The organism is Carnobacterium sp. 1290_CSPC, assembly GCF_001053265.1.
GTDB lineage: Bacteria > Bacillota > Bacilli > Lactobacillales > Aerococcaceae > Aerococcus > Aerococcus urinaeequi.
On the sequence record NZ_JVVG01000076.1, the window covers coordinates 1 to 57671 of the forward strand.

Annotated in this window: 47 protein-coding genes and 1 other annotated feature (1 of these 48 running past the window's edge); of the genes, 5 read left to right on the forward strand and 42 right to left on the reverse strand. The window is 39.4% G+C overall.

Going from position 1 to position 57671, the window contains the following annotated elements; all coding sequences use genetic code 11:
- Nucleotides 1–204 precede the first annotated feature (204 nt).
- Genes AC973_RS06845 through AC973_RS06860 form a run of 4 tightly spaced genes read right to left on the reverse strand, consistent with a single transcriptional unit; the run spans nt 205 to nt 4280 of the window.
- On the reverse strand, nt 205–1425 hold the full coding sequence (locus AC973_RS06845; protein WP_048729037.1) for a class I SAM-dependent rRNA methyltransferase: 1221 nt from the start codon (nt 1423–1425) through the stop codon (nt 205–207).
- Nucleotides 1418–2068: a VanZ family protein gene (locus AC973_RS06850; RefSeq protein ID WP_048729039.1), complete on the reverse strand. Its 651-nt coding sequence runs from the start codon at nt 2066–2068 to the stop codon at nt 1418–1420. Before AC973_RS06850 ends, AC973_RS06845 begins: the two co-directional genes overlap by 8 nt.
- 41 nt (nt 2069–2109) lie before the next feature.
- Nucleotides 2110–3552 carry a sensor histidine kinase gene (locus tag AC973_RS06855; protein WP_048729040.1) on the reverse strand — a complete coding sequence of 481 codons (1443 nt, stop codon included), beginning with the start codon at nt 3550–3552 and terminating at the stop codon, nt 2110–2112.
- 2 nt (nt 3553–3554) lie between these two features.
- Entirely contained in the window at nt 3555–4280 is a 726-nt protein-coding gene (locus AC973_RS06860; protein ID WP_026465264.1) for a response regulator transcription factor, read from the reverse strand.
- 261 nt (nt 4281–4541) lie between these two features.
- Between AC973_RS06860 and AC973_RS06865 the strand changes: the two genes are divergently transcribed.
- Together AC973_RS06865 and AC973_RS06870 are read left to right on the forward strand one after the other, a co-directional pair.
- Nucleotides 4542–4922 carry a single-stranded DNA-binding protein gene (locus AC973_RS06865; RefSeq protein WP_048729042.1) on the forward strand — a complete coding sequence of 127 codons (381 nt, stop codon included), beginning with the start codon at nt 4542–4544 and terminating at the stop codon, nt 4920–4922.
- A 173-nt stretch (nt 4923–5095) separates the two neighbouring features.
- Nucleotides 5096–5521 carry a DUF1772 domain-containing protein gene (locus tag AC973_RS06870; RefSeq protein ID WP_048729044.1) on the forward strand — a complete coding sequence of 142 codons (426 nt, stop codon included), beginning with the start codon at nt 5096–5098 and terminating at the stop codon, nt 5519–5521.
- Nucleotides 5522–5892: 371 nt separating this feature from the next.
- On the opposite strand, the gene whiA is transcribed toward AC973_RS06870, so the two are convergent.
- The 28 genes from whiA to AC973_RS07010 form a co-directional block, all read right to left on the reverse strand.
- Nucleotides 5893–6837, reverse strand: coding sequence for a DNA-binding protein WhiA (gene whiA, locus AC973_RS06875; RefSeq protein WP_048729046.1), 945 nt, complete (start codon nt 6835–6837; stop codon nt 5893–5895).
- Between the two features lie 24 nt (nt 6838–6861).
- Nucleotides 6862–7893, reverse strand: a complete 1032-nt coding sequence (locus AC973_RS06880) for a gluconeogenesis factor YvcK family protein (RefSeq protein ID WP_048729049.1) — start codon at nt 7891–7893, stop codon at nt 6862–6864.
- The gene (gene rapZ, locus AC973_RS06885) at nt 7890–8777 is read right to left on the reverse strand and encodes an RNase adapter RapZ (RefSeq protein WP_048729051.1); all 888 of its coding nucleotides are present in this window, start codon (nt 8775–8777) and stop codon (nt 7890–7892) included. Before rapZ ends, AC973_RS06880 begins: the two co-directional genes overlap by 4 nt.
- 72 nt (nt 8778–8849) lie before the next feature.
- Nucleotides 8850–10574 carry a phospho-sugar mutase gene (locus tag AC973_RS06890; protein ID WP_048729053.1) on the reverse strand — a complete coding sequence of 575 codons (1725 nt, stop codon included), beginning with the start codon at nt 10572–10574 and terminating at the stop codon, nt 8850–8852.
- Nucleotides 10575–10794: 220 nt separating this feature from the next.
- Nucleotides 10795–11739: a thioredoxin-disulfide reductase gene (gene trxB / locus AC973_RS06895; protein WP_082148265.1), complete on the reverse strand. Its 945-nt coding sequence runs from the start codon at nt 11737–11739 to the stop codon at nt 10795–10797.
- Nucleotides 11740–11880: 141 nt separating this feature from the next.
- Complete coding sequence (gene galU / locus AC973_RS06900) at nt 11881–12753, reverse strand: UTP--glucose-1-phosphate uridylyltransferase GalU (protein ID WP_048729055.1); 873 nt, start codon at nt 12751–12753, stop codon at nt 11881–11883.
- A gap of 58 nt (nt 12754–12811) precedes the next feature.
- Entirely contained in the window at nt 12812–13864 is a 1053-nt protein-coding gene (locus AC973_RS06905) for an NAD(P)H-dependent glycerol-3-phosphate dehydrogenase (RefSeq protein WP_082148266.1), read from the reverse strand.
- A 32-nt stretch (nt 13865–13896) separates the two neighbouring features.
- Nucleotides 13897–14739 (reverse strand): prolipoprotein diacylglyceryl transferase, encoded by an 843-nt coding sequence (gene lgt, locus AC973_RS06910; RefSeq protein ID WP_048729056.1) that lies wholly within the window; start codon nt 14737–14739, stop codon nt 13897–13899.
- A gap of 57 nt (nt 14740–14796) precedes the next feature.
- Entirely contained in the window at nt 14797–15723 is a 927-nt protein-coding gene (gene hprK, locus AC973_RS06915) for an HPr(Ser) kinase/phosphatase (protein WP_016897954.1), read from the reverse strand.
- A gap of 297 nt (nt 15724–16020) precedes the next feature.
- Nucleotides 16021–16374, reverse strand: coding sequence for a phage holin family protein (locus tag AC973_RS06920; RefSeq protein ID WP_048729058.1), 354 nt, complete (start codon nt 16372–16374; stop codon nt 16021–16023).
- 2 nt (nt 16375–16376) lie between these two features.
- On the reverse strand, nt 16377–16709 hold the full coding sequence (locus AC973_RS06925; protein WP_048729060.1) for a PspC domain-containing protein: 333 nt from the start codon (nt 16707–16709) through the stop codon (nt 16377–16379).
- Nucleotides 16710–16728: 19 nt separating this feature from the next.
- On the reverse strand, nt 16729–16917 hold the full coding sequence (locus AC973_RS06930) for a PspC domain-containing protein (RefSeq protein WP_016897957.1): 189 nt from the start codon (nt 16915–16917) through the stop codon (nt 16729–16731).
- A gap of 1 nt (nt 16918) precedes the next feature.
- Complete coding sequence (locus AC973_RS06935; protein ID WP_048729062.1) at nt 16919–18382, reverse strand: DUF4097 family beta strand repeat-containing protein; 1464 nt, start codon at nt 18380–18382, stop codon at nt 16919–16921.
- Nucleotides 18383–18493: 111 nt separating this feature from the next.
- Complete coding sequence (locus AC973_RS06940; protein ID WP_048729064.1) at nt 18494–21667, reverse strand: AAA family ATPase; 3174 nt, start codon at nt 21665–21667, stop codon at nt 18494–18496.
- The gene (locus AC973_RS06945; RefSeq protein WP_048729066.1) at nt 21667–22821 is read right to left on the reverse strand and encodes an exonuclease SbcCD subunit D; all 1155 of its coding nucleotides are present in this window, start codon (nt 22819–22821) and stop codon (nt 21667–21669) included. The genes AC973_RS06940 and AC973_RS06945 overlap by 1 nt, the downstream gene beginning before the upstream one ends.
- Nucleotides 22822–22925: 104 nt before the next feature.
- Complete coding sequence (gene uvrA, locus AC973_RS06950; protein ID WP_048729067.1) at nt 22926–25745, reverse strand: excinuclease ABC subunit UvrA; 2820 nt, start codon at nt 25743–25745, stop codon at nt 22926–22928.
- Nucleotides 25746–26076: 331 nt separating this feature from the next.
- Nucleotides 26077–26844, reverse strand: a complete 768-nt coding sequence (gene pstB / locus AC973_RS06955; RefSeq protein ID WP_048729160.1) for a phosphate ABC transporter ATP-binding protein PstB — start codon at nt 26842–26844, stop codon at nt 26077–26079.
- Nucleotides 26845–26876: 32 nt separating this feature from the next.
- The gene (gene pstA, locus AC973_RS06960; RefSeq protein WP_048729069.1) at nt 26877–27692 is read right to left on the reverse strand and encodes a phosphate ABC transporter permease PstA; all 816 of its coding nucleotides are present in this window, start codon (nt 27690–27692) and stop codon (nt 26877–26879) included.
- Nucleotides 27692–28567, reverse strand: a complete 876-nt coding sequence (gene pstC / locus AC973_RS06965) for a phosphate ABC transporter permease subunit PstC (protein WP_048729071.1) — start codon at nt 28565–28567, stop codon at nt 27692–27694. Before pstC ends, pstA begins: the two co-directional genes overlap by 1 nt.
- Before the next feature lie 212 nt (nt 28568–28779).
- Complete coding sequence (locus AC973_RS06970) at nt 28780–29682, reverse strand: substrate-binding domain-containing protein (RefSeq protein WP_048729073.1); 903 nt, start codon at nt 29680–29682, stop codon at nt 28780–28782.
- A 202-nt stretch (nt 29683–29884) separates the two neighbouring features.
- Nucleotides 29885–31741 (reverse strand): sensor histidine kinase, encoded by a 1857-nt coding sequence (locus AC973_RS06975; RefSeq protein ID WP_048729075.1) that lies wholly within the window; start codon nt 31739–31741, stop codon nt 29885–29887.
- Complete coding sequence (locus AC973_RS06980) at nt 31741–32514, reverse strand: response regulator transcription factor (protein WP_048729077.1); 774 nt, start codon at nt 32512–32514, stop codon at nt 31741–31743. Before AC973_RS06980 ends, AC973_RS06975 begins: the two co-directional genes overlap by 1 nt.
- 146 nt (nt 32515–32660) lie before the next feature.
- Nucleotides 32661–33774 (reverse strand): peptide chain release factor 2 gene (gene prfB, locus AC973_RS06985; protein WP_107309492.1). Its coding sequence is split into 2 segments (ribosomal slippage): nt 32661–33701 and nt 33703–33774, totalling 1113 coding nucleotides; the frame shifts between segments, so codons are not numbered across the junction.
- Nucleotides 33775–33866: 92 nt separating this feature from the next.
- On the reverse strand, nt 33867–36248 hold the full coding sequence (gene secA / locus AC973_RS06990; protein ID WP_048729078.1) for a preprotein translocase subunit SecA: 2382 nt from the start codon (nt 36246–36248) through the stop codon (nt 33867–33869).
- Between the two features lie 254 nt (nt 36249–36502).
- Complete coding sequence (hpf, locus tag AC973_RS06995; protein ID WP_048729080.1) at nt 36503–37087, reverse strand: ribosome hibernation-promoting factor, HPF/YfiA family; 585 nt, start codon at nt 37085–37087, stop codon at nt 36503–36505.
- A 122-nt stretch (nt 37088–37209) separates the two neighbouring features.
- A complete protein-coding gene (locus AC973_RS07000; protein WP_048729081.1) occupies nt 37210–37977 on the reverse strand; it encodes a ComF family protein in 768 nt (255 codons plus the stop codon).
- Nucleotides 37970–39103 (reverse strand): DEAD/DEAH box helicase, encoded by a 1134-nt coding sequence (locus AC973_RS07005; RefSeq protein ID WP_225968953.1) that lies wholly within the window; start codon nt 39101–39103, stop codon nt 37970–37972. Before AC973_RS07005 ends, AC973_RS07000 begins: the two co-directional genes overlap by 8 nt.
- 369 nt (nt 39104–39472) lie before the next feature.
- Nucleotides 39473–40336, reverse strand: coding sequence for a DegV family protein (locus AC973_RS07010; protein ID WP_048729085.1), 864 nt, complete (start codon nt 40334–40336; stop codon nt 39473–39475).
- A gap of 227 nt (nt 40337–40563) precedes the next feature.
- Between AC973_RS07010 and AC973_RS07015 the strand changes: the two genes are divergently transcribed.
- On the forward strand, nt 40564–41202 hold the full coding sequence (locus AC973_RS07015; RefSeq protein ID WP_048729086.1) for a YigZ family protein: 639 nt from the start codon (nt 40564–40566) through the stop codon (nt 41200–41202).
- Between the two features lie 106 nt (nt 41203–41308).
- The gene (locus tag AC973_RS07020; protein WP_048729088.1) at nt 41309–42637 is read left to right on the forward strand and encodes an FAD-binding oxidoreductase; all 1329 of its coding nucleotides are present in this window, start codon (nt 41309–41311) and stop codon (nt 42635–42637) included.
- 275 nt (nt 42638–42912) lie between these two features.
- On the opposite strand, the gene AC973_RS07025 is transcribed toward AC973_RS07020, so the two are convergent.
- Both AC973_RS07025 and AC973_RS07030 read right to left on the reverse strand, forming a co-directional pair.
- Entirely contained in the window at nt 42913–44028 is a 1116-nt protein-coding gene (locus AC973_RS07025; RefSeq protein ID WP_048729091.1) for a hypothetical protein, read from the reverse strand.
- Nucleotides 44029–44164: 136 nt separating this feature from the next.
- Nucleotides 44165–44896: an NAD-dependent protein deacylase gene (locus AC973_RS07030; RefSeq protein ID WP_048729093.1), complete on the reverse strand. Its 732-nt coding sequence runs from the start codon at nt 44894–44896 to the stop codon at nt 44165–44167.
- A gap of 150 nt (nt 44897–45046) precedes the next feature.
- Between AC973_RS07030 and AC973_RS07035 the strand changes: the two genes are divergently transcribed.
- Complete coding sequence (locus tag AC973_RS07035) at nt 45047–45757, forward strand: DsbA family oxidoreductase (protein WP_048729095.1); 711 nt, start codon at nt 45047–45049, stop codon at nt 45755–45757.
- A 361-nt stretch (nt 45758–46118) separates the two neighbouring features.
- On the opposite strand, the gene nadE is transcribed toward AC973_RS07035, so the two are convergent.
- The 8 genes from nadE to AC973_RS07075 all read right to left on the reverse strand — a co-directional run.
- Nucleotides 46119–46949: an ammonia-dependent NAD(+) synthetase gene (nadE, locus tag AC973_RS07040; protein WP_048729096.1), complete on the reverse strand. Its 831-nt coding sequence runs from the start codon at nt 46947–46949 to the stop codon at nt 46119–46121.
- Between the two features lie 34 nt (nt 46950–46983).
- The gene (locus AC973_RS07045) at nt 46984–48477 is read right to left on the reverse strand and encodes a nicotinate phosphoribosyltransferase (protein WP_048729098.1); all 1494 of its coding nucleotides are present in this window, start codon (nt 48475–48477) and stop codon (nt 46984–46986) included.
- 567 nt (nt 48478–49044) lie between these two features.
- Nucleotides 49045–50439: a sugar transferase gene (locus AC973_RS07050; RefSeq protein WP_192828992.1), complete on the reverse strand. Its 1395-nt coding sequence runs from the start codon at nt 50437–50439 to the stop codon at nt 49045–49047.
- Nucleotides 50440–50610: 171 nt separating this feature from the next.
- Nucleotides 50611–52155 carry a cell division site-positioning protein MapZ family protein gene (locus AC973_RS07055; RefSeq protein WP_048729101.1) on the reverse strand — a complete coding sequence of 515 codons (1545 nt, stop codon included), beginning with the start codon at nt 52153–52155 and terminating at the stop codon, nt 50611–50613.
- 576 nt (nt 52156–52731) lie between these two features.
- A complete protein-coding gene (locus AC973_RS07060) occupies nt 52732–54255 on the reverse strand; it encodes an ABC transporter substrate-binding protein/permease (RefSeq protein WP_225968954.1) in 1524 nt (507 codons plus the stop codon).
- 80 nt (nt 54256–54335) lie between these two features.
- Nucleotides 54336–54549: a binding site (T-box leader), on the reverse strand.
- Between the two features lie 159 nt (nt 54550–54708).
- The gene (locus AC973_RS07065; protein WP_048729103.1) at nt 54709–55257 is read right to left on the reverse strand and encodes an NADPH-dependent FMN reductase; all 549 of its coding nucleotides are present in this window, start codon (nt 55255–55257) and stop codon (nt 54709–54711) included.
- 520 nt (nt 55258–55777) lie between these two features.
- On the reverse strand, nt 55778–57067 hold the full coding sequence (locus AC973_RS07070) for an argininosuccinate synthase (protein ID WP_048729105.1): 1290 nt from the start codon (nt 57065–57067) through the stop codon (nt 55778–55780).
- Nucleotides 57068–57127: 60 nt separating this feature from the next.
- Nucleotides 57128–57671: the end of an ABC transporter substrate-binding protein/permease gene (locus AC973_RS07075; RefSeq protein ID WP_225968955.1), read on the reverse strand. 1010 nt of this gene lie beyond the right edge of the window; the window shows 544 of its 1554 coding nt (coding positions 1011–1554); its start codon lies beyond the right edge, outside the window; the stop codon is at nt 57128–57130.

Consider the following 57671-nt stretch of genomic DNA (forward strand, 5'->3'; position numbering starts at 1 on the left):
ATCTCCTATCTTATCATGGTTGTCGTTAACTTTATGATAATGGAGATTCCTCTTTTTTTGTAAAAAAAATATAGAACCAATGACTTTTTTTGAAGTCATCAGTCCTATATATTGTAGAGCCAGAAAATTTTTCTGAGGGCGGTCCCATTGCATTCAAGGTATGATAGAGAAAGCGTAAGCTGAAGGCTTACAAGTTAATCTTTATTATAATTTTTGGAAGATTTCTACTTTTAGGTAGTCACTTTCCGGGTTACCTTTTGGTGCCGGGAAGTCGACCGGTAAGCCGAAGTCAGCTACGGGCATGATGTCCACACGTGCGTCATCTGAACCTTCACCGATCTGTTTAATGAAATCTTCTTTAGTCATGTTGGCTGCATTTGTTGAACTTACCAAGTAACCGCCTGTGTTTAAGATTGATAATGCTGAAGCAACTAGGTCGCGGTAGTCTTTGCTTGCTTGGAAAGTGTGTTTTTTCGTACGTGAGAATGATGGTGGATCAAGGACCACGATGTCAAAACGTAAGTCATGTGTTTTGGCATAATCTAAATAGTTAAAGACATCCATCACGCGGACTTTATGTTGGTCACCAATTTCTAAACCGTTGGCTTGGAATTGTTCTTGTGTTAATTGCAGGCTTCGTTTTGCCACGTCAACACTCATCGTTTCAGCTGCCCCACCTAGTGCTGCAGCGACAGAGAAAGCACCTGTGTATGAGAACAAGTTCAGCAATGATTTACCTGGTGCAATTTCAGTTTGAATGTAGTTACGGACGTTACGTTGGTCAAGGAAGATCCCTGTCATCCAACCGTCATCAAGACGAACGATGTAGTTTACACCGTTTTCTTGGATGGTTAAGATTTCAGGAATGTCGCCAGCTAAAACTTCTGATTGTTTAGCGCTACCTGTGCCGTCTAAGTTGAATCTGTTTTTCCCAACAATGCCTTTAAGTTCCGGGAATACATTGTTTAGGGCTTCTAGGATAATGTCTTTGTAGCGGTAAATACCTTCTGAATACCATTGGATCAAGGCGTAACCTGCGTACCAGTCGATTGTGAAACCACCGATGCCGTCACCTTCACCGTTGAAAATACGGAAGGCAGTGGTCATATCGTCGATTAACAAGGCTTGACGTTGGTTTTTGGCTTCTTGAAGTTTTGCTTGTACGAAATCAAGATCACCAAGTAAGCCTGTGTCAGCGTTTTGGTCAGTTGTTAGGATCCAACCAACACCTTTATGTTGCTTGGCCATGTAGCCGTATCCTAGGAATTCGTGGTCGATACCGATGATTTCGACTAGTTCACCTTCAGTAAATGATGGTGGATTAACGAAGTCTTTCTCAGTTAAAAGGATTTGTCCTTTTTTCACTTGGACTGTTGCCCATTTACGCAGTTCCATTTTTGGTAATTGTGTGTTCTTTTTAGCCATTTGTATTTCTTCTCCCTTTTATATACCTGTTGCTGATTTTCAAAATGTCATAGATCAGGTAACCGATGATTACCCCTGCGCCATTAAAAATGACGTCATCAATATGACTTACGCCTGTTTCTAAATAAAATTGCATGGTTTCAATTGATACGGAAAATAACAATCCCCAAAGTAACGTGATGAAGAAGGCACGCTTCATCTTAAAGATATAGGGGAGCATCATACCAAATGGAAAGAACCAAACAACATTCCCAAAGAAGTTATACCAGAAGGAAAATGCGGACCCGTTTCTTAACTTAATAGTATCAACCAGTGGTATCCAATTTAATTCACTCAGCGACCGTTCAAAGTTGAAGGACGCTTGCCACCATTGCCAATCATAACGTAATACGGTTAAATGTACCAACAATATTAAATATATGGCAAAGATAAATTTGATTGCTTCTCTAAACCAGTCAATCGAATAATTTGTATTCTTAGACCGTTTATAGAAAATGATTCCTGCTTGAATAACCAGTAAAGCAATCATATAGAAGATGGTTTTATCCAAACTAAACAACGATAACTCTACTAAATGGAAATTTAAAATTCTACCTGCAGAAATGTCTTCTAGCCATATAAGTAACGGCCCTAAAAAATACATCTTGTTTCAATCCTTTTGTTACCAGTCGATTGCTTTAAAAGCTATTCGACCTTATTTTTTTCTGCCAATGTTTCACGGTCATAAAATACTAGGGTAAATATTGTCCCAACGCCTGCTTCACTCTCCACGTGGATAGTCGCTTGATGTAATTCAACGAGTTGTTTAACAATCGATAAACCTAAACCAGATTCACCGAATTCATTATTTTTCCGGGAAATATCTGCTTTATAGAATCGCTCCCAGATATTTTCGACTTGTTCTTTCGTCATGCCCATACCTGAATCTTTTATTTTAATATAAGTTTCCCCATCTTGAAAGGCGCTAGACATAAAAATTTCGCCATAATCGGTAAATTGTACCGCATTTTGGGTGATATTGAAGATAATTTGGTGGAATCGGTCATAATCAGCATAAATCGGCACTTCATCTGGCATATCCAATTCAAATTTGATGTGTTTAACTTTGGCTGTTTCTGATAATTGGAGCGAAATATCCCTTAAAACTTCGGCTGCATTGAATTTTGATTTCTTCAATACAATTTCATTGGATCGTATTTTTTCAATATCCAGATTTTCGTTAACTAACCGATTTAATCGGTTGGCTTCCTTATACATCAAATCCACAGACCGGTCAATTTTATCTTCAGGCAATACTTTTTGTCTTAATCCTTCTAATAAACCAATCATAGTCGTTAGCGGGGTCCGAATTTCATGGGCCACATCCATCATCAATTGACGGCGGATGTTTTCTTGTCGGTCGATTTCCACTTCAGACTCCCTTAAGGCAACCGCCATTTGGTTAAAGTCCTTAGCTAAATCATCAAATTCATCAATATTACTGACCTCTAAACGAACCGAATAGTCACCTTGCGCAATTTTTTGGGTGGCCTCCTGGATTCGGCGAATCCGTTTATTCTGGTATCCGGCAATAATCACTGAAAAGATGACCGCAATAATCAAGGCAATCATGATCCCCTTAACCACATTGTGCACCAGGTTATCAATAATAGCATCGGATTGACTAGACGGCACCCCAATAACTAAGTAACCCGCAAAGGACTGGTTTTCTGCATTGGTTAGCGGCATGAAGATGGCTAAGGCATCTCCGACTTTTTCCGTAAAGCCCATTTCAAAAGTCCGTAAATTCAAGTCATGACCGTTTTCTAACGTCTTCAATTCTTCATCCGTCAACTGATTATTTGGAATGGCCACTGCTTCATCGGTTGGATAAATCAATTCGTTGTCCGCATTAAAATAGAACAACTTCATATTGGACGACTGCAGTAAGGGTTCCATTGAAGCTAAGAATTCGGGTGAAATGGTCTGTCCTGAAATAAAGCGGGCAATGTCATTCAATTGTTGTTCTTGCCTTAGGAGCACTTGGTTTCTTGAAAAAGAAAACAAAGTCACCCCCATGGCTACTATGGTCATACCAATGACCACTAGAAAGCTGAGAATTTGTTGGTAAAAAAAGTTCAATTTCATTGTTAAACACCGGTTTCGTCGAATTTATAGCCTACTCCCCAGACTGTTTGAATAAGTTGAGGCCCATACTCTTCCATTTTTTGACGTAGCTTTTTAATGTGGGCATCTACTGTACGCTCATCCCCATAGAATGGGTCTTCCCATAGCGTTGTCAGTAAGTGTTCCCGGGTAAATACTTGTTTTGGACGACGAGCCAACAATTGTAGAATTTCAAATTCTTTTGGTGTTAAATGTTGAATTAATTGGTCTTTATAGAAGGCTTCACGGTTTTGGCTGTTGATCCGGATAAATTCTGTTTGGATGTCAAATTGGTCCGCATTGCCCTTTTCCTCTGTGGCTTCAACTGATGATTCAGACAATTGGCTACGGCGGTATAATGCACGCATCCGGGCCATAAAGGTGATTGGGTCAAAGGGTTTGGTCACGTAATCATCTGCACCAAGGCCTAAACCAAGGACTTGTTCACTTTCTGCGTCACGAGCAGTCAGCATGATAATTGGTACTTGTTTATTTTGTTGGCGGATGTCACGACAGATTTGAATCCCATCTTTACTTGGTAAGTTTAAATCCAAAATCACCATTTCAATCGTTTCCTCGTTAGCTAAATAGTGTTGCCAGCCCTCTTCACCATCTTGGATAAACGTCGCTTCCCAGTCTTTTTGTTGTTCAAAAAACATACTCATCATCTCTGCAACACTTTCGTTATCTTCAATCATCAAGATGTTCATGTTTTCGTCCTCCTTATAAGTCAAATTATTCCTTTAATATTTAGTCCGGCGCTACTATTGGGTGGTTTAGGGCAGAATCTCTATTCCCCTATATTGTACCCTAAAATACCTAACGACCGGCTATCTTTACCTATCTTTTGGTTTAATTTTATAAAATATCAAAAAAATATGAACTTTTTTGGGGGAATTGGCGAATAAATACGTATGTAATAGATTGGAGGGGTAACCTCTATTGAGCCAGAAACCTTAGGAGGATGAAAAATGAATCAAGTGCAATTAATCGGACGTCTAGCCAGAGAAGTCGCCCTAACTGAAATTTCAAATAACCGCCAAGTGGTCAACAATGCAGTAGCCATTAACCGCAAAGGGAAAGATGGGACTGACTACGTCGACTTTATTCCAATTACCGCTTGGAATGGGACGGCTAAACTCATTGATACCTATATGCAAAAAGGCGATGAATTAGCGGTTGTTGGTCAATTACGCATGCACCAGTTTGAAAATAAACAAGGGCAAAATGTATCAACAATTGAGGTTCAAGTGTCTGAAGTGACTTTCCTTCGCAAGAAAATTGGCATTGATCAACCACAAAATCCAGATGAACAATTAATGGCCAATATTGAAACCCTGATTTTAGATTAATCAAGATAGCAAACTATACTAGCTCAATTTAAATTTGGCCCCCATCCAGATTTAGTAAGGTCCCACTTTCCAGTAGAAACTTGTTCCAGTACAATAGACTTAATGATAGGCTATTAAAAAGGGCTATTAACGAAACTATTGTAGCTAGGTTTTGGTTAGGGGGGAGAGCGAGTGTGTCTATTTTTCAGATTGTCTATGTCCTTTGCCTGGCCATCCAACTAGGCTTCTATTTTTCTTTCTCCAACACCATCATGCCCGTGCTTGGCAAACAAGCCGGCAACGTTGGGCAAAGAATCATGCAAGACATCAACAAACAGGTTGAAAACGACCGATTTCTAGGCAGTTTTTTTGCACCGATATTTTTATTCATTGCGTTGATTTTGCTGGGCAACCCAATTGACTGGCAAATATATCTGAGCTTTGTGATTTATTTTGTCGGTGTCATCGGCGTAACTATCGCCTTCAATATGCCACTAAACCGCCAACTAGCTAACCGGAAAATCCGAACCGATTGGACTGACTTTGTCCAACAATGGTCTAGGTGGAACCATGTAAGAACTGGGTCTGCCCTTGTCGCCTTAGCCCTAGCCATCAGCTAATAATAATATTAGCTAAACCATCATTAAAGAATTAAACATACCATCACCTAATTATTCACTAAACCAAACCTAATATCAGCTGGTCACCTGCACATGCATCAGCTATAGAAAAGGTCTTGTGACTGAAGAAAATCTTCGCTCACAAGGCTTTTTTATCGTGAATTTTTTAAGGCATTTTTACTGAACAATCATCTGGCTGAATGATTATCCGATATTATGTAATACAAAGACAAAAAATGACCATTACTGAATTCTGACCCCTGCTATAACCAAATGATTATATCCACGAAAATTGCAATTAAAAAAGCGATTTTCAAGCAGTCACCCACTGTCAAATCGCTTCATTCTATATCTATTCTTCTAAATTTATTCTACTGTGTAATTGCTGTATTTCTTAATTGCTCAGCGTATTGGTTAATCTTACGTAGTCGGTGGTTGACACCTGATTTAGAAATCGGTTCACCGTCAACCAGTTCCCCTAATTCTTTAATAGATGCCTCAGGGTTTTCCAACCGCAATAAGGCAATCTCTTGTAATTTTTCAGGCAATTCACCAATCCCTACGGTTGCTTGAATCAATTCGATATTTTCAACCTGCTTGGAAGCTGCTGTTACCGTCTTATTCAAGTTGGCATTCTCACAGTTGACAATCCGGTTGACTGAATTCCGCATGTCGCGAACAATTCGAATATCTTCAAACTTCAGCATAGAAGAGGTGGCCCCAATTAGGGCTAAGAAGTCAGCAATCTGTTCTGACCCTTTTAAATAAGCGATATAACCAGAGCGCCGTTCCACTGACCGCGCATTTAAATTAAACTGGTTCATCATAGTCACCAAGTCTTCGCAATGCTCTTCATATACTGAATAGATTTCTAAATGATAAGCTGATTTTTCAGGATTATTCACTGACCCACCAGCCAAGAAAGCTCCACGCAAGTATGACCTACTCCGCTGTTCATTCTCCATCATTTCGGCTGAAATATTTGGATTGATGACCAAAGTATCTAGAATTTCCAAATCCTTCAAGATTTCCTCAACCCGGTCTTTCACCCGCACGATATAGATATTATTCTTCTTTAATTTCATTTTCTTCCGAACAACCAACTCACCGTGGGTATGAAAAAATTCCTTCAACAGTGAGTAGATTCGTCGGGCAATTGCAGCATTTTCTGTCTGTACATTTAAGATTAATTGCCCATTCATAAGGGAAATCGATCCGTTCATACGTAGAATGGCTGCTAGCTCTGAACGCGCGTGCTCATAGTCCACTGTTAGCTGAGTGAGTTCTTTCTTTACATCTCCTGCAAATGAAGCCACCAGCTCACCTCTTTCTTATTCACTTTATTTTATGCGATCGTTCATGACATCCATAATAGCGCCGACTAATTTATCCTGGTTGTGGTAAACCCCACTCTTTTCAAGATTTAAAAAGTCACAGCCAACCACCTGACATTTTTGATCTGCCAAGCCTTGACGGTCTTGTGTGATTTGAACTAAATAGTCCTTTTCACTGGCACCCTCCAAGTATTCAAAGGGTACTGGGGTTTTATTCAATAGCACCGTGTCTATCGCCTTAGCCCCTAAGTGTTCGTTAATTACACGTACATGGTCTGCATCTGAGAAATGCTCAGTCTCGCCAAGTTGTGTCATGATATTACAAATATAGACAACTTTTGCGGGCGTGTCAACAATTGCGTTTCGAATTTCCTCAATTGCCACATTTGGCAAAATAGACGTGTATAAAGAACCTGGGCCCAGAATGACCATATCGGCCTGCATAATTTCTGACACCACTTCACGCCCAGCACGCGGACTGGTGATTGGGTTACCCGACACATCCACTTTCGGTCGGTCATTGGCCAAGCGAACAGTCACTTCTTGAATTTGGTCAGGGTGGGCTACAACAGCCGTTTCCCCTTCAATCATAGTCCCATCTGCAAAATGTCCTTGTAAAACAAGCGCCTCCTCACAAGCTGGCAAGACCTTGCCATCCACTTCCATCATATAAGAAAGGAGACGCAAAGCGGCAAAGGTATCGCCCCGCATTTCAGCAATGGCTGCAATGATTAAATTCCCAATCGCGTGACCAGAAAATTCTTTATCTTCTTCACTAAAACGGTATTGAAATACATCTTTATATATTTTCTTCATGTCCGATAGCGCAACTAGGCAGTTACGGATATCTCCTGGAGGAATTGTACTGACTGCATTACGTAAAGATCCACTCGACCCACCATCATCAGCCACTGTGACGATGGCTGTCACATTACAATCAGCATTCTTTAGACCTTCCAACAAGATAGGAAGGCCCGTTCCGCCTCCGATGACCGCAACCTTCGGCCGTCTAGCCGGACGTGGATTCTTATTTATCACGATAGGTTCATCGACTCTTTTCTTTTTGTGCGATCACGGTGGATGATGTTGACCTTGTAACCTAGGTCTTGGATATGGTGGGCCACACGTTCAGTCAAGGCAATTGAGCGGTGCTGACCGCCTGTACAACCGATAGTGATCGTCAGACTAGACTTCCCTTCTTTTTCATATAAAGGTAATTCAAAATCTAATAAATCAGTGAATTTACGGTAGAAAGTCTCTGTTTCTGGCTGAGACATGACATAGTCATAAACTGGTGCATCTAGCCCTGTCATCGGGCGTAATTCATCGATATAATGCGGATTTGGTAAGAAACGGACGTCCATCACGATATCTGAATCAATAGGTAAACCATATTTGAAACCAAATGACATGACGTTAACCGTGAAGGTACCCTGATCTTCAGATTGGAATTCGGTCAACAATAACTCGCGGAATTTACGCGGTGTTAAGTTTGTCGTATCAATCACTGAAGATTCCTTACGAATATCATTTAATAAGATTTTTTCTTTTTGAATTGCTTCTAAGACAGAAACCCCATCTTTTTGAAGTGGGTGGGCACGGCGTGTTTCTTTATAACGAGCCACTAAAGTCTGATCATCCGCTTCTAGGAATAATACGGACATTTCAATGGTGTTCGTGTTGTCCATGCCATTAATCTCTGTTAATAACTCATCAAAGAATGAACGTGACCGTAAATCAATCACTAAACAGATTTTACTGATTTTCCCCGTTTCTTTGATTAAATCCCAGAATTTAGGTAATAGTGACGGTGGCATATTATCCACGCAGTAGTAACCCATATCTTCAAAACTTTGTAGGGCGACCGTTTTACCGGCACCGCTCATACCTGTGATAATGACTAATTTTAATTGATCATTCAATTTGTTTTTTCCTCCTTAAAGGGGAGATGAAAGGTTGCCCTTTTATCGATAAAGCTGCCAGACAGCATACACTTAAGCCGTCAAGTCGTTTAAGGCTGCCTCATATGCCTTAATTTTTGCTTGTGTTGCTTCTAGTGAATCAGCGACCACACCAATATAGAACTTGATTTTTGGTTCTGTACCTGATGGTCTAACGGCAATCCATGTTTCATCTGCTAGATAGTATTTCAATACATTTGATTTGTCCATGTCTAAGGCTTCAGTAGTACCGTCAGCGAACTGGCGCGTATCTTGTAGGTAGTCCTCAGTTTCAACAACTGCTTGACCAGCGATTTCACTTAAACCTTCCCCACGCAAATTGTTTAGGATGGCTTCGATTTTAGATGCACCCTCTTGGCCTGGTAAGCTTACAGAGATTGTTTTTTCTTGGTAGGTGCCGTATTCAGCAAACAAGTCTTGTAAGCCGTCATAAGCTGTTTTACCTTGTTTCTTGTAGAAAGCAGCTACTTCAGCTAATAATAAAGTCGCTTGAACGGCGTCTTTATCACGAACGAAGGCTTTCACCAAATATCCGTAACTTTCTTCGAAACCGAATAGGAAAGTCTTGCTAGCATCAGCTTCATAGTTTTTGATCTTTTCCGCAATAAATTTGAATCCAGTTAATACGTCAACTGTTTCAACACCAAATGATTTGGCAATCGTTGTTGGCATCTCACTTGATACGATGGATTTTAAAATCACTCCGTTATCAGGTAATGTACCTGTATTTTTCTTAGCGGTTAAAATATAATGCGTCATTAATGCGGCAATTTGGTTACCAGTAATCACTTGGTAGTCACCATTTGGCAATTTCACAGCTGCACCCATACGGTCAGCATCCGGGTCAGTCGCGATTAAGATATCCGCGTCATTGTCCTTACCGTACTTTTCAGCCACTTCAAAGGCACCCGCTTCTTCAGGGTTTGGTGATTTAACCGTTGAAAAATCAGCATCCGGCTCTTTTTGCTCAGCCACATAGGTGACATTGGTAAACCCAGCGTCAGCTAAAGTCCGTTCCACCAACATTTGACCCGTACCATGTAGGGGTGTATAAACAATAGATACTTGGTCAGCCATCTCATCAATCACAGCTTGGTCCACCACAACAGCCTTCATATTGTCTAAGTATTTTTGGTCAATTTCTTCACCAATAATCGTAATTGTGCCGTCAGCCTTAAGCGCTGCTTCATCGCCCACTTCAACAGTTAATGGGTTTTCAACCGCACGTACGTTGGCCGTTACAGCATCCGCGTCCACTGGTGGCATTTGTCCACCATCTTCACCGTAAACCTTGTAGCCGTTGTAGTCAGCCGGGTTGTGAGAAGCTGTGATCATAATCCCCGCAAAGGCATTTAATTCACGAACTGCAAATGACAATTCAGGCGTTGGGCGTAATGCTTCGAATACGTAAGATTTAATCCCGTGTGCCCCTAAAGTCTTCGCCGATTCCATAGCAAATTCAGGTGACATATGACGAGAATCGTAAGCAATCGCCACCCCGCGGTCCTTCGCATCTTGACCATAATCTTCTAGTAAGTTAGCCAACCCTTCAGTCGCTTGACGAATGGTATAAATATTCATCCGGTTAATGCCGGCACCTAAAATCCCGCGCATACCAGCTGTACCAAAACTCAATGGTTGATAAAAAGCATCCTCAAGCAATTTTTCGTCAGCTTCAATAGACGCCAAATCTTCTTTCAAAGCACCGTCTAACTCTTCAAAATTACGCCATTGTAAGTAAGTTTCTTTCCAGTTCATCATGTAGCCTCCCTAATTTTAAAAGCGATAACATCTTAACCTTATTGTATCAAATTTTATAAAAAAAGATATATCAAAGACAAGCTGATTGGCAATTTCATATAGGTGCTAGCTTAAATGAAGATTGGTCCTTTTTCAATCAAAAAGGAGGTAGACCATAGCCTACCCCCTTCAAGTTAACGCACATTCACCTTGCTTTAACTGTTTTTTTATATGATGTTTAGAAATAGTCGTTTAGGGTTTCAATGTAATTGAAGGCTTCTTGGCCACCAATGGCACCGTCACCGACTGCTGTTGAAATTTGGCGCAATTTCTTTTGACGAACGTCACCAATGGCGAAGATACCAGGAATATTTGTTTGCATATCTTCATCTGTGATCACCCAACCTTCTTCATCTGTGATGTTTAAATCAGCAAATGCTTCGGTATTTGGAATCAAACCAACATAAATGAAGACACCATCTGTATCCACGTCAGTGATTTCACCAGTTTTAATGTTTTCAACGGCTAAACCAGTGACTTTCATGTCGTCTCCTTTGATTTCTTTGACAACTGTATCCCAGGTGAAATCAACCTTATCGTTAGACATAGCACGGTCTTGTAAGATTTTTTGAGCTCGTAATTCGTCACGACGGTGAACGATATTCACGTTTTTACCAAATTGGGTTAAGTAAGTCCCTTCTTCAACGGCTGAGTCGCCCCCACCGATTACACGAAGGTCTTTATCACGGAAGAAAGCCCCGTCACAAACCGCACAGTAAGAAACACCGCGGCCTGAATATTTATCTTCACCTGGCACACCCAATTTACGGTGAACAGAACCAGTTGCGATAATAATCGCTTTAGCTTGGTAAGTTTTACCCATATCTGTTTCCAGTAAATGTGCCCCTTCATTCGGCGTTACTGTAGTGACCGTCCCAAATTCGTGGACCACACCAAATTGCATTGCCCCTTCATACATTTCATTGGCCAAGTCTGGTCCTTGAATGTTTTTGAAACCAGGGTAATTTTCGACATCCGCTGTATTGACCAATTCGCCCCCAGGGATTCCACGTTCTAATAATGCTACGGACAAGTTAGCCCGTGATGCGTATAAGGCAGCAGTCATACCCGCTGGTCCTGCACCAACCACAACTACATCAAATTTTTGAATTTCTTCTGCCAAATCGTACACATCCTTTCTTGTAATTTTTCATTTTTATAATCAATTGCTTTTCTTAACGCCGCTTACAATTCTAACACGATTTAAGGGAAAAAGATTGCAACTAGCTCAAGCTAATTACAACCTTTCACAAAAATTCTCTAATTAAAGTTCATCTTCAATGGATAGTAAATATTCTTTCAAACCTTCTTTGATATCGTCTTGTTGAAGGCCGTATTCAATGCTTGTTTGCATGTAGCCCAATTTATTCCCAACATCATAACGACGACCAGTAAACTCATACGCAAACACACGTTGCGTTTTGTTTAAACGGTCAATAGCATCTGTTAATTGGATTTCGTTACCAGCACCCTCACCTTGTGTTTCCAACAAGTCAAAGATTTCTGGCGTTAACAAGTAACGACCGATAATAGCTAAGTTTGATGGCGCATCTTCTGGTTTAGGTTTTTCAACGAATTGTTTTACATTGTAGATTTTTTCAGAGAATTGCGCTTCAGGATCGATTACCCCGTATTTATCTGTATCTTCATGTGGTACAGGCATTACCGCAATGTTAGACGCCTTTGTGACATCATAAGCGTCAATCAATTGTTTAGTTAATGGCACTTCGTCAACCATCAAGTCATCCCCAAGCATTACGACAAAAGGCTCGTCACCAACAAAGGCTTTTGCTTGTAATACCGCGTCTCCTAACCCTTTTGGATAAGATTGACGTTTGAAGAATAGGTTTAAACCAACCGTTTCCCCGATGATTTCAAGCAAGTCATCGCGACCCTTATCTGCCAAGTTCGACTCTAACTCCACATTTGAGTCAAAGTGGTCTTCGATTGGTCGTTTACTTTTTCCAGTAACAATTAGAATGTCTTCAATTCCAGAAGCCAGGGCCTCTTCTACGATAAATTGAATCGTTGGTTTATTAACAATCGGCAACATCTCTTTCGCCATTGCCTTTGTTGCAGGTAGGAACCGTGTACCTAGCCCTGCTGCAGGAATAATCGCTTTTCTTACTTTCGCCATGAATGAATCCTCCATTTATCTGTTAAATTTTCTCATTTCATTATAAAACAAATTGCCGTTAAAAAATATCCTTTAAGTCATCTTCAAACTGCAATTCACCTTTGCGTTCTCTAGCCATTAAGGCGGTGATCACATCTTGAATACTAGATTCTCCTTGAATCACCTTGTAAATTGCTTGGGTAATCGGCATATCAACGCCCTCTTCTTGGGCCAATTCATAGGCTGAAACAGCTGTCGCAAACCCTTCAACAACCATACCCATATGGTCTTCTACGTCTTTCACAGCTTGACCTTGACCAACTTGTTGGCCGGCCCGCCAGTTTCTTGAGTGGATACTTGTAGCGGTAACAATCAAGTCACCGACTGCTGAAAGGCCCATAAAGGTTAACGGATCAGCGCCCATGGCCACCCCTAACCGGGTAATTTCAGCAAGTCCTCGGGTGATTAAAGCCGCCTTGGCATTGTCCCCGTAACCTGCTCCCACTAAGGCGCCAGCACCTAAAGCGATAATGTTTTTCAATGATCCTGCCAGTTCCACCCCGATGATATCTGGATTGGTATAGACCCTGAAGTAGTCATTCATGAATACTTCTTGGACTAAGTGACAGGCCTCGTCATCAATTGAAGCCGCTGTTATAGTCGTAATATCATGTTTGACCACCTCTTCTGCGTGGCTTGGGCCTGATAAAACCACCACCCGCGCTTGGCCGATTGGCTGGAAGACTTCCGTTAAAATCTCAGAAATCCGCAGATGGGTGCTCTGCTCTAATCCCTTAGCCGCGTGCATAATGACCGGTAATTCGTGCACATTTTTCTCCTGTAAAATAGTAACCACCTGGCTTGCTACCTGCCGTATGGCCTTGGTGGGCACGACGATGTTGATCAAGTCTGCCTGGTCCAAGGCTAGGGCCATATCATTTGTTGCAATGATATTCTTCGGCAACACTAGATCAGGTAAATAATGGTCATTTTTCCCAGTGGTTTGAATCTCATGGGCCTGTTCTGGATTATGCGTCCATAAGGTCACCTGATGGCCATTTTCTGCAAGGACCATGGCAAGTGCTGTTCCCCATGAGCCAGCGCCTAGTACGGCAATATTTTTGGACGTCAAGTCATCACTTCTCCAATCTATTGGTATATTTTCTATTTACTTGATTTGTAAGCCGGACCGTTGTGTTCAGAGTAGTATTCATAATACTTGTCGTTCATGCGGCGTGCAGCAAAAATCAATAATGCGCCGATGAATAAGACGGCGGCTAATACTTGGCTGACACGGAATGGTCCCCACCACAAGCTGTCTGTCCGCAACCCTTCGATGAAGAAGCGGCCAAATGAGTACCAGATCAGATATAGTAAGGTGGTGTCGCCAATATGCAAGGTTTTATTGCGTGAACGGACGAATAATAGAACAACTACCCCAAGGATGTTCCAGACTGATTCGTACAGGAAAGTTGGATGGTAGTAAGCTCCGTTGATATGCATGCCGTCAACGATGAATTGCGGTAAATGTAAGGTATCTTGCAGGAATTCTAAAGTCACTTCCCCACCGTGGGCTTCTTGGTTAACGAAGTTACCCCAACGACCGATGGCTTGCGCTAGTAATAGGTAGGGCGCTACAGTATCCGTTACGAATAAGGGGTCCATTTTCTTCGATTTAGCGTAGAAGTAAAGGGTTAACCCTCCGGCGATGACACCACCATATATGGCAATCCCACCGTTCCAAATTTGTAGTATTTCGCCTGGATTTTGTAGGTAGTAGTCAAGTTCAAATAAAACGTAGTAGGCGCGCGCTCCGATAAAACCGATTAGAATGGTCCATACAGCTGCGTCTAAAATAAATTCTTCATCCCAACCCTTACGACGAAAATCTCTTGAAGCAAATGTAAGGGCTAATAAAATAGCAGCCCCGATAAAAATCCCGTACCAACGGATTGGCCAGCCGAATATATCAAAAGCGACTGGATCTATTGCAGCTATATTCATCATTTTGTTCTTTCTCTCCTATGTGTTAATTCCTTTAGTTAAATCTTTATTTAATAGCATTTATAATTTGTTGTTATCGATGAGTCTTGTTAAACGGTCGTTAAACATTTGTGCAGCGTCAAAGCCCATTGATTTGGCTCTAAAGTTGATAGCTGCTACCTCGATAATACTTGAAATATTCCGTCCAGTTTGGACAGGAATGGTAATTTTGGGAATCGCGACCTCTAAAATTTGTTCACGCTCTTCTGCAGTTCCTAAGCGGTCAAAATTGGCCCCCTTTTTCAAATCTTTCAAGTCAATAATCAAGTTTAGCTGTTGTTCTTTACGGACTGCACCTGCCCCGTAAAGAGTCATCACGTCAATAATCCCAAGACCACGAATTTCCATGACATTACGTAGAATTTCAGGCGCTTCACCCATAATTGTCGTGTCATCACGTTGATAAAAATCTACGCGGTCATCAGCCACTAAACGGTGACCACCTTTTACAAGTTCTAAAGCGGTTTCTGATTTACCTACACCAGAATGGCCAGTAATCATAATACCCAGCCCATATACATCCACAAATACCCCATGTTTTGAGATCCGCTCTGCTAAGTGAGCATGCAACATTTCCGCTAAGTTACTAGACAGACGGGTCGTCGTTGTTGTTGAACTTAATACAGGAATATGATTTTCTTCAGCAGCTTGAATCACTTCATATTCCGGTTGTAATCCTCTAGAGAAAATAAAGAATGGTGTATCTTCTTTTGAGAGACGGCGCATAATTAATAAACGCTCATCCGAAGTCATTCTAGACAAATATGTATGCTCTGCACGTCCAAACAATTGGACACGCTCAGAAGGATAGTAGTTAAAATAGCCGGTAATTTCCAAACCAGGTCTCGAAATATCACTGGTAATGATCTCGCGGTCTAAATAATCTGCACCACAAATAACCTCAAAATCAAATTTTTCGACTAAATCTTTCACGGTTACCTTTGTCATATACGGTTTCCTTTCTTAACAAGTCACTTTGCCCCTATTTTACCATACTAGACCCATATGGACAGTTGGATAAGCTGTAATTTGTGAAAAAGAAAAATCCGCCCGTCAATCTGGCATTCAGATCAACAAGCGGATTAGGATTTAAAATATAGATTCGACTGCGTCGGCTCTCGCACCCTCGTCGAGTTCGAGCCTCCAGACAGGGCTGCGTTTCAGCTTAAGTTGTAGCTGACTTCGCCATCTACTGCCTTAAACTTCCACCGTTACGAGTCTAAGCGACATTTTTCACATCCTTCTTTATTTCGCGGATTCGATAAATTTCTCAAAGAACCAATGGTACATCGAGAACAAGAAGGCTGCGGCGATTGCGTAAAAGAAGTTTGCGAATACGAAGGATGTTGGGAAGAACAATCCTACGATAATAAACATAAAGCCATTTACAACTAATCTAAACAAGCCAAATGTCAGGATATTCAATGGTAATGCCAACAAGTTTACGATAGGACGAATAATTGAGTTCACAATACTCAATACGATAGCTACTAAAATTGCTGACCAAAAATCTGCCACATATACATTTGGGGCAAGGATCCATGAAATAGCCATCAAGCCCAAGGCATCAATCAGTGTCGCTAATATAAAACGTCTCATAATTAAAAATCACGCCAACTTTCTTCCTCATCAAGAGTATCTTTTGAATCTTTATTATAGCTAGATTCATTATAGTCGTCCTGATCTTCAGCATCAAATGATTTAGTCTGACGGTATGCGTCACGGTCATGTCTGTCTACACGTGTACGGCCTTCATCTCTTGGTAAAATCAATGCTAACAATAGATAAATCAGTATCCCAGCTCCGCCAGAAAGTGTGACGAAGACAAAGATTACACGGACAATCGTTGGGTCAATTTCAAAGTACTCAGCAATCCCGGCACAAACACCATCTAATTTTACGTCATTACGTGATTTTGTTAATTTCTTAGCCATTCTATTCACTCCTACCTTCTTAGTGGCTTCTGTTGGGCATTACAAAAATTAAAATAATGTAGATTAGCCAAACTGGAAACTGTGTCAAACTTAATAATACTGCGATGATACGGACTAAATTACCAGAAATACCAAAGTATTCACCAATACCACCACATACCCCAAATAAGTAACTATCTTTTCTTGACTTCATTAATCTCCCTGACATATTAAATCTCTCCTCTACGCATATCAGCATCATCTTTCACGCGAATATTACCACGCATTGTCTTCAAGTTCACTCGATAAGCCTTTTCTCCAGCTACATCATAGTAAAATGCTTTTTGTTTGTTAAATTGATCGTTGACTTGTGATTGACTCTTAATCAAATCTGATCGGAACATAATTTCACCTTGGTTGGTGTGGGCTACCCCATCAACCGCTGTACCTGCTGGCATATTCAATTTAATATCGCCATTTTTTGTTTCTACTTGGGCACGAACTAAAGGTTTTGCGTCCATTGTAATCACGATGTCCCCATTTAAGGTTTCCATCAATACATTTTCTACGTGACCTTTCAATCGTTGGCTACCATTCAATGATTTCACCACTAAATCTAAGGCTTCCACATCGTTTAAGGTTAATTGACCATTTTTCGTATCCACTTCAATCATCGAAGCTGTAAAGTTTTCGATATTAATCGCGCCGTCAACTGTTTGAATATAGATATCATTCGTATCCATATCTTCAACCGTTACAGGGCCAGAAATTGTTCTCGCTTTAATAAAGTCTAAGCGGTCTTTTGGCACTTGTACCACAATATCTGTCTTGATAAAACGAGAAATCATATTCAAGCTTAAGGCCCCGTCAACAAATTCTAGGTTTGCTCTTTTTTCAAAGGCAGTTTGCGCATCTTCCTCCTCGAAATCGCCGTATAACTTACCAACGACTGTTAATTTCGTAGTTGGTTGGTCCCAAGATGTTAACTCAATTTGACCAGCCGCAATTTGAATATCCACCATTGATAATGGTTCAGTGTATTCATAGGTCGCTTCAAAATCATGGGTAATCAATTTAGGAATTGGAATTGATCCGCTACCTTTTTCAAATTTCACAGTTTTTGATACCCTATCTTGCACTTGGTCTAAAACTGACCGTGTTTTAGTGAAGAAGTCGCCAACGATATTTTTGTAGTCGTAAGCATTTGCTTGAGTTTCTTCTTCAATCGGTTGGCTTTCGTCAACTTTTGAATCTGCTTGTGCCGTCGCTTTTGATGGTCTTGGATTTTCCGTATCGATTTGAATAATATCTTCTTTCAATTGGTGGATTTGCTCCGTCAATTGGTTGATTTCTTCAGTCAAACGGTCAATTTCAATATGAGTCACTTCAGATTTTTCTTCTTGGTTAACCAAATTTTGACGCTCAGTTAACTTGCTTGCGAGTGACGCTTCCAAGTCTTTTTGAATAGCCACTTTTTGTGTACGCCCAGTAATATCATCTTGATTTACCGCTTGGTCATTTTCCCAATCAGCATAAAAGTCATCTAAGATATCTTTTTCTTCCTCAACTTGCGTTTGTGTTGTAGGGTTTGATTCAGCTTGCTTCGCTCTATTTTCTAATAAGATAATCGCTTCTTCGTTTGTTAAAATGCCTTCTTTAACTAAGTTTAAAATACGTTCTTTATGATTCGTCATTGTGACAACCTCCTAGTTGTTTAGCTTTCCTTTGTTATCTATATTTTGCCAACTTTGGAGGTAAATGTCATAGGTCTATGGACCTAATTTCACAATTGTTTGATTTTAGCCCTATTGAACCCCTGTAAAAAAGGCTTTGGACCCGTCGTTGCTGGCAGACACTTGTAAGTGGACTGGAATTTGTTGTTTCAATTCAGCCACGTGAGAAATAATCCCAACAATACGGCCGCTCGCTTGTTGCAAATCAGTCAAGGTTTCAATCGCTTGTTGCAAGGATTCCTGGTCTAAGGTACCAAAACCTTCGTCAATAAAGAGCGTGCCAATTTCAATACCACCGGCATCATTTTGAATCACGTCAGACAGACCAAGGGCCAAGGCTAAGGAAGCTTTAAAGCCTTCTCCACCAGATAGAGATTGGACCGACCGCTTCCCACCAGCTTGGTAGTCAAAGACAGCTAGGTCAAGTCCTTTAGCCCCTGCACCAGACTGTCCTTCGACAATCCGTCTAAATTCATACCGCATTTGAGTCATGGCCATCAATCGTTCATTAGCATATTGGAGAATTTCATCAAAGTACAAACCTAAAATATAGCGTTCAAAGGAAATATAGCCAAAAGCCTTCTCTTTCCCATTGGCTACCTTGTTTAGGAGCGATAGTTCCCCGAAATGACGCCCTTTTTCTTGGTAGGTTGCGAAACTATCCTTAAATAGGTAAATAGCATGGTCTAATTGGGCTTTGATTGAAATCACCTGATCTTTTCTAGCTTTAAATTCAGCTAATTTAATCCGTTCTTGGGCAATTTCCGCTTGGTAAGTCTCGGCATTTTTATCTAAGCCAGCTGTTTCAATTTCTTTTTGATTTGTTGCTTTGTTTTCATTAAAGGCATAAACCTCATTATCAAAACGTTGAATTTCACTTTCAATAGCTGCCCAATTCTTTTGACTTTGATGGATTTGACAGATGTCTTCCTGACTTTCTTGACGGTCGGCCATCGCGTTATCCAAAGCAGTTTGATCAGCTTGTAATTCTGCTAGCCCTTGCTTGATTTGATCTTTATATCCTGCAATCTGTGTGGTTAGCTGAGCAACTTCTTGCTGGTGCTTATCTAATTGAGTCTTCAACTCTTGGTCTTTAGTTGTAATTTCCGCTAAGGTCTTGTTTTTTGCCTCGTATTCAGCTGTGACAGCAGCTTTTGAATTGCCAACTAATTGATCTTTTAATTGGTCGATTTCTTTCCGCAATTCTTCAACAGCGCTTTGGTTAGACGCTGTTTGCCCTTTAAGAGTTGACGCCTCGATTTGCATATTATTCAAAGTCGCCTTCGCTTCATCCACTTGCTTAGTCGAGTCATTTAATTGTTTGTCCAAATCTTGCTTGGTCTGGCATAACTTATCTAAATGAGACTTGCTTTGTTGAATGTCTTCAGCTTCCTTATCTAGATGAGCCCGCCATACTTCAAGTTTTTCATGATTACTTGTCGCATCCGTCGCTATGCCTTCAATATCTTGGTTAGCAATTATTCGGTCAAACGTCCCCTGAATGGCAGATAGACGCTCTATTTTACTTGAATAAGATTGGAAAGCTGTTTGCGCAGCCTCCACCCCTGCCTCCACCATTTCTTTTGTCACTGCATCCTCTTGCACACCAGCTGGTGCTGGATGATGAATAGATCCACAAACTAAACAAGGTTGACCTTCAACTAATTGACTGGCTAATTCTCCAGCCAGATTTTGGCTATAAGCCAATTCCAAACGATTTCGTCCGTCTACTTTTGCTTGATAGACTCTCTGGTCAGCTTCTACTTGAACAGTAAGGTCTGCAATCTGTTGGTTGGTTTTCACCATGTCCTCATAATTTTTTACCAACAAATTATATTGATAGATTTTTTGATCAACTAAGACTTGTTGTTGGTTGATATCCCCTACTTGTTCTAACTCTGCTTGCAGTTTTTTCAGAGATGCTTGCCCAGCTTCGACCGCTTTTTCCTGGTCTTGAATCTGACTGGTTAATTTTGTCGCTTGTTCAGCCAAACTTTGGCCGTAAGCCACTTGCTTGTTGAGACTACCTTCTTGTATTAAATAGTTATCCCATTTATTTTCTTGAATAGCCAAGTCTTGCAATTCTGCGCGCAAGCTATCTACTCGTTGAATCTGGTCTTGCCAGTCAGCTTGCTCTGCTTTGACAGTTTGTAAACGACCATTCGCTTCTTGTAATAAGCCCGTTTTCTCATTCACCAGTTTTTGTAATTGCCCCTGTTTGTGCGCTTGTTTTTGAATTTGTTGGATCAACTGGTAAGCGTTTTGTGTTTCACGGTACTGTTGCAAAGACTTTCGTTCACTAGTAATGGTCGCTTCACGTTCTTTGATGGAAGCTTCTTGGTGATGTAATTTATCCTGTCTAGCTAAAAGCTTAATAAAGCCTTCTAGCTGTTGAATAGTAGTCTCAAAACCAGTGATTTGTTGACTTAAATCGGCATTCTTTTTGTCCAGGTCAACTACTTTAGTGCCAGCCCATTCAGAAAGATTTTGATAATCTTCTTGGTCTACCCAATTTTGAACCCGGTCTTTTTCTGTCAAGCTCTTGTCAGCCGTATCGACCTCTTCATCAACATTTTCCGCGATTGCTATCGCTTCATTATCTACAAACGTCACAAATGATTGGCTATGTTGGTCTACCTGTTTCTTCAAGGCGCCCACTTCCTGGTTAGCTTGCTTAAACCGTTCAGCAATGGCTTGTTGGAACCGGTCTAAATAATCAGTATGGAATATGGTCCGTAAAATGGCTTCCTTTTCGCCCGAGCTAGCTTCCAAGAGTTTTTTAAACTCTCCTTGTGGCAACATGACAATTTGTCTAAATTGATCTGCTGACAAACCAAGAACTTCAACTAACTTACTATCCACTTCTTGCGTTTTACTTAGTGAAAAATCTTCCCCTTCTAAGGTTACTTCCGCATTCTGCTCTCGAATTAAGCCCCTTTTAGTCGGCCGTTTTTGCTTGGGAATCCGTTCCACCGTATAGGTTTTCCCGTGAATCATAAAGGTTAACCGTACATATGCAACACTTTCATCTTCAGCTAACTGCGACTTCAATTCATTAATATCGCGCGATGAACCAGAAGTCTTTCCGTATAAGGCGTAAACAATGGCATCAAAAATGGTCGTTTTACCAGCACCGGTGGATCCTGAAATCAAGAATAAGTTCTGATCGCCTAAGTCTGTATAGTCTAGGCTCGTTTTTTCTTTATAAGGTCCAAAAGCCTGCAATTCAAGTTTAATAGGTCTCACTATGCCTTATCCTCCTTTAAGGTTGATTGGAAAATATCACGGACAATTTCCGCTTGGAATGCTGATAATTCTTGGTCCGCATTATTTTGATAAAACTGAGCAAACTGGTCCCATACAGGTGTCGCTTGCACTTCGTGACGTTTGGATTTCAAGTCTTGTCGCTGTCTATTTTCTAAAGCTACATACTCTAAGCTCATGGCATTTGGGTACCGTTTCTTCAAGCGATTCATAGCTTCATGCTGAGCATAGGCGTCCGTTAGTTCAAAGAAAATATAGTCATCTGATTGCCCTTGTAACAAATCTTCAAATTGACCGCGCATAATCCGCATATCCTTATCGGGCTTTAATTCATGCTTCACAACTTCAATGGTGTCCGCCTTTTTATCCAAGTCGATCTCTAAAAAGGCCTTATGATGATGAACTTCTGACTTAGAAAACTTCAAGGGTGAACCAGAATAGCGAATTCGCGGACTACCTACTTGTTGCGGTCCGTGTAAATGACCAAGCGCCACATAATCAAAGCCATCAAAGACAGTATGGGGTACATATTCACTGGTACCAATGGACAAGGGACGTTCTGAATCGGATTTTTCTAAGTCTTCCCCCGCCCCTTCAATGGCCCCAGCTGTTACATAACCATGGTAAAGGATGATGTTGACCCGACTAGGATCCCATTTGTCTTTAATTCGCGCTACCTGTACCTTAGTCGCATCCTCAATACTACGGATAGTTTCTTCAGGATACAGGCGTTTAATTGTTAGATGATCGCTAAATGGTAATAGATACACATCTGCGTCCCCAACTTCAACCTTTTGAATCTCGGTGCTAGGGACACCAGCCATGTGTAATCCTTGTCCTGACAGTAAACCTGCAGCATAACCTACACGTTCACCTGAATCATGGTTTCCAGCGATAATACAAATGGGACAAGCTAGTTCTTGTGACATTTTCGTTAGCGTTTCATTGACTAACTGAACCGTTTCACCACTAGGTAAAGTACGGTCATATAAATCACCTGCCATAATCACCAAATCAGGCTTTAAAGCGACGGTTTGTGCTAGCCAGTCATTTAATATGGTACGTTGGTCTTCTATTAGAGAGTGGTTATTGACCACTTTTCCAATATGCCAATCCGCTGTATGTACAATTTTCACTACTATCCCACTTCCTTCTCATAATCTTTCATTTTAAAGAAAAAACACTATGTTTCAAGATGAATGTAATATTTATCGTCAACATAGTGTTTTTCTATTTTATTCTATTTTTTCAACAATGGTTTTAAGTATTTACCTGTGTATGAGCCTTTCACTTTAGCAACCTCTTCAGGTGTACCAGAAGCAACGATTTTACCACCTTGAGCACCACCTTCAGGGCCAATATCCACAATATAGTCTGCTGTTTTAATCACATCTAAATTGTGTTCAATCACGACAATGGTGTTACCAGCATCTACTAAACGTTGTAAAACACCAATTAATCGCTTGATATCTTCTGTATGTAGACCAGTAGTTGGTTCATCTAAAACATATAAGGTGTTCCCAGTTGCTACACGTTGTAACTCAGAGGCCAATTTCATCCGTTGGGCTTCCCCACCTGATAGGGTTGGCGCTGGTTGACCTAATGTGACATAACCAAGACCTACATCGACGATCGCTTGTAATTTACGGCGAATTTTTGGTACTGCCGTAAAGAATTCTAAAGCTTCTTCAATACGCATGTCTAAAACTTCCGCGATATTTTTACCTTTATATTTTACTTGTAAAGTTTCTGAATTATAACGGGTACCATGACAAACTTCACATGGTACATATACATCAGGTAAGAAATGCATTTCTACCTTCAAAATCCCGTCACCCTTACACGCTTCACAACGGCCACCTTTAACATTAAATGAGAAACGCCCTTTTCCATAACCACGTAGTTTAGCCTCATTGGTTTGTGCAAAAAGATCACGAATATCATCAAACACAGATGTGTATGTTGCCGGGTTAGAGCGTGGCGTACGCCCGATTGGACTTTGGTCAATATCAATAACCTTATCTAATGATTCATAGCCAGAAATTTCATCTACTTTACCATGAGGCATCTTTGCTCTATTTAGTTCACGTATCAGATACTTTTTCATGACCTCATTAACTAATGAGGATTTACCTGATCCAGAAACACCTGTAATCACATTTAGACGGCCAATTGGAATATCCACATCAACATTTTTCAAGTTGTTTTCACTAGCGCCCTTAATAAGAATAGTCCCTCTATCCTCTTTACGTCTTTTTTCTGGCAAATCAATTTTACGGGCACCTTTTAGGTATTGCCCTGTAATAGAGTCTTTATTATTTGCCACTTCATCTGGTGTACCTGCAGCTACAATTTCGCCACCATATTCACCAGCACCAGGTCCCATGTCAATTAGATAATCTGCTTCACGCATGGTTTCTTCATCATGTTCAACGACAATCAAGGTGTTTCCTAAATCACGCATACGTTTCAATGATTTAATCAGACGGTCATTGTCTCTTTGGTGTAATCCAATTGAAGGTTCATCCAAGACATACATGATTCCAGAAAGGTTTGATCCAATTTGAGTAGCTAGACGAATACGTTGTGCTTCCCCACCTGATAAAGTACCTGCAGAACGGTCTAAAGTTAGGTAGTTTAAGCCCACTTCTTCTAGGAAGTTTAACCGTGAGGCAATTTCACGCATGATTGGTTGAGCAATCGTCGTATTTTGTTCAGATAAATCTAACCCCTCAAAAAATTCAATGGTATCCACAATCGCTTTATGGGTTACTTCAGCAATATCTTGACCACCAATTTTTACTGACAAAGCTTGACGGTTTAAACGTTTACCATGACATACAGGACATTCTAATTCGGTCATATATTGACCCATAGCTTCTCGCATAGCCTTAGATTGACTAGATTGGTAACGACGACGGACATTTGGAATAACCCCTTCAAATACCCGCATTTTATCTTGAACAGATCCGAATTCATTTTGATAATAGAAATGGAATTCTTCTTCGCCAGACCCATATAAAATCAGGTCTTGTTGTTCTTGTGTAAGTTCTTTAAAAGGTACATCCATTGGCACCTCAAAGGCAGTAGCTGCTTGTTCCAACATGGTTGGGTAGAAAGCAGAACCTTTTGAATCCCAAGGTACGATAGCCCCTTCTTTTAATGTTTTATTTTTATCTGGCACAATTAAATTAGGATCAGCTTCAATTTTTGAACCTAAACCAGTACACTCCTCACATGCTCCATAAGGCGCATTAAATGAGAATAGACGGGGTTCTAATTCACCTACTGTAAATCCACAGTGGGGACATGAATAATGCTCTGAAAAGAGAATTTCGTCACCATCAATCAAATCACAGACTGCATAGCCATCAGCTAATCTAAGAGCCGCTTCTAAAGAGTCAGCTAAACGCCCTCTAATATCTTCTTTAATCACTAAACGGTCTATTACAATATCAATTTGATGTTTTTTATTCTTATCTAATTCAGGTACATCATCGATGTCATAGATTTCGCCATCAATACGCACACGGACATATCCCTGTTTACGGATGCCGTCGATGATCTTTTTATGTTGACCTTTTTTACCATAAACAACTGGAGATAGAATTTGCACTTTAGTCCGTTCAGGCAAACTTAAAATCCGGTCTAACATTTGGTCTAAAGATTCACTCGTAATTTCGGTACCATCATTTGGGCAGATTGGTTGGCCAACCCGGGCATATAATAAACGAAGATAATCGTTCACCTCAGTAATCGTTCCTACTGTTGAACGTGGGTTTCTTGAGGTAGTCTTCTGGTCGATTGAGATAGCTGGACTTAACCCTTCAATAGAATCTACATCTGGTTTCTCTGTATTACCCAAGAATTGTCGTGCAAAGGCCGATAAACTTTCTACATAACGTCTTTGTCCTTCTGCATATAAGGTATCGAAGGCTAAAGTACTCTTCCCAGATCCTGATAAACCAGTTACAACGACCATTTGATCGCGGGGAATATCAATATCAATATTTTTTAGATTATGGGAACGAGCGCCCCTTACTTTAATTAAATCTCTCAATCATGCCACTCCTTATCGTTATACCTCATTACTAAACCTCGTTTAAAGTTCAGCAATCAATGATTATACCTTATCACTTATATCTATTTGTCTATTATGCCATAGTTCGCATTTGTTGCGAATAATTTGTCTCAAATACTCTTCTATTTTAACACAAACGTATGTTCGTTGCATAATATTCAACTTAATATATCAGCAAAAATATTCTATTTGTAGCGAACCAAGCCTCACCGAAAAGCCCCTACCCTCCACTAGCTACCTGATTTGCGCATAAAGAAAAACCACCGACAAATGCCAGTGGCTTGAAAAGGTTATTGGTTTGGAATATGGATTAACCAAAACGTCCAGCAACATAATCTGCTGTTTGTGTATTGGTTGGGTTGTTAAAGATTTGGTCTGTTTCACCAAATTCAATAATGTGAGATCTACCTGGACCAGTTTCTGGGTCTGCGTAGAAGAATCCTGTATAGTCAGAAACACGCGCAGCTTGTTGCATGTTATGGGTAACAATTGCGATGGTGTAGTCGTCACGTAATTGTTGTACTAACTCTTCAACTTTTAGCGTTGAAATTGGGTCTAAAGCTGAAGTTGGCTCATCCATTAATAATACGTCAGGTTTAACTGCTAAGGCACGCGCGATACAAACACGTTGTTGTTGCCCCCCAGAAATAGCCATACCGTTTTTGTTTAAGTCATCTTTTACCTCATCCCAGATTGCAGCACCACGTAATGAAGTTTCAACAATTTCATCTAATTCATTCTTTTCACGGATACCATGAGTGCGCGGTCCGTAAGCAACATTGTCATAGATTGACATTGGGAATGGGTTTGGTTGTTGGAAAACCATACCAACATTTTTACGTAACGTATTTAAGTTCATGTCACGGTCAAAGATACTTTTACCGTCTAATGTAATTTTACCTTCAATACGGCAACCTTCAACAAGGTCATTCATACGATTTAATGTTTTCAAGAAAGTAGATTTACCTGATCCAGAAGGACCAATTAATGCTGTTACTTGTTTTTCATAAATTGGCATGTTGATACCTTCTAAGGCTTTAAAGTTACCATAGTAAAGGTCCATGTTTTCTGCTTGCATTTTAATTTTAAGATTGTTGTTTTCAACCATGATTAGTTTTGTCCTCCTTTTGTAAATCGTTGTGATAACCATGTAGATAAGCCGTTGATTACTAATACAACTAATAATAGTATTACACCAGTAGCATTCGCTTGATCACGGTGCAAACCTTCACTTGATAATACATACATATGGAGAGACAATGTACGACCAGAAGAGAAGATTGAATTAGGTAGTGATGTTGATGTACCTAATGTATACATCAAGGCTGCTGTCTCACCAACGATACGTCCGATAGCAAGGATGATACCTGACAAGATACCTGGCATAGCAATTGGCAATACGATTCTAAAGATAGTACGTAATTTACCAGCACCTAAACCGAAACTTGCTTGACGTAAATTGTCTTTAACTGACATTAAGGCTTCTTCAGTATTACGGATAATCAATGGTAATACCATAATTGCTGAAGTAAGAATACCTGAAATTAATGAATATTGGAATCCTGCTGCAGTTACAAAGGCTAGCATACCGAATAAACCAAATACGATAGACGGCACACCTGTTAAGGTATCAGTCGCAATACGGATACCTTCAACCCATTTGTTATTTTTACCAGCATACTCTACTAGGTAGAAACCAGCAAATACACCAAATGGAATAGCAAGAAGTAATGAGCCACCAATTAAGTAGATTGTTGTGATAATTGAAGGCATCATTGAAACGTTATCTGTTGAGTACTTCCATGAGAATAAGTCAGCTGTTAAGTGAGGGACACCTGAAACTAATACATAACCGATGATCCATACTAAGGCAGCAAATGTAACTGCTGCAAAGAAATATGTAAAGCCACGTAATACCTTAGACATTAGTTATTTACCCCCGTTCTCTTAACATAGGCGAAGATACCATTTATAATCAAAATAATAACAAATAACACCGCACCTGTTGCAATTAAGGCACTTTGGTGGGTACCAGTTGCATAAGCCATCTCTAAGATGATATTAGCAGTCATTGTACGTGCACCTTGGAATAAGCCACGTGGGAAAATTGCTTGGTTCCCTGCAACCATGATAACTGCCATTGTTTCACCGACAGCTCGACCAATACCTAATATGATAGAAGAAAAAATCCCTGATCTAGCAGCCGGCATCATGATAACATAAGATGTTCTATCATGATCAGCTCCTAATCCAACTGACGCATTATAGTAAGTTTTTGGTACTGCACGTAACGAAGACTCAGACATGGTAATAATAGTAGGTAAAATCATAATTGCTAAAATAATACCTGCTGCCATGATACTCATACCATTTGATGCAATTCCTAAAGATCTTGAAAAAGTTCGAATTCCTGGAACCAATACTTGTAAACCGAAATAACCAAATACAATAGAAGGAATACCAGACATTAAGTTCATCGCTGGTTTCAAAACTTTATGTAATTTGGGAGGGCAATAAAATGCCATAAACATCGCAGTAAATACACCTGTTGGTACGCCCAACACGAATGCGATTAAGGTTACGTATAGTGAACCTATTAACATTGGTGCTAACCCAAAAATTTCTTGAGCTGGTTGCCATTTGCTACCAAATAAGAATTGACCAAAGCCATAATCAGCCATAAAAGGTAATCCTCTTGCAAATATAAAGTAACAAATTGCTAACAAGGCAAGAATTGAAGTGAAAGCAGCTAACATGAAAACGTACTTCATTACTGTTTCCAACATATTATTTTGTTTCATATGTTCTCCTTATTAAATTCAAATTCACTATAAAAATGTGTCCAAGGGAAATTATAACTTATCTATCCGGTTTTAAAAACCCATAAATTCACAATTGGTTATTCGACCTCTGAATAATTTAAAATACCCTCAAAATATAAAAGGAGTTGCTACTATATAGGAGTAGCAACTCTAATAAGATAAACCCTTAGTTGTTACTTAACCAGTCAGAATTATTGAGCAGTGTCTTCCCAGTTAGTAGTTTCGCCAGTAAAGATACTTGCGACTGTAGCTAAGCTTAAGTCAGAAACGCCATTCTCAGGGTTGACGATTACCGCAACACCATCAACAGCAATTGCTTCTGCAGTTACATCAGTTTCATCGTCCGCTAATGCACGAGAAGCCATACCTAAGTCAGCAGTACCGTCAGCAGCAGCTGTAACACCAGCAGATGAACCGTTAGAAGTGATGTTTACTTGCACGCCAGAGTTTAACTCTTGGTAAGCTTCTGCTAATTTTTCCATTACTGGAGAAACTGAAGTTGAACCAACAACGTTGATTGAACCTGATTGAGAACCATCACCTTCATATGGTGCAGCTTCTGCCTTAGCTTGTACGTAACCTTCTTCTAAAACGATTGCTTGACCCTCTTCAGAGAAGATGAAGTCGTGGAAGTCAGCTACAACGCCTTCTAATTCACCTTGGTATACAATGTTGAATGGACGAGAAATGGCGTAATCACCAGATGCAACGTTTTCTTCAGTAGCTTCTACACCGTCAACAGCTAGAGCTTTAACTGTGTCGTTTAAAGAACCTAAAGAGATGTAACCAATAGCATTTGGATCGTCGGCAACAGCAGTAATTACTTGGTCTGTACCATTCATGATGGTAGCTGCAGCAGTAGTGTTATCAATATCATCAGCCATAACACCTGTAGCCTCTACAAAGGCATCACGCGTTCCAGAACCTTCTTCACGAGAAATTACTGAAATAGGACCAGTAATTGCTGCCGCTTCTGTTGTCGAATCAGAACTAGTATCCGTTGAGTCATTACTAGAGTCACTGTTTCCACATGCAGCTAAAGCAGCTGAAGCACCTAACGCTAAAACTAATTTTGAAAGCTTGCTAAAAGTCATTTATACTTTCCACCTTTTCTTTTTCTTAATCCATATAACCATATTCCAAACGATTACAAGGTTATTATATAAGATGATTGTAAATATCTAAGTGGATAAAATGTAAATTACCGCCAGTTATGTAAATATATTGTAAAGTTTGTGTAAATTTCATTGGTAAATTCTCATTTATCTTCCCTCATCGGCTAAATTTACTATTCGTTTATTCTTCTTCAATTTCATCTTCTTCATCTAATTCTAGCGGTTCTAGCTTAGGAATATAGACCGTAAAACTTGTTCCCCTTCCAAATACACTATCTACTTCAATCCTACCACCCATATGTTCTAGTATATTACGAACGATGGATAAACCTAGCCCTGTACCACCAGATGCAGTTGACCGGTCTTTACTTACCCGGTAGAATCGTTCAAATATTCGTGAAAGGTCCTCTTGTGGTATGCCGATACCATTATCTGAAATTTTAAATTGAATCATATTTTCCTCTTCAGAAATGAATACCTTAACAAACCCATAAGGATTATTATAAATAATGGCATTATGAATTAGGTTGGTAAGAACCTGTAAAATCCTACCTCGATCTCCTCTAAAAGAAATATCTAGTTGGGAGCCATCATCTTTAACCAAATCAATATGTTTATCTTGTGCCCGTCCTCTTAGGTGTTGAAATACGTCTTCTACAAGCTCGTCCGCCTCTAACAATTCACTAGTATGTTGTACTTGATCCTGTTCAATTTTAGCCAGATCTAAAATATCCTTAATTAAAGAACCGAGTCGATTACTTTCCTTTTGCATAATTTTAACGAATTCCACAGCTGTATCGTGATCCTCAATGGCGCCATCTAATAAGGCTTCAGTAAATCCTTGTAAGGCAGTGACTGGTGTTTTAAGCTCATGAGATGCGTTAGAAATAAAATCGCTACGAACTTTTTCCAAATGACGAATACTAGTAATATCATAGATTAAAAGAATAATTTGTTCTGAATCATTTGGATTTGTTAGTTCTTCATTGGTTTCAGTATCGAAGTAAGCATCCATTTCTTCATAGCTTAAATGAATAATATTCACATCCAAAATAACTTCTCTTGGATAATATAAATAGATTTCTTCATTAATCTTCTCTTTAGTTTTAGAAGCTTGGTTTAGCATTTGAACCAAACGATAACTTTGTAAAACTTCTTCAAAACGACGACCTTCTATCTGCTCCTCTAGCCCTAGAATTTCATAGATAGCTGGGTTAGCTAAACGCACAATATGGTCTTTATCTACCATCACAACACCTAACATCATGGCATCTACCAATTTGTTCATTCGTTGTGTTTGATTTGTAATTTGAAATTCTTGAAGAGCCAGCTCATTGGATAGATCATTAATATTTTCACCAATTTCATCAAATTCTTCAATGTCTACGGGTGTATATTTTGTCGCATAATCATTATTTGCTATATGATTTAATTGGCGATTAATGGCCAAAATAGGCAGGTGTATTCTGCGGTTAAAGTGTACAAAAAAGCCCACCAGTAAAATAACCGCACCAAGAGCCATCACCACAGCGATATAGATAATGTTTTCTTCAACTGGACGATTAAGAGGAAAATTTCTCAATACTTGAATATACCCAAGTACATCTCCTTTTGAGTTCGAAATTCGTTCAGAGTAAGAGTAAATAATCGTATTCTTTTCTGTTTCTTCCTGTCTAAATCTATTATCCATATTATCTTCATAGTTTCTAAATGCTAAATCATTTGATAGTTGCTCATTACCAACTGTGTATATACGATTGCCATCCGCATCATAAATTAAGATTCGATCATTTAAATTAATCATGGGTTGGATAGTCCGTTTAACAGACCGGAATTCAAGCGTATTGTCTGTTATATCAGTCACTTCTAAAGATCTGAAACTTGGTCGAATAGTTGAAACTACATTTACCAACGTATTTTGCACTTCTTCGTTAACAGTATCAGAAACAAAGCGGTTTACCGTGAAAGCAAATATCACACTATATAAAATAAACAACAGCGCAAACACTGTTGTTATACTTCGAATCAATTTTTGCATTAATGAGGCACCTCAAATTTATATCCAAAGCCACGTACTGTAATAATATACTCAGGATTTTTGGTATCTAATTCGATTTTTTCACGTAAGTGGCTCACATGAACATCAACTATACGCGTTTCTCCGGCATAATCAAACCGCCATAACTTTTGTAATAATTGTTCACGTGATAATGTACGATTCACACGACGAGCCATATAAGTTAATAACTCGAACTCTTTAGGCGTCATTTCAATCGATTCCCCGCGCACGTATACAACATAATCATTTACATGGATTTCAATATCACCTGCTTTAATGATTTCGACATCTTCATCTTTAAAATTACCCACCGAATCTTTCGTCAAGGTAATTTTGTGTTTATCTTCGGTGGCATTTTCTTCACCAATTAGAGCTTCAGGAGCACTATATGATGCACGGCGTAAGATTGCTTTCATCCGTGCTAATACCTCACGTGGGCTAAATGGTTTAGTCATATAATCATCCGCACCCAACTCCAACCCAATGATTTTTTCTAATTCGTCATCTTTTGCAGTTAACATTAGAATAGGTGTGTTTATCTTATTTTGGCGTAAGTTTTTACAAACGTCCATCCCATCCATTTTGGGTAGCATTAAGTCAAGAATAATAAAGTCTAATTGATGATTCATCGCCAATTCTAATCCTGCTTGGCCATCTTCTGCTTGGATAACTTCATAGCCTTCTTTTTCTAAACTATATTTTAATAATGTTAATATCGATTGCTCATCATCCACTATCAATACTTTTTTCATATATTTCCTCCACACACAACTTTGGGAACGTGATTACACCCAACATCAACCAACTACCCTAGGTCTCAGATACAAGCTATATTTTATTTATTATTATATACCGTTTAATTTGTCATTTAAATCCGCCGAGACACAATCGATTACCACTATGCCTCTTCATCACTCAATTGCGCTTTTAAATATGCGTCAATAAATCCATCTAAATCGCCATCCATCACCGCTTGCACATTAGCAGTTTCATGGTCAGTTCGGTGGTCTTTTACCATATTATATGGATGGAAAACATAAGAACGAATTTGTGAACCCCAGGCAATTTCTGATTTTTCACCACGAATTTCATCTAATTCTTTAGCATTCTTTTCAGCTAGTAAATGCGCTAATTTAGCTTGTAACATCTTCATAGCCGTATCCCTATTTTGGAATTGAGACCTTTGACCTTGCGAAGCCACAACAATACCTGTTGGCACGTGAGTTAACCGGACTGCTGAAGATGTTTTATTGATATGCTGCCCTCCAGCACCTGATGCGCGGAATACGTCCATTTCAATGTCTGATTCATCAATTTCAATTTCCGTATTTTGGTCTAACACTGGCATAATCTCCACTGAAGCAAAGGATGTATGCCGACGCTTATTAGAGTCAAATGGTGAAATACGCACCAAACGGTGGATACCATCTTCTGATTTTAAGAATCCATAAGCATTCAAACCTTTAATTTCTAGTGTCACAGATTTAATCCCAGCTTCATCGCCATTTTGGAAGTCTAGTGTGGTTACTTGATAGTCGTGTTGGTCTGCCCACCGTTGGTACATTCTAAGTAGCATAGAAGCCCAGTCTTGGGACTCAGTACCACCAGCACCTGGATGAATCTCTAATAAGGCATCGTTATGGTCATACTCACCACTTAGTAAAATATTGCGCTCATAGGCGCTAATTTTAGCTTGAAAAGCTTGTATTCGATTAACTAATTCCTTAGATAAATCGGGGTCTGGTTCTTCTTTAACCATTTCGTTTAAAAGTGTCAATTCTTCATATTCATCCGCTAGATTATTGAATTCATCATAGACCTTTTTCAAGGCGTTATTCGCATCAATTACTGATTGTGCTTTTTCTGAATCATCCCAGAAACCTGGTTGAACCATATCAGCTTCATACTCAGCTAAATCTGCTTCCATTTTCTCTAAGTCAAAGAGACCCCCTGAAGCTGTCAATTTGGGTTTTATTTTGCTCTAGTAAGTTATTAATCTCATATTGTTCCATCTTATATCGCTCCTAATAAAAACACGGGACCAACATGCATGATGATGTTACTCGGTCAATGCCTTGTTCGTCCCGATGTTCATAATATGCTCTTATTTAGCTTGTTTACGTTCTAAGTTTTGACGAATTTCTGATTGCATGAACATGCGTGTTGCATCATATTCAATACCGGCAATCATTTCGTTGAAACGGTCAAATCCTTCAGATTGGTATTCTACCAATGGGTTATTTTGCGCGTAAGCACGTAGTCCAACCCCTTGACGTAATTGGTCCATAGCGTCAATATGGTCAGTCCAACGAGAGTCAACTGCACGCAGGATAACCACTTTTTCAAATTCTAGGGCCATATCTTTGTTATTGATTGAATCAATTTTTTGGTTGAAACGGTCAGCTGCTTTATCTGTAATAAAGGCAATGATTTCTTTTTGGTTTTTACCCTCTAAATTATCGATATCCACCTGTGTATTACGGTATAAGGTTGTTTCGGCAAAATCAGCCAGCGCTTCTAAATTCCAATCAGCACGGTCACCAGCAGTGTATAGTTCCACTTGGCGTTTAATGGTCCGCTCAATCATTGGCCACATCACGTCATCCAATGACTCTTCAGCTGAAATCACTTCGAAACGTTGTGCGTAGATGACATCACGTTGTTGACGCATCACTTCATCGTATTCCAGGACGTTTTTACGGGTATCGTAGTTATTCCCTTCAACACGAATTTGTGCACCTTCAACCTGTTTAGTAATCATACGAGACTCAATCACCATATCTGGATCATCTTGATCAAGATTTAAGCTTTCCCATAGTTGTTGGATACGCTCTGACCCAAAACGGCGCATGACGTCATCTTCAAGTGACAAGTAGAAACGTGAGTAACCTGGGTCTCCTTGACGTCCAGCACGCCCACGTAGCTGGTTATCAATACGGCGTGATTCGTGACGTTCAGTACCAATTACAGCTAAGCCACCAAGTTCTTTTACTTCAGGGCTCAATTTAATATCTGTACCTCGCCCCGCCATGTTCGTCGCAATCGTCACGGCGCCCTTTTGACCTGCATCAGCAACAATTTGCGCTTCACGTTCATGATTTTTAGCGTTCAACACATTATGGCGAATACCTAATTGCGTTAAGGCATCTGATAACATTTCAGAAGTTTCAACCGCTACAGTACCTACTAAAACTGGTTGTCCAGCTTGGTGGCGAGTAGCGATATCCTTTACAACCGCGTTAAATTTAGATTTTAAATTAGGGTATAAGATATCTGATTTATCTTCACGAATAACTGGTTTATTGGTTGGAATTTGAATAACGTTCATATTATAAATTTCACGGAATTCTTCTTCTTCAGTTTTAGCTGTACCTGTCATACCAGATAATTTTTCATACATTCTAAAGTAATTTTGGAAGGTAATTGTCGCCATTGTTTTTGATTCATTTTGAATTTCAACATTTTCTTTGGCTTCAATACCTTGGTGTAACCCGTCAGAAAAACGACGCCCTTCCATGATACGGCCTGTGAAACCATCAACAATTTTAACTTGACCATCAACTACAACGTAGTCAATATTTAAGATCATGATGTAGTTAGCACGCAAAGCTGTATCAATATGGTGGATTAAACGGCCATTTTCCATGTCGTATAAGTTTTTTACATGGAAGACATCTTCGGCTTTTTCAATACCTGCTTCAGTAAGGGCTATTGTTTTAGAAGAAACATCAATAACATAGTCTTCCTCTTCTTTTAAACTTTTAGCAAAATAATCTGCGCGTTGATAAAGTGCTGTTGATTGCTCTGCTTGGTTGGAAATAATCAACGGCGTACGCGCCTCATCGATTAAGATTGAATCCACTTCATCGACAACCGCAAAGTATAAAGGACGTTGCACCATTTGGCGTTTGTACACGACCATGTTGTCACGCAAGTAGTCAAATCCAAGCTCGTTATTTGTTGAATAAGTAATATCCGCTGCATATGCTTCACGCTTTTCGTCGTTGTTCATACCAGCTTTATTCAAGCCCACTGTTAAGCCTAAGAAAGTATATAACTCACCCATTTGCGCTGAGTCACGGCTTGCCAAGTAGTCATTGACTGTCACGACGTGAACGCCTTTACCAGCTAAGGCATTCAGGTACACTGGCATTGTTGCTGTTAAAGTTTTACCTTCACCAGTTTTCATCTCTGCTATGTTTCCGTAGTGTAAAGCCAAACCACCCATAATTTGTACATGGTAAGGGAATAATCCAAGGACACGGCGTGCACCTTCTCTTACTGTAGCAAAAGCTTCCACTAAAATATCTTCCAAGTCTTCACCTAATTGTAGCCGTTCTTGGAATGACTTAGTCATATCTTTTAATTGGTCATCTGTGTAATTTGCAAAACGATCCTCTAATGCTTCAACTTGTTTTGCAGTTTTATCAAATTTTTTCAAATCTTTTCTTTGGTTATCAAAAACCTTTTTTAAAACATTTGCCATTATTTTCTCCTTTGGTTCAGAAACTTGTATAAATCTTGGGCTAATGTGTCCAGCGGTATCGCGCTACCCACTATCCCCAATATATTTATCGTCCATTATATGATAGCATTAAAAATTTGTCATTAAAACAAGAAACGGACAGCCTTAGCAGAAATTACAAGATTTCTACAAAATATGCTAGAAAAATAGTTAAATGCATTAAAAAGCTCCAGCATACACCGGAGCTTGTTGTTTTATAAGATTTTTCTGTTTGATTATGCTTCTTCTAAGTCATCTTCAATGGCAATTAAACCATAAGATCCTTTACGACGAGCATATACCAAGGCACCTTTACCAGTTTCAGCATCTTCAAAGATGAAGAAGTTGTGACCTAGCATTTCCATTTGTAATACTGCTTCTTCTGCAGTCATCGGCTTCACAGATAAGGTTTTACGACGCACAATCTTAATTGGGTCATGCCCTTCTTCAGCCTCTTGCTCAACGCGGTCAGCTTGCACTTGTGTCTCCACAGCGCCTGGTAAACCAGCACTTACACGAGGTTTACGATTCATTTTTGTTTTGTATTTACGTACTTGACGTTCTAACTTATCAACCACAAGGTCAATAGAACCGTACAAGTCTTGAGATGTTTCTTCAGCACGTAAAGTCAAACCACCCGTTAAAGGAATAGTAACCTCTGCCTTAGCATCCTTGTTCGGATAAACTTTCGCATTTACATATGCAGTAGCATCTGGTGAATCAGTGAAATACCGTTCAATCTTAGAGATTTTCTTTTCAGCATACTCTCTGATTGCTGGAGTGATTTCAATATTCTCACCGCGGACGTTGTATGTAAACATAATCTTTCATCCTTTCTACCAGTAATAAATTACTGGTGAAGCTCCTATAGCTTCTTTATTAGTACTTTTATTATAATGGAAACCGCTTACCGATACAAATAATCTACTCCCAAAAATGCATATTATCTTGCAAGGGTTAATCCGCTTATTTGACTGAAGCCAGCTAATTCAAGTGCTTTATAGGCTGAGAACATTGTGGTGCCCGTAGTATAGACATCATCAAATAAAACAATAGGTCGACGTTGGTCTAATGGTCTTATTGCTGGATTAATCCTAATTTTATTAAGGTCTCGTAACCGATTCTGTCGATTTTTATAAGCTTGCTTCCCCTTATTCCCCTCACTTATCAGTAAATCCTTATAAGGAATACGTGCAGCTTCTAATAATAAGGCTGTTTGATTGAAACCTCTATTCGCTACTTTCTCACTAGAGGAAGGCATAGGGACCCAAATCGCATTCTGATCTTTTCGATAAGCAGATCTTATTTCATGAGCAAAAAGAAAACGGCCCCGTATATCTCCCTGCCCTTTTAAAACGACTAACCAATCTTTAAATATTCTATTATATTGGTAGAATGATTGATTCTTAAAATGCCAATTGTGGTACCTATGCCAACTTTGACAATCACTGCAAAATCCATCTGCGTTCACTTCAACTACCATTTCTTCCACAACGGGCCGCCCACATTGTTTACAGGTATTTTTAATAGGAATAGTTTTTAATCCGCTTAAACATTCTTGGCAAAAAAGAGCTGGTTGAATCCGACCTAAAGACAAGATATCCGATAAGGTTAAGTGAATATCTAAGATATTTTGACATATTAAACAAGCTGACGCTGTATCAGTAGTTGTGCTTTCATCATTCATCAAAATCTTAAATAGATTAGTCATCAATTAAACCTCGTTTTCTTGCTTGCTCATTCATCGTTTTAATTTGCCGAATTGCGGCATTTGATGCTTTCGTTTTCCCGTAATGGAGAAAGTACACATCTCCAGAAGGCCATTTAGGCTTTCTACCTACTCGCCCAGATATTTGCACAAGCGCCGCTGTGGTAAAAGTTTGGTCTTCGCTCCCCAATACAATGACATCAATATTCGCGAAAGTGACCCCACGTTCTAAAATGGTTGTTGAAAACAGAAAATCATAGTGTCCATCTCGCATATTTTGCACTTTACTAATTCGATCAGGGTCTTTAGAAGAGACAGATTCAAATCGGTAGTCAGCAAACGCTTGTTGACACAATTTAACAAAGGTCAACATCCGGTCGATATGCGGCATAAAAATTAAGACTCGTCGTCCCCTTTTTAATAGTTGGTTTAATAAGCGTTTAAAGACAATTGGCACCTTACCTGCCTGAATGAGGCTTTGCCAATCCCCTACCCATCGGTGGACCGGAACTGGTAGTCGGTGTCGATGGTAACGTGCCGGGAGAATAGACACGGGCATTTTCCCCTCTTTGATTTGTTTTTCATGGCTGGGATTGGGTGTTGCTGTCAGTAAAACCTGTGCACCAGTCTCTTTTACAGCACGAACAGAAGCAAAATATAACATTGGGTCACCGTCATAAGGGAAAGCGTCAATTTCATCAATAATCAGCAAATCAAAAGCTGCTTTAAACCGAATTAACTGGTGGGTAGACCCAATTGTAAAAGCCGCACCACTATATGATTCTTCAGATTGGCCGTGAAGTAATTGAATAGTTACTTCGGGAAAAGCTGCTTTAAACCTAGGTGCCAATTCATTAGCAACATCAATCCGTGGTGTTGCTAGTGCAACTTTTCCTCCAGCCATCAGCGCTTGATTAACCGCCTCAAAGACCATTTCGGTTTTACCCGCACCAGTAACTGCCCAAACTAAACGTTGACCACCAGTTTGGTAGCTTTGACAAATCTCTTCAGAAGCTTGAGCCTGTTGTTCAGATAAGGTCCCATTCCACGCCAGATAAGATTGGTTTCTTTTCCAGTAATGTGCTGTTGCTGTTTCTTCTAGGTGATAGAGCTTGTCGCAGGTTCGCAACTTACCAAAGTTAAGACAATGCAAACAGTAAAGACATTCTATTAAGTCACATTGACAGATATTTTGATGAAAGTTTGTACGGTTACCACAACGAAGACAAGTTAACCGTGAACCGCTTTTCTCTATGGCAGGGAAAATCTGTAGTCCGGGAATTTCTAGTGAGGCCATGGACTCATCGGTCTGGCCTATTTCCTTGGCGGTGACGAGTCGACCTCTTAGTAAGTTGCTGACTGCTTCCATCCCTATCCCCCCTCTTATGAAGTTTATACGGGAAAAATCTCAAAATGCGCCAAAAAAAGAGACCAGGAAATTTCCTGATCTCAAAAAGTATATAAATAAGTGCAATTCAATTAAATTTAAGTTTTGAACCTACTTGATATCAGTATTTTGCCACCAAGCTAAAGCATAGGCAGCTGGCCCAAGATGTGTCCCTATAACAGGGCCCACTAACGTTCGTTGCATATCTAAGTCTGGGTGATTTTCAGTCATATAAGCCACCAAAATTTGAACTTGCGGGGTATCATCTTCCCCGACAATGGCCACTCTTAAATGGGGATTTGCTTGATAAGCCTGTTCAAATAAATCAAGCATCCGTTTCACAGTCTTTTTATGGGTACGAACTTTTTCAAAAACTTCAATTTTCCCCTGTTCAAAATGCAAGATTGGTTTTACTTGTAATAGGTTACCAATTCCAGCTGCACTAGCAGAGATACGGCCACCTTTAGCTAAGTGTCCTAAATCTTCCACTGAGAAATATGCGTCAGCAGTTAGCTTCAAGGCGTCTAGCTTCGGCAGAATGTCCATCAATCCTAGACCTTGTTCCCGCAACTTAACGGCTTCTTGAACGAATAACCCTTGACCAATCAAAGAAATATCGGAATTATAAACTTCAATCCGAACATTTTTTTCTTCAGCAACTTCGCTTGCAATCATACTAAAGGTTTGGAAGGCACCAGAAATACCTTTTGATAGGGTCACAACCAAAATTTCATCATATGTCTCAGCAAGTCCTTCAAAGGCTTCTGTGACAAGGCCTGGCGCAGGTTGCGAACTTGTTGGGATCTCATCTAAGGCCGCCATTTTGGCATAAAATTCATCAATCGTGATGTCGATATTGTCACGGTAAGATCCGTCTGAAAATGTGATTGTTAATGGTAGAACTGTAATATCGTGACGACTAACGAATTCGTCTGAAAGATAGGCAGTACTATCCGTTACAATGGCAAGTGACATATAATTTTCTCCTCTAATCCCTGTACTTTACAGATTGCCACTTGAAAAATGATCAACTGACAATAACTTCAGTGCCATTTTATCAAACATCTGGATAAAATTCGACAAGTTTATCTAGTAAAGCGCTTCAACTTTGTGAAATATACACAAAAGACAGGCAAATAGCTAAAAATAATAAAATATGCTACTCTCAAAGGAAAGAAATGATTAACAAGGAGGCAAGTCAAATGATTGAATACCGGACTGTAGTTGCAGGCGGCGGTAGCCACGAAATTGAAGTGAAAGGGTCCAGATTTATTTGCCATGCACAACGAGTCTTCAATGAAGATGAAGCCAACGCTTTTATCCAAAAAATTCGTAAAGAACACTATAAAGCCGCTCACAATTGTGTAGCCTTTCAAATTGGCGAAAAAAATGAGATTCAACGAGCGCTAGATGATGGCGAACCCTCTGGAACAGCGGGCGTCCCTATGCTAGAAGTTTTAAAACAGCGGAATTTACAAAATATTATCGTAATTGTTACCCGCTATTTCGGTGGTACTAAACTAGGTGCTGGTGGGCTCGTTCGTGCTTACTCATCCGCAGTGTCTGAAGGATTAGAAGCCATTGGTCAAGTAGAACGTAAGCTGCAAACCCAATTAGACATCAAAGTTGCTTACCCATTAACTGGTCAATTAGAACATTGGATTGCTGAATCACCCTACAACTTATTAGATACAACTTACCTAGCTGACGTAACTTATCATTTAGGTGTCCCGTCTGATTTAGTAGATCAAGTTCAAGCCGACATAGTTAATCTAACAAGTGACCAAGCTGAATTTGCTATTGGGCAACAAATCTATGTAGACATCCCAATTAGTTATTAATTTATTTATCAACTATAAGCAGTTCCACTAGCATAATTTTGCCTTGCATTTTTAAGATGATTGGAGGACAATATATTTGTAAACCCTTACAGATGGAGGCTATATTATGGAAATTGAAAAACAAGTTGCAGACAAATATTTGAAGACTTATATGGTTGAAAAAGATCCAGGTTCAGCATCTTTAATTGCTTTCCCCACTTCAACTGAAGAAGTGGTCGCATTTATTAAAGATGCCAACGCAAGAAAGCAACCCACGATTACTATCGGTCGTCAAACTGGATTAACGAGCGCAACTTATCCTATCAATAATGCTTGGTTACTAAGCCTAGAGAAAATGAATAACATTATTTCATTAGATGAGCAAACGCTGACTTTAACAGTTCAAGCAGGTGTAACCTTATTTCAAATCCGCGATTATCTAGCGAATACGCCTTATTTCTATGCCCCTGACCCTGGTAATAAAAATGCATCAGTGGGTGGGAATGCATCTACAAATGCTGGTGGGATGCGAGCGATTAAATATGGTGTGACCCGTGACAATATCCGTGGTTATGATGTGGTATTAGCTAATGGAGAATTGATTCACGTTGGCTCTTTAAATAAAAAAGATGCAACAGCTTATGATTTGAAAGACCTATTTATCGGTGCTGAAGGTACACTCGGGGTAATCACAGAGTTACAATTGAAATTAACACCACGTCCAGCTTTTGAGAAATCTGTTATTCTCGGTTTTAGTTCTTTAGACGGTGTGTCAGATGCTATTTTTGAAGTTGTGAAGTCACCTGTTCAACCAATTGCTTTAGAACTATTAGAAGAATCAGGTATTCACTATTCTGAACAATTTATCAACAAGAAAATGCCTGAAGTTCACGGCGAAGCTTTCTTATTGGCAACTGTAGCAGACAATGCGGCAGACGGTTTAGCCTTCCAACTTGAAGCTATCCAAGCCCTAGGAAAAAAAGCTGGTGCAATTGAAGCACGCGAACTTTCTGACGATGAAGCCAGCGAAATGTGGACCATCCGCGATAATGTCTTGAACGGTATCGTTTCTAAAGGTGACTGGAAAATGTATGACCCGGTTGTTCCTAACCACTTGTTTACAGACTTAGTTAAAGAAGGTAAACGCTTAGGAGATAAATATAATGTCCAAACTGGATTCTTCGGTCACGCAGGAGATGGCAATATTCATATTTGTATCTTACGCGGTGATCAAGATGATGAAACTTGGGAACAAATTAAACACGACTATGAAAATGATTTATTCCCATATGTTGCTGAACAAGGTGGCTTATTATCCGCAGAACACGGTATTGGTTTAGAGAAAAAAGCTTATCTACCTTACTTCAAAGACGAAGCATATATGGCAGTATTGAAGTCCATCAAACAAGCCATGGATCCAAATAACATCTTGAACCCAGGAAAAATGTTTGACTAAAAAGGATGTGAGCACCGACGCTCAGCTCAATAACGATGGAAGACTATAGCCGTATGACACGCTGTGTGAGGCAATATAGTCAGAAGCGGGCACCTGTCTGCCCTGGCGAGCTCGCCTTAAGCGCAATGTTAGTGGGTCAGCCTTTGGCATATTATATAAAATATTAGTAGTATTCAAATCAATTCAATATACATTGGGTTTAAGTGTATTTGAATCCTAAAAAAAGAAACGCCCTACAATTATGTGTAAGGCGTTTTTTAGTATTCAATTGTATTTTACTCATGCTCTGAATAGTAATTTCCGTTTGGATAAATGATAAATGTATCTACTGTGCCACTACCACCATTTTCTTGTAATTCTTTTGATGCAAGCGTAATTTCGATACTCCCATCATCCCTAGTTTTAGAAACTTGTACAGTAATATCATCGTTAAACCCTTCTTGCTCTTTTATGAATTCAAAGGCAGTTTCTTCAGTAAAAGGTTCAATGACTTTTTGCTGGTCTTCTCTTTCTTGGCTGAGTTCTTCAGTAAATGTTTGTGTATAGATATCATAGGTCCATTGAATATCTGGCTCATCTTTTTCATAAGATTCAAAATAAGTGTCAATCTTTATAGTGTCATCTTCACCTTTAAAGAAGTAATAATCTTGTCCACCACGACCTTGATTTTCAAATGAAAGCATCAATGAATCTGGTTCATCTTGCTCAATTGCGAAATAATCGCGACTATAAAATTCAGAATTCAAGCCACTAGTTTCTCCATTAGATGTTGCCTTCAATCCTTCTTCGTATATTTCAATTGCGGTATCCATAGACATGAATGATTCTTTTTTCGAAATATCAATTACATTAATTAATTGACTCACGATTTGGCTATCTCCTGGTTCAAGATAAACAGCTTCTGTATTTTCTTCAATATTTTCATATTTTGAAAATTTTTGAGATTCTGCGTGATCAAAAATATATGGAATTGGATAAATATGAATGTAACCCGACCCTTTATCTCGAACGCTATACACAACATGGCCATCGGTTTCTTGCGGTCCTTGTATTTCGATTATATCTTCATCGTAGGTACCGTAATTTACGTTATCCGGATTGATTAATGAACCCTTAGGTATCAAAGTTACTTTCAAATTTGAAACATCCATATTCTTGCCCTCATTTAACCATACTCTGGCATACTCAATTTCTTCATCGGAAAATTCAGCTAGACTTTGATCACTATCACTTTCACTACTTTCCGCTATCGGAACTTCAGCAGATTGCGTATTATTAGATTCAACATTGCTAGATTGACTTGATTGGGTAGTTTTATTGCTCTCTATTAGTCCACAAGATGCTAAAAAACTCATTGAAAATAGAATAGCCATCATTTTAAATTTGCCCATATGTGTTAGCACGACCTTTCAAAATATCCGTATCAAGTTAACGAAAACAACTATATATTATATTGTATAATAAAGGTTCCCAAAAAGAAAATGCCCTACAATTTTGTGTAAGGCGTTTTTTATTGAATATAATGATTTAACTCAGTTGACTAAAGACGTTTTCAATAGTGTCTTCAAATACTAAGGTATCGTGATATGGAATTTGAAGTGGTGATTTGTTTACTACAGTTAGATATTGTCCTCGGAAGTAGTTTAAGAATCCAGCTGCTGGATAAACGACTAGACTTGTTCCCAAGATAACTAATAAATCTGCTTGGCGAATCTTATCCACTGCCCCGTTCACTACGTCTTGGTCTAATTGTTCTTGATACAATACAATATTAGGTCTAACAATGCCTTGATCAATTGGGCAGCGCGGAATACCATCCTGGTCTAATTGAAGTTCTTCTAACTTATAATGGCGGCCACATGAGACGCAGTAGTTATCTAAGGTGCTGCCATGTAATTCATAAACCGCTGATGAACCAGCTTTTTGGTGCAGACCGTCAATATTTTGCGTAACCACAGAAACATCTTTACCAGACCCTTCTAAGCTAGCGATAAATTCGTGCCCTATATTAGGCGTAGCTTCTGGATAAACTAATTTATCAAAGTGATAGGCAAAGTATTCCTTCGGGTATTGTGTAAAGAAATGATGTGAAACGACTTCTTCTGGGCTATAAGTCCCTCCTAAGTTTTCCATGAAAAGGCCATTCGCTGACCGGAAATCAGGAATACCAGAGGCTGTAGACATGCCCGCTCCTGTAAAAAAGACAATACGTTGACTATCCTGAATTTGTTGTTTAAATTGCTGGATTTTATCTTCCATGCTAGTCCTCCTTTATATAATTCTTTACCTATTCTAACATGACCAAATTTTTCATGCGGAATATCGAACATTGAAGCCATGAGCAATCTAATTGCTTATGAATTTGGTTTTATCTAATATAAAAACTGACACTATAAAAAGGAGAACACTATGCAAATTGAATTTTTTCACGATGTAATTTGCTCATTTTGTTTCCCCATGTCTAATCGCATGCGGAAAATCGTTAGTAAATATAATAACATCGACGTAGTCCACCGTTCTTTCGCTTTAGGTTGGGAACCAGATCACTTTATCCAAATGTTTGGGTCACGTGAAGCCGTTAAACCTGAAGTGTTAACTCACTGGGAACAAGCTAATCAAAATGATGATGACCACCGCTTTAACATAGAGGGAATGCGTGAAACCGACTTTAACTTCCCAACTTCAAAAAGTGGTTTAAAAGCAGCAAAAGCCGCTGGTATTATAGGCGGGCAAGATGCTTACTGGGATGCTTTTGATGCTATCCAAAATGCACTATTCGTTGAAAATAAAAATATTGAAGAATTTGAAATTTTAAAAGCTGCTATAGCGACTACTCATATCGATCTTGACCAATGGGTAGCACAATATAAAAAAGCCGAAACAGAAGAAGCTGTTTTACAAGATTTAGCAGTCAGTCAAGCTTATGGCATTCAAGGGGCGCCAGCTTTAGTGGTCAACCAAAAATATTTAATTTCTGGCGCACAACCAACTGAAGACATTGAAAACCAACTAAAACAAATCGCTGAAGAAGAAGGTCAACCACTCATACCAAAACTACAAACACTTGGTGGTACTGGGATGGCTTGTAATTTCGTAGATGGCCAATGGTTTTGTGACTAAACTTTCTTTCAATGAGATGCAGTATGAGATTAGCAGAATATGCTTAGGGAAAGTTTTAGCAAAAAAATATGAGTCCTAGATAGGTATTTTTAAACATTTCACCATAACAGCGGTAATTCTTAGAACAGTATAAAATGAATCTAACAATTTCACCCGTGAAAAAATAATAGAAAAATAGCCTTTGTGAACAGTAAAATCACAGAGGCTATTTTCTATATATAAGTTAATGCCTTTTAGTCTTTTGACTCGGCTCTTACACCCTATAAAGTTGAGCTCGTGCCTCCAGACTATATTGCATCACACTCGTGTGATACGGCTATAGTCTTCAATCGTTATTGAGCTTAACGGTCTCACTCACACCCTATTTCTTCCACCATTCATCATATACTGTGATTGGCAATTCACGTTTGTGTTGGGTTTTTAGGTACCAGTTTTCGATTTTTACAGCTGCGTCTGTTGAGACGTCTTTGCCTTCTAAGTAAGCATCGATGTCTTGGTAAGTAACACCTAGGGCTACTTCATCGGCTAAGCCGGGACGGTCTTCTTCTAAGTCCGCCGTTGGCACCTTAACGTATAAATGTTCTGGGGCATCTAAATATTCAAGGATAGCACGTCCTTGACGTTTATTTAACCGCCAGATAGGTAGGATATCTGCTGCGCCATCACCGAACTTGGTATAGAAGCCTGTGACTGATTCTGCAGCATGGTCTGTCCCTACCACGACACCTGCATTTTCACCTGCGATCGCATATTGTACCAACATCCGTTGGCGTGCTTTGATATTTCCTTTATTGAAGTCAGAAATGGTAAGTCCACCCTTTTCCAATTGTTCAACGGTAGCATCAACAGCTGGTTTGATGTTGACGCGTACAGTTTGGTCCGCAGCCATGAAATCTATAGCGTCCATAGCATCAGCTTCATCGGCTTGGTTGCCGTAAGGAAGACGGACTGCGATGAATTGATACTTATCGTCACCAGTTTCTTCGCGTATTTCAGTTATGGCCATTTGGCATAGTTTACCGGCTAGGGTTGAATCTTGCCCACCAGAAATACCTAATACTAAGCTTTTTAGAAATGGATACTTGTGAAAGTATGCCTTGATGAAATCGATGGTACGTCTGATTTCTGCTTCTGGATTAATACTAGGTGCTACTTTTAAGGCATTTATAATTTCTTCTTGTAATGAACGCATGGTATTCTCCCCTTTTATTGCTTTATTCATCAACTTAGTCTTCGTTGTCACCGTTTAACTCGGATTCTTTAAACTCTTCATTGATACGTTCACGAATTTCAGCGATTGAATTCATCTTTAAATCATATAATTCTTGCGATAAATCAACTGGGTATGGTTCTGGATTCAACATACGGCGATACTCTGACCATAAGGCTTCCAAGTGCTCGCGTGAAAAATCACGAACGGTTTCAAGCGTTGGCAGATCGTAAACCAATTCACCCTTGTCGATGATGGTTTTTAATAATGGACGAGCGTTGAAACGACGAACTGTCTTATTAATGTAAGTATAAGTTGGATGGAACATGAAGATAGACTCAGCGTCATTAGGATTTTCATTCATGGTTGTAATATAGTCCCCTTCAGATTTACCATCTTTCTTGCGGGTAATACGCCAAATTTGTTTCTCACCTGGTGTAGTAATTTTTTCTGGAGATGACGAAATTTTCATTGTAGGAACCATATCACCATTTTCATCTTCAATGGCACATAATTTGTAAACGGCTCCTAAGGCTGGTTGGTCAAAGGCAGTAATCAGCTGAGTACCTACACCCCAAGCGTCAATTTTAGCGCCTTGCATTTTCAAGTTTAAGATCGTTTTTTCATCTAAATCGTTTGAGGCAGAAATGATTGCATCAGGATAGCCCGCTTCATCCAACATCTTACGGATACTTGATGATAAGTAAGAAATATCGCCAGAGTCGATACGAACGCCGACAAAACGAGATTTATCTTCCATCTCATTGGCCACTTTAATCGCATTTGGCACTCCTGAACGAAGGGTATCATAAGTGTCTACTAAGAATGTACATTTTTCATGGGCATTTGCATAAGCTTTGAACGCTTCATAATCACTTTGATAAGCTTGTACCATAGCATGCGCATGGGTTCCTGAAATTGGAATATTGAATAATTTACCTGCGCGTACATTTGAGGTAGAGTCGAATCCGCCAATATAAGCCGCGCGGGCTCCCCAAATAGCCGCATCCATTTCTTGGGCACGCCTTGAACCGAATTCAGCTAATGCGTCATCCCCAGCAACATTCCGGATACGTGATGCTTTGGTCGCAATTAAAGTTTGATAGTTGATAATATTTAATACTGCTGTTTCAATTAAAGTACAATCAGCTAATGACCCTTTAATTTGCATCAACGGTTCATTTGAAAAGGTAATTTCACCTTCTTCCATTGAACGAATTGTGGCATCGAAATGGTAGTTTTTCAAATAGTCTAAGAAATCTTCCGGATAATTTTGTGTTTCCCGTAAGTATGCGATATCATCATCGGTAAATTTTAAATTTTGTACATATTGAATGACACGTTCTAGGCCTGCGAAAATGGCATAGCCACTTTCAAACGGATTTTTACGGAAGTATACTTCAAAAACCGCTTGTTGGTCAGCTTTTCCAGCATCCCAATAAGTCTTCATCATGTTTATTTCATATAAATCTGTATGAAGTGCCAGGCTATCGTTGGTCGTTGTCTTCATTTTCTTATTCCCTCCAAGAATTGCAATTTGACTTTCCTTATTATAACACTATTACTCAGCTAGTTGTCACCTCTAGACGCTTATATCCTTGATTTAGTAAGCAAAAAAGCGTTAGCTACCAGTACATGTGACTGTCGCTAACGCTTAATTGACGTTTCTTATATAAGAATTTGAACAAAGAACTGATCTATTTAGAAATCAGCGGTCTCACATCCTATTTAGTTGGGTTCGCTTTGGCAGTCCGGTCTCCACTTCAGGAATATTTGCTGCAAGTAAACTTGCTACGGCATATTCCTTCCAGTGTTACCTGCCTGATCGCCAAAGCTCACACCCTGTTTAGTCGGGTTCGAGTCTCCAGAAAGAACTGCGTTTCAGATTAAGTTGTAGCTGACTTCGCTATCTACTGCCTTAATCTTCCAACGTTCCTTTCTTGACATCGACTCTCACACCATGTAGTTGAGCTCGCCAGGGCAGACAGGTGTCCGCTTCAGATTAGTTGGCGACACACCTTGTGTGTCACGGCACTAATCTTCCATCGTCTCCTGTCTAAACGCCCTGTCTCACATCCTATCCTATGACGTCGATGTTCATTTCTTCTGCTTCTTCTCTTGTGACTGTTGGTTTTTCGTCTTCGTCAATTCCTGATGAGGATACTTTGTCGAAGAGAATTTTAATAGTTTGCAATAAGATCTTGAAGTCCAAGAACATTGAGTATTGCTTGATGTAGATCAAGTCAAAGTTCAATTTAGAGTTAAAGTCAGTGGCATATTTACCGTAGACTTGTGCGTAACCCGTTATTCCTGCTTGTACGTTGTGACGTAAGTAGTAGTGCGGGTTTTCTTCTTGGAATTGGTTCACGAAGAATGGTCGCTCTGGACGTGGTCCAATCATGGACATATCTCCGCTTAGCACATTCAACAACTGTGGTAATTCATCGATACGCAAGGCACGGATATATTTACCAACTGTTGTGACACGTGCGTCATTTTTCGTTGCAATCATTGGGCCAGATTTCACTTCAGCGTCCGTTGTCATCGAACGGAATTTCAAGATATCAAACTCTTCGCCACCTTTAGTAATACGTACTTGGCGGTAGAAGACTGGCCCTTTGGAGGTTAATTTAATAATAATCGCTGTAATCAACATGATTGGTGACGTTAAGATTAAACCAACTAAGGCTATCATGATATCTAAACCACGTTTGATTAAGGCTTGGTCTGCTGGAATCGCAAAGTCTGAGGTTTCAATAATAGATTCATCTTCAAAATTCATAATATTTGGATTTACCATGACCAGGTTTTCAAATTTAGAATTTAAGAACAGTTTTTTATTGGCCCGCATCAACAAGTCATAAATTTTCAATTTTTCGCTTTCATCAATTTGCGATGCAAGATATACAATATCATACTCATCTAAACGACTCTTCACATTGCGGTAGTAATCTTCTAATACCACATGTGTTACGATATGACGAGTACTTTTCGAATTCTTGAAATTATATATTGCCGGAAAAACAGCTTCTTCAGATCCAACGATCATTACCCGTTTCGTAGACGCATAGCGTCGGTAAATATCGAAGACTAAGGCTCTAAAAGTGTAGAGCATCACAACACTTACCACAAAGTCGATCAAGACGACTGAACGCGGAAAGGCTAGCCATCTACCAGCAAAACTTAAAACCATAGCAACAACTGCTAATATCCCTTGACTGATGATGGTAATGAAGAAGAGGTCGCCTTTGGTTTTATCATATAAAATGTAAACCCCAAATAATATATTGATAAATACAAAGATAATTAATATCCAACCAATTGCCCCTTGGAAAGCTTCATAGTTTTTCAAAGGTACATATCGACCATACCGCAAAAAGAATGAAACAAGATAAGAAAGGAACAAGATTAACGCTTCTGTCGCCGCGATAACCACGCGGTACCAGTTCGTCCATTCTCCGTTTTTTTGCATTTTTTCACCCATTTCATTATATATATACTATAAGTAAGCACCTATAATCCCTAATATTCTACCATAACCCAACTGCAATTTAATCCTATTCTAGTTAAAAATCCTTTAAATTGTAGTAGAAAATAAGAAAAAGCAGCTAGCTTTTACCCTAACTGCTTGAAACCATTTTGATTACTCTGGTGATCCGTATGGAATTGGACTAGATTCAGTAACTGAATCACTTGCAACAGATGACCGAGGTCGTTCTGTTGTATCTGATTCAACCGCTGATTGCTCTTGTGAGCTAGATGATGTCGCGCTATCCTCTATAACTGAACCATTGCTTGAGGAAGATGATGATTCATCCATCTGACTTGAGTCACTTGCAGTACCATCTTCAATATCTGAGTCATCACTTGATGATTCGGATGCACTCGATGATGAAGAATCGCTTGAAGGGGCTGTTGATGCACTATCACTCGAACTACTAGTTGATGCGCTACTTGAATCACTTGAGCTTGCAACACTAGAACTTGAACTAGATGCACTTGATACATCACTCGGTGATGAACTTGTTGAAGAAGAGATTTCTTCACTCGAACTGTCATGAGTTGACGAATCACTAGAAGGAGTTGATTCAACATCACTTGATGAGATAGAAGAGTTAGTATCTGAACTTGATGCAACGACCCTCGATGAGCTAGATACACTACCACGACTTGATGAACTTGATGCATTGCCCCGACTTGATGACCGTGAAGTACTTTGTTCAAATTGTTTGGATGCTAATACACCAGAAGCTACATTAGTATTCACACCAAATGATGGCCGATCTGCAATTTGACGCAGTGTTATGGTAGCTGATGCGCCATTTGAAGCCAAAATTTCTTCTCGTTTAGCTTCTAATTCAGCAATGCGACTTTTTGAGTCTTTAATGGCAGCTTGCCCTTCCTTACGAATTTGAGCTAATGCTTCATCTGATTTGTTGGTTGCTTCAGCTTCTTCTATCAAGCGGTTAAAGATATTTTGTGTCGCTTCCTCATCACTTGTAGCAATCATCTCTAACAATTTATCTTGTAGATAAGGATTTTCAATTTCATTGACCCGTTCAGTGATTTTTGTAAGTTTGTCCACCAAACTAATGTAAGTAAGCGCACTATCTTCTTCAATTGCTAGTAAATCACTTTTATATTCTTCAATTATATCAACTTGATATTCGGCTTCGTCAATCAACGTTACGGCTGTGCTATAGAACCCATCATCTTCAAGGTTTAGTTGACTAGCATAGTTATCACGAAGTAAATCCAGTTTATCAACGGTTACCTCATCATCTACAAGAACGTATTCTATAATCGTCGCCCCATTGATGACTAATTCGTTATTACCAAGTTTATCTTTATCAAATAAATCATTTAACTGGCTTTGTAAATCAAACCGTTGCTGTACAGAATGAATTCGGTCAACGATGATATCTTTATCAGCACTGTCTCTTAAACTATCTACTTCTTTAGTTAAGGAAGAAATCTCATCTTGTTGAATGTCTGCTTTTAGAAAGGTATAGGAGTTATCAAAATAAAGTGCATTTACTGCTGATGCCACTGCTTCTGTTTTTTCTTCTGCAGACGTGCGATTAGTATTTATAAACGCACGAATGATGAAAAAGGCTGTCAAGCATATCACTACACCCGATAGAACATAGGCAATTTGTCGATTATCTTTAAAAAAACGCTTGCGCATTTTTTCTCCCTCCCTTTTCTCTTTTTCTCAGTTTCTTAGCCTTAAGACTATCATGCAATTGCACAAAAAACGCCAACTGTTGCACTTTATCATATAATTTTTATATTAGTCATACTTGTGTAATCAATTTGTAACAGCGTAAACATAGGGTGTGAGTGTCGACGCTCAGAAAGGGAACGTTGGAAGATTTGAGCAGTGACTGACGAAGTCAGGTACAATCTAATCTGAAACGCAGTCCTTTCTGGAGACACGAACCCGACTAAAAAGGATGCGAGACAGGGCGTTTAGACAGGTGGCAATGGCATAATAGTGCCGTATTACACAAAGTGTGATGCAAACTATTCTAAAGGGGATACTTGTCTACCCTGGCGCGCTCAACTTCACAGGGGTTAAGCGTCTACGTAAATAAGTATATTAAGTTCAACAATTTCTCTACATTTTACCGTGTATTACCTTTTGCCAATTAGAAGCTTTATATGTAACTTAATGATAACTGAGATTGCCATAAAGCTGAAATAATACCAATCAGAATTAAAAAAGCGTCGCAACTAAGTGTTGCGACGCCAGTTCGTATAATTATTGAGCATATTTTTCATTCATTCGCCGTTCATACACATTTAATAATTTCGTTAGGGTGAAGGTTAACATAAAGTAGATAGCCATTGAGATGATTAGTGGAATGATACCATTAAAGGTAATCGTTGATACATTACGGGTTTGGAAGGTTAATTCCGCTACACCGATTGTAGATACGATAGATGATTCTTTAATTAAGGATACGAACTCATTCCCTAGTGATGGCCAGATAGATCTTAATGATTGTGGAAAAATAACTTTCCGCATCGTTGTCCAGTAGCCTAAACCAAGTGAGCGAGCAGCTTCAGCCTGCCCTTTATCTACAGAACTGATACCTCCACGGATAATTTCTGCAATATAAGCACCTGAGTTTAGAGATACCGCAACCAAACCTGATGTCATGGTTGACCAACCAAACATACCAGCAAAACCGAGGTAAACAAATAATACTTGAATCATTAGTGGTGTCCCACGAACTACTTCGATGTAAGCTTGAGCTATCAAATCGACTAATTTATTTTCCGATAAACGCATTAACGCTAGCGCTGCACCAATAATTAAACCAAAGAAAATAGCTGTCGCTGAAATGACTAAAGTTGTTTTTAAACCATTCACGAAATAAGGCGCATAAGCTGCCCAAGTCGATTGACGATTGTCCTCAATAATTTGGTAGGATTCCTCCAACCATTGGTCAATTAAACCTTGTTCCTGAGCGTCCGCAATGGATTTGTTGACTGCTGCTTGTAATGTAGGTTGGTCTTTTGGCATTGCTGCTGCCTTACCAGGATCTTGGATTGGTAAATTCGCTTCAATAACTGTTAAACTAGGATTTTCCGCCGCATACGCTCCGGCTACGTCCTCATCTAATAATACCCCGTCAACTAACCCCGAATCTAAAGCTGAAATGGAATCAGTCGTCGTACGCATTACTTGTACTTCTGAATTAGGGTAATATTCTCCAACTAATAACTGTTGTGTGGTCCCTTCACCAATAGAAATTTTTCCACCATTTGAAAAGTAGCTATCATCTGTAATTTCACTCACTTTGCTTTCTTGAATAACAAATGATTGACCAGAAACTTGGTAGATATCAGAAAAATCTACTGATTTAGCGCGCTCTTCAGTGGAAGTCATTCCTGCTAATACAATATCAATTTGACCAGTATCCAATGATGTTAATAAATTCGAAAACTCCATATCAACAACTTCAAGGTCTACGCCTAAGTCATCTGCGATTTTTTGTGCTAAGAAGATATCTAGTCCAACAACTTGATTTTTGCCATCTTTCAAAATAGAGAATTCAAAAGGTGCATACGTTGAGTTAGTCCCAACCCGCAATACCCCTCGGTCTTTGATGTCTTGGTATAAAGTGTCCTCTCCAGGTGCTGTTGCTTCACTGGCATCGATGGTAGATGCCGCTGATTGACCCTCTTCAGTTGCCAAAACGGGACTTTGACTCAACCCAACCATGGCTAGGACAAGTGTCATACAAACCAAGATAATTTGTTTCATATATTTCATCATTTTCCTCCTCTAAGATATTTTTCTTAATATATTTCCATACAACTTTACTATTTTTGGCAATAAAAAATCTCCCCCTCTATAACAGAGGCGGAGATCCACGGTACCACTCTAATTTTAGGGGTAGTTTATACTGCCCCTCACTTGAAATGGTAACGTCATTAGCGAAATGACCTACTATCTATCGTTCAGTCATTTTTCTCAACAATGCGGTTCAATTATCTATTCTGTAAGGCCTCACACCAACACCTCTCGCTACACCAGTCGATAATTTACTCTTTGTTTCATTGAATTTTTATTAAAATAGTATGTGGTTATACCACGTCCACTACATTATATTGACATGACCATGTATTTGTCAATCACTCTTAGGAGAAAGTATTAGCATGAAGGAACATAAAAAAAGAGAATCTGACATATATGCCAAATTCCCTTTCATTTATCTATTTAAATTAATTAGCCAATAAATTTAGTTGCGTATTCAGCGAATTGCGCACCAGCGCTTGCTAAGAATTGTTTAGAGTCTTCGTTAGTTACTTCACCAGTCTCCATGTCAGAAATTTCAGCAGAGTTGATGTAAAGTTCTGGTTGAGCCATAGTTTGTAAGTCTAGGAATACTAATGATTGACGTAATGAGTGATGAGCTAAAGTACCAGCAATACCAGAGATAGATTGAGATGCTACTAAAGCAGGTTTACCAGCCCATACGTTTTGACCCCAAGGACGAGAAGCAACGTCTAAAGCGTTTTTCAATGCAGCTGGGATGTTACGGTTGTGTTCAGGTGTTACAAAGATGATGGCATCTTGAGCTGCAACTTGTGCACGGAACTCTTCGTATTCTGCTGGAGAGTTAGCGTCTAAGTCTTGGTTATATAAAGGTAAGTTTGCGATTTCTAAAAAGTTAACTTCTGAACCTTCTGGTAAACCAGCAACGATAGCTTTCGCTACACCTTCAGATAAAGAGTTTTGACGGATAGAACCTACTACTACACCATATTTTGTCATGTTAAAAAATCTCCTTTTCAAATGTTCTTAATTTTTTTATCTTACAAGATATATCATAACACCTCGAATTCGAAATATCAAAAGTTAGTGCTTCGTATAACAAGTTTCTTTATTGTAAAATGAAGGATTGTTAACCTTGTGCTATAAAGATGCCCTCTATATCAAGGTTTGTACTTACAAAATGTAAGTTAGAAAAAACAGACTATTTATTCAATAAGTACATTCTTTGTGTTTTATAACCTTTATTGTATTTGATTAGTCACTCATTTCGCGCAAAAATACACGAGATCGATCCTCAAAAAATGGCCAGATCGTAAACACAGATCCCACAGCAAAATCCTGGTCAATAGCCCCTTCCTCAGGATGCTCATTTTTGGGCTATATTGGGCTACATAAAGGATAAAGGACTGCACCAACAGTACAGCCCCTTAACTCGGAAGAATATATACATTTCAAGCTGCGAACCGTCTCTTACTTAGCTGATATCCGGCTCGCCAAGTCAGACTTATCTCGCACTTAGTTATCTTAACCACTCATTATTTCTTGCGACATCCGAAAAGGCACCTGGTTCTGTCGTTTCACCTTTGGCCCAGATTTGTTCAGCCATTTTACGTGCTGATTGTGGTAGACCAAATAGTTTGATGAAGCCTTCTGCATCGTTTTGGTTGTAGATGTCATCTTCACCAAAGGTTGCTAATTCGTCTGAATATAGTGAGTAAGGACTTGTCATACCAGCGTCGATAATGTTCCCTTTATATAGAACCATTGTCACTGAACCGGTCACAGTTTTTTGTGTTTCGTCTACAAAAACTTGTAATGCTTTACGTAATGGGCTAAACCATAAACCGTTGTAGACTAGGTCTGCGTATTTCAAGGCTACGCTTTGTTTGTAGTGTTGTGTGTCACGGTCTAAAGCGATTTGCTCTAATTTTTCGTGAGCGTGGTAAAGGATAGTGCCACCTGGTGTTTCATAGACCCCACGCGATTTCATCCCTACTAGACGGTTTTCAACGACATCTAAGATACCGATACCATTGGCACCACCAATTTCATTTAATTTTTCTAGTAAAGCGATTGGTCCTAATTTTTCTCCGTTTACAGCAATCGGTATACCTGATTCAAAGGTCACCGTAACTTCAACTTCTTGGTCAGGTGCAGATTGTGGTGATACCCCTAATTCCAAGATGTCTTCGTAGTTTGGTTTGTTGGTTGGGTCTTCTAAGTCTAACCCTTCATGTGACAAGTGGAATATGTTTTCGTCTTTAGAGTAGTTGGTTTCGCGTGTAATTGGTAGTGGCACGTTATGCGCTTCAGCGTAGTCAAAGGCTTGCTCACGAGATAAGATATCCCATTCACGCCAAGGAGCGATGATCGTCATTGTTGGATCGAATTCACGGATTCCTAACTCGAAACGCACTTGGTCGTTTCCTTTCCCAGTACAACCGTGAACAATAGCGTCACAGCCTTCTAAATGCGCAATTTCAACCATACGTTTAGCGATTAATGGACGCGCGTAGGCAGTCCCTAATAAATAAGTCGACTCGTATTTAGCCCCTGCTTGGATCGCTGGGAAAATATAATCCGTAATAAATTCCTCACGCAAGTCTTCTACATATAATTTCGTCGCCCCGCAGGCTACCGCTTTTTCTTTCAAGAATTCAAAGTCTTCTTCTTGACCAACGTTACCAGTCATCCCGATAACTTCACAGTCGTTATAGTTTTCCTTTAACCAAGGAATAATCACTGAAGTATCTAAACCACCTGAGTATGCTAGTAAAACCTTTTTAATTTCTTTATTTGTTTTTGCCATAATGAATGCCTCCTAAATTTCTGTCTAAAATTTTCTGTCTAAATTTTCTGATTAAAATCGTTAAGCGTATTTTTGGTTCATCTTTCTTTCATATACATTCAAGACTTGCGACAAGGCATAAGTCATGATGAAGTAGATGATCATTGAAATAAATAATGGGACCACTGCTTGGTACGTAATACTTGTTACAGCACGTGTTTGGAAGGTTAATTCTGCCACCCCAATGGTCGATACAATAGACGATTCCTTGATCAAGGTGATAAATTCATTCACCAATGACGGCCAAATCGATCTTAATGATTGTGGGAAAATAACTTTCCGCATGGTTTGCCAGTAGCCAAGCCCTAGTGAACGCGCAGCCTCAGCTTGCCCCTTATCAACGGATTGAATACCCCCACGGATAATCTCCGCGATATAAGCACCGGAGTTCATGGATACTGACACCAAACCGGCAGTCATTGTAGACCAGCCAAAGATAGACCCTACACCAAGGAACATAAACAAGACTTGGATCATTAATGGTGTACCACGCACAAACTCGATATAGGCTGTCGCCAAGAATTTTAAGATTGGGTTATCCGTCAAACGCATAAGGGCTAATAAA

Bases quoted from the DNA above. Each gene is read 5' to 3' on its own strand.
- AC973_RS06845 (WP_048729037.1), bottom strand. From the start codon at position 1,425: ATGGCTAAAAAGAACACACAATTACCAAAAATGGAACTGCGTAAATGG.
- AC973_RS06850 (WP_048729039.1), bottom strand. From the start codon at position 2,068: ATGTATTTTTTAGGGCCGTTACTTATATGGCTAGAAGACATTTCTGCA.
- AC973_RS06855 (WP_048729040.1), bottom strand. From the start codon at position 3,552: ATGAAATTGAACTTTTTTTACCAACAAATTCTCAGCTTTCTAGTGGTC.
- AC973_RS06860 (WP_026465264.1), bottom strand. From the start codon at position 4,280: ATGAACATCTTGATGATTGAAGATAACGAAAGTGTTGCAGAGATGATG.
- AC973_RS06865 (WP_048729042.1), top strand. From the start codon at position 4,542: ATGAATCAAGTGCAATTAATCGGACGTCTAGCCAGAGAAGTCGCCCTA.
- AC973_RS06890 (WP_048729053.1), bottom strand. From the start codon at position 10,574: ATGAACTGGAAAGAAACTTACTTACAATGGCGTAATTTTGAAGAGTTA.
- galU (WP_048729055.1), bottom strand. From the start codon at position 12,753: ATGGCGAAAGTAAGAAAAGCGATTATTCCTGCAGCAGGGCTAGGTACA.
- lgt (WP_048729056.1), bottom strand. From the start codon at position 14,739: ATGATGAATATAGCTGCAATAGATCCAGTCGCTTTTGATATATTCGGC.
- hprK (WP_016897954.1), bottom strand. From the start codon at position 15,723: ATGACAAAGGTAACCGTGAAAGATTTAGTCGAAAAATTTGATTTTGAG.
- AC973_RS06920 (WP_048729058.1), bottom strand. From the start codon at position 16,374: ATGAGACGTTTTATATTAGCGACACTGATTGATGCCTTGGGCTTGATG.
- AC973_RS06925 (WP_048729060.1), bottom strand. From the start codon at position 16,709: ATGGCTAAGAAATTAACAAAATCACGTAATGACGTAAAATTAGATGGT.
- AC973_RS06930 (WP_016897957.1), bottom strand. From the start codon at position 16,917: ATGTCAGGGAGATTAATGAAGTCAAGAAAAGATAGTTACTTATTTGGG.
- AC973_RS06935 (WP_048729062.1), bottom strand. From the start codon at position 18,382: ATGACGAATCATAAAGAACGTATTTTAAACTTAGTTAAAGAAGGCATT.
- pstB (WP_048729160.1), bottom strand. From the start codon at position 26,844: ATGCAAGCAGAAAACATGGACCTTTACTATGGTAACTTTAAAGCCTTA.
- pstA (WP_048729069.1), bottom strand. From the start codon at position 27,692: ATGTCTAAGGTATTACGTGGCTTTACATATTTCTTTGCAGCAGTTACA.
- pstC (WP_048729071.1), bottom strand. From the start codon at position 28,567: ATGAAACAAAATAATATGTTGGAAACAGTAATGAAGTACGTTTTCATG.
- AC973_RS06970 (WP_048729073.1), bottom strand. From the start codon at position 29,682: ATGACTTTTAGCAAGCTTTCAAAATTAGTTTTAGCGTTAGGTGCTTCA.
- AC973_RS06975 (WP_048729075.1), bottom strand. From the start codon at position 31,741: ATGCAAAAATTGATTCGAAGTATAACAACAGTGTTTGCGCTGTTGTTT.
- AC973_RS06980 (WP_048729077.1), bottom strand. From the start codon at position 32,514: ATGAAAAAAGTATTGATAGTGGATGATGAGCAATCGATATTAACATTA.
- secA (WP_048729078.1), bottom strand. From the start codon at position 36,248: ATGGCAAATGTTTTAAAAAAGGTTTTTGATAACCAAAGAAAAGATTTG.
- hpf (WP_048729080.1), bottom strand. From the start codon at position 37,087: ATGTTTACATACAACGTCCGCGGTGAGAATATTGAAATCACTCCAGCA.
- AC973_RS07000 (WP_048729081.1), bottom strand. From the start codon at position 37,977: ATGACTAATCTATTTAAGATTTTGATGAATGATGAAAGCACAACTACT.
- AC973_RS07010 (WP_048729085.1), bottom strand. From the start codon at position 40,336: ATGTCACTTGCCATTGTAACGGATAGTACTGCCTATCTTTCAGACGAA.
- AC973_RS07015 (WP_048729086.1), top strand. From the start codon at position 40,564: ATGATTGAATACCGGACTGTAGTTGCAGGCGGCGGTAGCCACGAAATT.
- AC973_RS07020 (WP_048729088.1), top strand. From the start codon at position 41,309: ATGGAAATTGAAAAACAAGTTGCAGACAAATATTTGAAGACTTATATG.
- AC973_RS07025 (WP_048729091.1), bottom strand. From the start codon at position 44,028: ATGGGCAAATTTAAAATGATGGCTATTCTATTTTCAATGAGTTTTTTA.
- AC973_RS07030 (WP_048729093.1), bottom strand. From the start codon at position 44,896: ATGGAAGATAAAATCCAGCAATTTAAACAACAAATTCAGGATAGTCAA.
- AC973_RS07035 (WP_048729095.1), top strand. From the start codon at position 45,047: ATGCAAATTGAATTTTTTCACGATGTAATTTGCTCATTTTGTTTCCCC.
- nadE (WP_048729096.1), bottom strand. From the start codon at position 46,949: ATGCGTTCATTACAAGAAGAAATTATAAATGCCTTAAAAGTAGCACCT.
- AC973_RS07045 (WP_048729098.1), bottom strand. From the start codon at position 48,477: ATGAAGACAACGACCAACGATAGCCTGGCACTTCATACAGATTTATAT.
- AC973_RS07050 (WP_192828992.1), bottom strand. From the start codon at position 50,439: ATGCAAAAAAACGGAGAATGGACGAACTGGTACCGCGTGGTTATCGCG.
- AC973_RS07055 (WP_048729101.1), bottom strand. From the start codon at position 52,155: ATGCGCAAGCGTTTTTTTAAAGATAATCGACAAATTGCCTATGTTCTA.
- AC973_RS07060 (WP_225968954.1), bottom strand. From the start codon at position 54,255: ATGATGAAATATATGAAACAAATTATCTTGGTTTGTATGACACTTGTC.
- AC973_RS07065 (WP_048729103.1), bottom strand. From the start codon at position 55,257: ATGACAAAATATGGTGTAGTAGTAGGTTCTATCCGTCAAAACTCTTTA.
- AC973_RS07070 (WP_048729105.1), bottom strand. From the start codon at position 57,067: ATGGCAAAAACAAATAAAGAAATTAAAAAGGTTTTACTAGCATACTCA.